Consider the following 57671-nt stretch of genomic DNA (forward strand, 5'->3'; position numbering starts at 1 on the left):
CGACGTCTGGCGTCCCACATACTTTGATAACATTCTTTCTAAAACAGGTGTCTTGCCAGTTTTTATTGCGACGTCTAGCGTCAAAAGAGTTCTCGACTTAACAAGACACCTCTACTTTATCATAAAGAAAAAGTAGTGAGTACTTTCTCCCGTCGGAGATTTCCTCACTACTAATCTTAGTATGTTTTTATTGTAGGTTCCAAAAGGCGTTTTTGCAATATTAGGATCATCAGTTGGCCAAATATTGTCTATATCAAATCCCTTAATATTGCCTAAAATATTATTACTCCGATAAGTTTTTTGCGTTTCCTGATAGATTTCATCAAAGATATTCTTAGGCTGACTAGCGTAATGATAGTAAATGCCCACCGATAAAGCAAGTACCGCTAATGCTAAAATGCCAATTATTTTCCGTTTCATAGCTCTTCCTACTCTCCCGCTACCCTTTCTAAACGTTCTAAAAATTGTGAAACACCTTTATAATTCTCAGAAACATAAGCTTTCGAAGCCTTATCCCCTTGGGTAAGAACCTCATCCGGAACAAGGCTGGCATAAATGGTGCCCTTGACCTCAGTCCAATCCTCATTCTTGAGAAATTCTTTCTCTCGGACGGACGCTCCTTGGGTAACGTCATTGTAGTAAGAAGCCATGGCTTGGCTGTAAGAAGCTCCCTTACCCATTCGACCAATGATATTAACGGCGTCTAAATCAGCCTTATAGTCACCCTCGCCAATACTTGGCTTCATATCACTGGCATTATAGGTGGCATCCCCTTCCCAGCCTGATAAATCTTTGACTTGCTTTCTACCATATGCTGAAGTCAAAGAAATATAGTGATAACCTTTAGAAACTCAGTTATCTAATTAAATTTTAACTACTGACGTAATATCAAAGACTTTCATAGAATAGCTATTCCACTTTCCATTTTTCCACTTTAAGTTTTCCCCAATTGTCTGGTGAATATGCACTATCATAAGCTGCACACCAATCGTTAAGAACTTTTTTTTTGAGTATAGTCGTCGCAATGTCAGTATAGTGGTTTGGAGAGGAAGTAGATTTTTCTAGTACTTCCTTCGTTGTGAGATTATTCTCAGGATTACTGTCACTATAATCAAGCGACCTTTTCAATATCTTAGTCTCAGGATTATAATCAAATTTTGCATATAGGATACCGCTAGCGAGCGGTTGACCAATAAGTATGTAGACATTAGGATTGGAGTTTTTTTCTAAAAATTTTGATTTTTTAGTAATAGTAACAGATATTGTTGAATTTTCACTATCAACGTACTTATAGTAATAAGAGTGACGAAATCCATCACCATCTCGTTCTGAATTTATATGAATTCCATATTCATAAGCCGATAAGATAATACCATTTTTTTGCTTGTCGTACATTTCCGAAAAGATATTATCCACAGTCATCACTAAGCGTTTCCTGTAATCAAAAAATGCTATTATGCTAATAATTAATACTATAAAAACAGCAAATATAGAAATTTTTTTATTTAAACTACTATTTTTCATTGACGTAATCCTTTAAATTATTATCCCTATTTCTGATACTCTTAATAAAATTATTAGTTTTGTTCACAAAAACTCTTCATAACTTCTAGCTCATGATTCGAATAATCAATTTAATATCCTTTTCACCAATTTTCCCACTGGGTTTTGACTTTGATTTTGTCATAGTCACTTGTAGAAAATTTGCTGTCGTAAACATCGGTCCAGTCTTTAAGGATAAGCTGTTTTACCACCAAATCATAAGACTTTTCTACATTACTTATTGTCACATGATATTGTTTGAGATAAGATTTAATCTCAGAAGGCTTCTCTATATCAGTACTCTCACTGTTTCGATTATCAATGATAACTAAGTACTCCACGGCAATTTTCGTTTTGGGATTATAAGTAAACCATAATTTTAAAGTAAGATTTGCCTCCAGTTCTTTTTCGTAAGATATATATATTTTATTATAGGCATAATCCTGTTGTACAAAAATATTTTTGTAATCAGATGAAATGTTACCGGCATCATTATAGTCAAATGATGTTGATTTAAATTCTTCAAGATGTTTATTAAAAGTAGAAAAAGTCCTTTTATTGGTATTAGGAATTTCATTCACCTTATCCAAATTAGCATACATTTCATCGAATATATTGGTCGTACTGAATGTTTGTGGAAAACCTCGTTTTGTTAGATTTCCAAATCCAAATAGAAGAGCAAGATAAAACATCCATATCAAAACAATAAAGGATATCATTATGAGAAGTATTTTTTTGAACATATATTTTGAAACCCCTTATCTTACTCTTTAGGCTGGGTGTAATCTGTTATATTATTATCCCCGTTTTTGACACTCTTAATAAAATTATAACTTTGTGGGGACTTCTCTTTTAAAAAGCGTTCTACATCATTTTCATCAATACTATAATAGTTCATAGTAACATCTCCTGTGTTACCGGCAATAATATCAAACCTCATTTTTTGATAATTTTGATTGGTTTTAAACTCTTCTGCCCTCGTTACCTTTTCATTTGCAACATCGGCATAATATTGATTGGATGCTTCCATATAGCTGATGCCATCTTTCTTCATACGACCAATGCAATGGTATCACCAATTTTCCCACTGAGTTTTAACGGTTATATCACCATAATCAGCCGGTGAAAACTTGCTGTCGTAAATCGAACACCAGTCTTTCAGAACTTTTTGATTGACGATTTTGTCATAGTGTTTACTTAAATCATTACTTGAAATATTGTACTGACTCAAGTATTTCTTTACTTTAATTTCATCATCAACGTATTCTCCAGCTTTTCTTGGTTCATCAAAAATAGCAATTTCTTTTGTGAGTGTCTTACTATTTTGCTTATAATAACATAAATACCAAATAGTAATATCAGAATTTGGTTGCCACTCAAAGCGAATACTCATGTTTTTCCCTAATTCAGGATAAAAATCAAGCACAATATTATCATAATCTTTAGGAGTAGCTTCATCAGTATAGTTTATCACTAGAGTATGTTTTCCTGTTCCATTCATATTGTTATCATAAATTTCATGACTTTTCACCTCTATATCACTTAATTGACGAAATACATAGCCACTTTTCGTCGTCTCCTGATAGATTTCATCAAAGATATTTTTGGGTTGATGAATATAGTAATAAACTCCAGCTAACAAAACAAGCACACATAAGATAACTAAGCTAATGATTTTCTTTCGCATAAGATAATTCTCCTATTCCCCTGCTACTGCTTCCAAACGATCTAAGAATTCTGGGACACCCTCATAATGTTCAGAGATATAGCCTCTCGTAGCTTCTTCCCCTTTTCTGCGAATATCATCCGGAACGAGGCTAGCATAAATGGTGCCCTTGACCTCAGTCCAATCCTCATTCTTGAGAAATTCTTTCTCTCGGATGGACGACCCTTGGGTAACATCATTATAGTAAGAAGCCATGGCTTGGCTGTAAGAAACTCCCTTATCCATTCGACCAATGATATTCACCGCATCTAAGTCAGCCTTATAGTCATCCTCGCCAATACTTGGCTTCATATCATTAGCGTTATAGGTGGTATCCCCTTCCCAGCCCGCTAAAGCTTTCACATGTTCTCGACCGCCATAAAAATCCGACAATTGCAGAGTTGATGGGTTCAAATGCGTGGCCATTGTAATTGATTGGTGCGTAAAGTCCGCATTTCCTGCCCCATTATTGGAGTATGCCTTTAAGCGCTCGTCCCAAAACTTATCAAAACCTTTTGTTGTTCCGTAAGCATTCTTATAATTAGCCTTTGCATCTTCATAAGACGTTTTTCCAGATTTACGATCATACTCTTTCAATTCACTTATAGTCCTTGTACCAGAAGCCATCACATGCTGCAATCTCAGATTATAGGTCAACTGTTTGGCTTCTTGTTCACTAAGCCCTAACATTTGGAAGATTGTTAAAAGTGGCTTGACCTTCTTCTGCGTTTCACCCGTTGTGGGATTGCTGACAAGGTCTTCCGAAAAATAAGGTGTCAGATAACCAGCCGTCTCATCCCATTTGACACCATCATAGCTAACAGCGCCAATCAAGCGTAAAAAGAGGTAATCACACTCCTGTGACGTGTAGCCTGCAAAATAAGAAAATTGACTATCAATACCTTGCTTAATGGTCAGCAGTTGCTTAGCGGTCTCCACATCAAAGCCATACTCTGCCATCATGGTATTGACAAACGCCCGTTCCTCTCGGCTAAGGTCTAAATCTTTTGTCGCAGAATAAGCTGATAAATAAGTCGCCCAGCTTAAATTACTTGGAATCGTAAACGACTTGTCCGTAGCGTTCCAACTAGTCTGCGCTTGTGATAAACCTATTGAGAGTTGCAAGGCAATATCATCTAATTCATCAAATAAACGAACCGAATCCGTACTATAAGCTCGTAAATCCTCTAAAATCGTTTCATAGACACGTTTATTAGCATGGTGACCACGAATCAAGTCAACTGTGCCTTGTTGCATTTGGCGTTTTTGCGTCGTTGGCAGTTCTAAACGACTTAATGATTGGTTAATCTCATCTAGTTGATTAATCAAATCTTCTTCCTGACGAATGTAGTCTAAGAGTTGTTCTTCACTCCAACTCTTAGTATCCACACTCTCTTGATAATTTTCAGGCAGTTTCGCACTCGCCTTGGCTAACATTTCCGCATATAGTTCACCACCTTGTGCTAATGGCAAAAGAACTGCACGATAATAAGCCTTGGCTGCCTCATAGGCCTTCCCTGTTAAACTCTCTGTGTCATCCGCAAATTGCTGAATAGCTTGTTGCAAGGCTTGATAGCCTTCGATTTGAGCCTGACTGACACTAGCGACACTCTCAGCTTGTGCTTGTGACTGCTCTAAGGTCATGTTAAGTCCCATTTCAACCTTCCCCTAAATTACTTTAAACTTTCTTTGCGCTTAGCAACGTAAATGGCTTCCATCTCATCTTCAATTTGACGAGCTTGATGTTTGAGTTCATCAACACCGTCAATAAACGTCTCAAAGACTTGATTTCTCAAGTTATGTAACTGTTCGCCTTGTTCTCCCAATTGGGTCGCATACTTACTCCCATAAGCAGCATCCCACGCATTATTTAATGAGATTGTTCGCCCGCCGTAGTCATAATTTTCAAAGTCTCCCAACACTTGTTCGGCTCGAAAGCGGGTATTTTCAATATCTTCTAATTGGTAAGACAATTGGCGTTCTTTACGATTCAATGCTTCCCATTTTTCAGTCATGCTTACCCTCAAAACTTTCTGCACCTGCTTGGTCAACCGCTTCAAAATCACTAGCCACCGAATGCAGATGGTCAGAGGACGTTTCAACAGCAGCAGTAATTTGTGCCAAAAAGGACTTGGCTTGGTCAATCACCGCATGATGACGTGTATTTCCCTCTAATTCCGTTGCGGTATCCTTTATCACCTCACTAACAGCAGTGAGCTTCTGACAAGCATTTGCCAATTGACTGGCATACGTTTGAGCAACTTCCCTATCGCTCCTAATTGTTGTCATAACTCCTATACTCCCTTTTGCTCCGTCTAAAATTACATTTATTTTACCATAAAATACAAAGTAAAAAAATTAACAACTTCATTTCAATACACAATAAAATGCACTAGTTAAAAACTAATGCACTTTATTCTATACTACGAATTTCTTTGGTTACTTTGTATGGTTAACTCTAACTTATAGCTCTCAAAAGCCACTAAAAACAACTATTTCATACAAATGTATGTGTGTCAAAAATTTATAGCATCGTTTCTGTGTCTTTCTCAATTTCTTATTTTATACCGTATTTAAAGTGACTCTTATCATCAGAAAAGCACCCCACTCACTAGATTTTTCATCTAACGTTTGAGGTGCCTTAATTTGGGGTTACTTTTTATTTCAATTCTTCAAACTTACCATCTTTTACTTCTTTCATACCAAGTTCTTTCTGTTGTTCCTTGGTGAGCTTGTAGCTGATGTACTGAGCTTGTTTGCCATCGGCAGTTTCAATCGGCATCAATTCTCCTAATTTTTTAAAGTCAACTTTTTCTAAATCAATAGAAGTGGTTTCAACAAGGCGGTCTGACTTGTAATCAACCTTGTGATCAACTCCCTTCAAATTATCCCACTCTTCAGCTCCTTGGGATTTCATGAGTGATTGAGCTGCTTCCTTAGAGTCGATACCATATGCAGAATAAAGTATGGTTGCCGTTGTTTTCATCTTAATAACCTTATCACCTTGATACTCAAAGTGATTTCTAAAGTCTCTTTGATTTTGTGTAATCGACTGAAAGTCTGCTGTTTTTGTAGCAGTCTTACCCGCGCCACAGGCCACCAAGAAGATAGTAGCCACGATTGTCAATAAAGCAGCTAAAAATTTTTTCTGTTTCATTGTAAAAACCTCCTTTTTCTTACCTTGACTATAACTTATTTCGTCTTAATTTTCAAACAAAAAACAAAAAAGGACTGAAACAAAAGCAACAGCCTCCCTAATTTATTTTGCCTTAAACAGCTCTGACTTCCTTTGTCCTGAGTTCAAACGGGTATAGGTATCATGTTTATAACATAGGCTAAATAACATATCGTTAGTTACTAGGTTAAATAATAGAAAGAGGTTTCAGTTATATTCCACTTTGTATTTGAAAATTAAATCCAAAAATTATATAATACGTACACAAACTATTTGTAAACATATTATTAAAGGACGACGTTAAATGGAACTAAACGAATCCTTAGGCTTTCTTTTAAACATCAGCGCCAAGCTAATCAAAAGAAATCTTGATTTACTGCTTATAGACTACAATATCACCTCATCTCAATGGGCTGTTCTCAAAGCATTAAGTCTTGAGAACAACTTATCACAAGCAGAAATTGCGGAAAAAACCAACATTAACCGTGCCACCTGCGGAGCTATTATTGATAAATTAATTGCAAAACAACTAATTAATAAGTCATTATCACCAACTGATCGTAGAAGTTATATTGTCAGTATTTCAGCAGAGACAAATGATTTAGTAAATCATATCTCACACCTAGCAGAGCAAACCAATCAACAAGCTTTGCGAGGATTTTCAGCAAATGAGCAAAAACAATTAGTCGCTTTCTTACATAGCATTATTAAAAATCTTGAACAATCATAGGAGAAGCCAGATGTTATTAACGATAATCTTAATATGTGTTCTTGGTCTTATTGAAATTACAGCAAATGGATTTTTTATATTTCGCCTTTTGAAATATGATGACTTAAGGATAGCCCAAAAATTCCATGGAGATTTGCCCAAAATTGCCAGTAAATCTGTTTGGAAATTTAAAATATTAAGCTCATTTTTTCTTGGCATTATAGCATTGATTGGTTCTCTTTTGTTGGCCTTTCAGCAAATCGGTCTTGGTTTATTCATCTGTCATCTGTTCGCAATCGGCATGCTATTACTGTGTCTTTTTCAATTTTATCACTATGGCAAAGACTTTCTACCCTCTCGGCTGAGTCCCTTGGTTGCTTTGCTGATTCTTTTACTTGTTTGTCTACATCCTTAAATCATTAATTCTTGATTTATGAAAACGCTCATTATAAATAAGTCATCCTATGCTAGTCCAGCTCAACTTAGCTTATCAATCACAACACCAAAAAGGCAGATTTTCTCGCCGACTGAGTATGAAAACCAGCTCACGATGACCTTGCTCTATTTACGCTATTATCCCTTGGCTTTTGATTTTGATGTCAGCGTAGCTACTGTTAATGCCACAACATGGGTAGAAGATGCTCTTCGTGTTTCTGAACTCTTTGAGTTTAGGTTATTTGAAAGCTCCAAGTGCCTCTGTTGCTATTGATATCACAGAAAAAACGATTTAATATCCTAAGAAACAAGATAAGAATTACTCCGGTAAAAAGAAACGACACACCATAGCTATCAACTACAGGAGAAAAAAAGCAGCTATACCTTATGTCTTTTCAGGACTCGCCCTCATCGGCTCAGAACTATTATTCTGGAAACGTAAAGAAAACTAATCACGGCATCAAAAAGACTGATGAAACTTTAAAGTTATCAGTCTTTTTGTATCCTATTATATAGTCTTTTAGTACTAGGCAACGAGCTGCAGGCAGTACTGGAGTACGGCAAGGTAAATGCAAGCTCTAACTATCTTTGTGGTTAAATCCCACAACCTCTCTGACAAATGCTTCAATCTGGTGATTGATTTTTTCTGTCTCAGTTAGATGTTCTGATTTTAAATGATGAGGAACACCTTCAATCAATAAAGTGGGAATATCGTAAGCCTTGCCTACGCTTAAAACCTCTTCAAAAGGTATAGTCTGGTCTTTACTACCTACAACCATTGCAAGGACTGATTGTAGGTTGGGTATCTTTTCCAAAGTTGGTCTAATAGGTGTTAAAAAAATATGGTTAGCCTTAAAATGGTTTTCCAGACACCAATTTACTGAACAGGCCGTTCCCAAACTTTTCGATAAAAAAACAATATCGTCGTCCTGTGCCAATTGCAAGTCCAATAATTGCCTGGTCAGTTCTGCTTGGGCTGTACTGATACTTTCTTCAACCGATGCAAGGACCTTAAAATCGATCATTGAAAAATCAATCTCTAGCGACTGATAACCGTGTTTGACAAACATGGCTATCAATTTTTGAAATAAAGTTTCCTTTGTTGTATAACCCGTTCCTGGAACATTTATCAGATACTTCCTCATGCTATACCCTCCACTCTCAATTGCGGCCACTTACTGGTCCAGTCTTTTTTAGCCATGCGGTCACGATAAACCTTCATGCGGGCTGGGTCAGCTGCAAAATGCGGAGTGGGTTGCACGATGAATTGCTCAATGTCAGCTGTACCATAAGGAAGAAAAAGGTCCAAGTGTCCTTGTTCATTCAAGCGCGCAGCAATGGCTGTACAGCGCTCGGGATACTTAGCAATAGCGTCTGTGGCTGACTGATAGGGTTGAGTATTAGGATTATGGCTGTGCATGTAGACTTGATTTTTCACTTCCCACTGGTAGGCGGGATAGCGGCGGTTGAGGTCAGCTTGTAACGCCAGTGTTTCGTCATAGGAAATGCGAGGATCATAGAAAACCACATCTAAATCACTGGCTTCCTCCAATCCCGAACGGTTCGTCAGGATATTCCAGACATAGTTACGCAAGGTGCCTGCTGCCAGCCAACAATCTTGCAAATTCAGCTCTGCTATGATTCTGAATAGAAGCATGAGTTCTGGATCGCTCTCAAAAAGTTTACGTATTTCCATCAAGTATTCTCCTCAAAATTTTTGTAAATCCACCAGTACTTCCCAAAGTAAGTGACAATAAAGCGCTCAGTGGCTTCAAGCCTTCATGTTTCATTATAGCATAAAAACAGTGCCACATGACCGACAGTTACAGGCCTGATTAGTCAATTTATAAAATGGCATACCCCATTTATTCGGTGGTTAGCTTCCCCTTCAATGCAGCTTACGGTTATGATATAATGAAAAGAAAAAGGAAATTTTATGATTAGAAACTTTAAACCACGCTTGATTTCCTTACGTGTTCACATCTATAAACATCTCTCAGACTTATTTCCAATCGCGGTGGCCTATGCCTTCTTACAAATCATCGTGGCTTTATTCTTAAAACCTAATAGTTTTTTCCCCGTGACCTTGGGAATTGATTGGTTCGAAAAGATGTGGTGGCTAGATCATCTGATATCTGACTTGTCGTCCGTCATACTCTGTCTCTTGTACTCTTTATTTGTCACTCTCATCGTATGCGACTACCTCGGAAACAGTAAGAGCCGACCCTTACCTACCATTTTTTCCTTTCTTTTTACATGGCTCATGTACAGCACGATACATCTGGGTATGGGACAAAAAGAATATACATATCCCGCTTGGATGTTATTGATTGGGACGAGTGTTTTGATTGTAGCTCTTGTGAAGCTTGGACGGCGCTTCTTTAGTAAGATACCTTATATGGACTGGATTACTTTTATTGGCGGGATTTATGGGACACAGCTTCTGGCTAATAAATTCACTTTCCGTGATATTTTGACAAATCTGCAAGGACTTTGGAGTTTGGCTGTCTCATGGGAACCTGTTCATTATTACAGCGTTGCTGCTTGGTCATTGGTCGGACCTGTCTGCGTCTTTTTAGGAATCCCCGTTCCAGAGTTCTTGTCTAATCCGACAGCTGATTTAGACAGCGCAACAACCAACATGACTGCTGTCCTTAGTCAGCAAAAAGTCCCTTATCCTTTTACCCTTTACACATTACAAAATAGTTTTGCCATTATTGGCGGAGTGGGTTTCCTCTTTGGCTTGGCACTCTCTATTTATATCTTCCATAAAAAGCAGGGTAAAAGACTAGGTGCTCGATACACATTGTCAGTTATTGCCATGCTCTTTAATCAGCCTCTGCCTTTTCTCATGGCTTATCCAATTCTCCTGAATCCTATCTTGCTTACTCCCATGCTACTTTCGACACTGGTTAGTATTGCTATCGGGGTTTTGGCCATTTATAGCAAAGTTGTCTTTCCGTCCCTGTACACAGTACCGACTGGAACACCTCATATCCTTTTTGCTTACCTCGCTTCCAATGCGTGCTTAGGATATCTCATTTTAATACCACTAGTCATTGCTGTATCAACGACCATCTATTACCCATTTGTCAAAAAATTATACAAGGAGGACGTCATCAGTGAAAAAGCTTGATTTAAAGGCTCTGTTCAACAAATGGCCCTACCTTCTTACGGGATTTATCTTGCTCATCATGTTACTCTTAGGGCAGCGCTATGTGAATAATTTCTACAAAACCAACACTCGCCTCTACACCTCGCAAACGGAACCCACTATATTTGTCCCAGGTTCTAGTGCGACACAAGAACGTTTTAATGGCACTTTTCAAAAATTAGCTTCTATGGGCTACTCTCATTCAGTTTTGAAAATTACCGTATCTAAAAAGGGCACATTATCCTACTCAGGAGCGATTTCATCAAGAGAGCATAATCCTTACATCGTTATTGCCTTTGAAGACAATTCAGATTCCTATGCTAATATTAAACGTCAGGCTGGATGGCTCAATACAGCACTCTCTGAGATTCAAACGAAATACCGATTTTGCCGATTTAATGCTGTTGGTCACTCCAATGGTGGTTTAGTCTGGTCCTTCTTTTTAGAAGATTATTGGCCAGATACCAACTTCCAAATCAATACCTTGATGACCATTGGTTCTCCCTATAACCTAACAGTAACCGACATGGACAATCACACCCAGATGTTGACAGACTTGATTGATGACAAGAGCAATATTCCAAAAGACCTTACCGTCTATAATATCTCAGGAAGTAACAGTTACAATAGTGACTATCTCGTCGCTATAGCTGGTAAGTACATCTATCAAAATCAAGTCAAACAATACACTTTCTTTACGGTGACAGGATCAACCTCAGAGCATTCAGATTTACCAACCAACACTCAAGTACTTCAATATATCGCTCAATACGTCCTTCAAACAGGAAAAGGCCAAAAGCCCACACCCAATAACACTTCTAAATAACTATGCATTAAAATTCTAATGAACGTCAAGTCTTCCTTGTCACAACCGTTCTGTTGCATACTGGGTCCTTAGTTAACGAATACTCCATGAACAATCGGGTTAGCCTCAACAGTCCTGAAAAACATTGAATAATCAGAAATAAGGCGGACAAGATTCATATCAGCCATATACCAATTGAACACTGCTATTTTTTCATCTAGCATAGCTGATACTCTTCGAAAATCAAAATTATCCGTTGTCAACTTACCTTGATGAACTCAAGTTCTATCGTCGGCTTCGTTTCCTAGGCTACTTTTGATTTTCATTGAGTATGAAACTTGATTTTTGAAGAGTATAAAAATAATAGGAACGAGAAAGCTCCCCTTACTTTGGAGTACTTTCTCGTTCCCTTTTTTATTTTCTATTTTCCAAATCGCGAAGCATCTGGTCAATTTTATTTCCATATTCAATCGATTCATCCTTGATAAAAGTCAAATCAGGAATCTTATACATGGTCAAATTCTTACCCAGTTCACGTTTGATAGTTCCTGTTGCCTTTTCCAGACCAAGCTGAGCTTTTTGACTCTCTGATGCTAAATCTGAATGAATAGTGTAATACACCTTCGCCATTGAGAGGTCTCCCAACATTTGTACATCAGTGATGGTTACACCTTGCACACGCGGATCACGTACTTTTTTCTGCAAAATCTCATTGACTTCGCGTTTAATTTCCATTCCAACACGATCAATACGATGATTAGCCATAGTTTTTTCCTTTCTTTAATTTGTTTCTAGTTTTGATAAGTACACTCAGTGAAAACCAAGATCAGATTAGCTTAAACAGCCTACAGAGAGACTTTGAAAAGTCGGAAATGAAGCGAGTAACGTTCATATCATCAATATCCAGCTAGAAGCGCTGTTACTTTTTATTTGTGCGTAGCAGGCTGTAAATCTCTACTGAAGTTTCAGGTTAAGCCAATAAAGTTGAATATGATTTTCAAAGACTATATTCTTTTGACACAACCAACATCTCACAGAATGTTATTACCTAACGCTTTGTAAAACGGACACTATCAGTAATCTGCAACCATTTTCTACCTTTTTAACAAAAGCTAGGCCAGATGACCTAGCTTTTATTGCTTTTCAATAAAGGAAGTAAGTAACTCTAATCGAGAAAATAATCCGCAAGCATAACTTGTGTTACACAAAGCAAAATTAACAAAGAATAGAGTTAAGAACCTTTCTTTATCATCTCTTGATTTCCTCCATGATGTAAGCTTCAATAGTATCGTCAACTTTAAGATCATTGAAGTTTTCAATCATGAGACCACCTTCTTGAGCGTTTCCGACTTCCTTAACATCATCTTTATAGTGTTTCAAACTTGCAAGTTTACCATCAAAGATAACCACACCATCACGGATAACTCGAGCGTTTGAATCCCGCGTAATTTTACCATTGATAACCATAAATCCACCAATAGTTCCGACCTTGGATACCTTGAAAGTTTCACGGATGATAGCTTCACCAATGATTTTTTCTTCGAATTCTGGATCAAGCATTCCTTTCATGGCATCTTCAACTTCTTCAATGACTTTGTAGATAATTGAGTGGAGACGAATTTCCACGCCATCAGTTTCTGCTTGTGTCCGTGCCTGTGGTGTAGGACGGACGTTAAAACCAATAACAACGGCATTCGAAGCTTCCGCAAGTGTGATGTCCGATTCATTGATAGCACCAACTGCTGAATGGACAACGGTAACTTTTACACCTTCAACATCAATTTTGAGAAGTGATGCAGCAAGTGCTTCAACAGAACCTTGAACATCGGCTTTGATGATGACGTTAACAGATTTAACTTCACCTGCTTTGAGGGTATCAAAAAGATTTTCAAGAGAAACACGTTGAGTAGCTTGACGTTGTTTCATGAGTGCACGTTTCGCACGTTCTTCACCAGCCGCACGAGCAGCTTTTTCGTCTTCATAAACAGCGAAATGATCTCCTGCCATAGGCGCTTCGTTCAGTCCTGTGATAGATACTGGCGTTGAAGGCTCTGCAAATTTCACGCGACGACCGAGGTCATTAGCCATAGCACGAACACGTCCAAAAGTATTTCCGACAACAATTGGATCTTGCACATGAAGGGTACCTTGTTGAACAAGGAGGGTTGCCACTGCACCTTTACCTTTATCAAGGCGAGCTTCAATAACAGTACCAATGGCACGGACAGTTGGATCAGCTTTAAGTTCTTCCATCTCAGCTACTAAAAGAACTGTTTCAAGTAATTCTTCAATGTTTTGACCGAATTTTGCTGAGATTTCAACAAACTCACAGTCACCGCCCCAAGCAGTTGAAATGATACCGTGCTCCGCTAATTCACCGATAACACGTTCTGGGTTAGCACCTGGTTTATCAATCTTGTTGATAGCAACGATGATTGGTACTCCAGCCGCTTTTGAGTGATTGATGGCTTCAATCGTTTGTGGCATGACACCGTCATCAGCAGCAACAATCAAGATAGTAATATCGGTGATTGAAGCACCACGTGCACGCATTGAGGTAAAGGCCGCGTGACCTGGTGTGTCAAGGAAAGTAATCTTCTTACCATTTTCAATGATTTGATAAGCTCCAATGTGCTGAGTGATTCCACCAGCTTCACCTGTTGCTACACGCGAATTGCGCAAAGTATCCAAAAGGGTTGTTTTCCCGTGGTCAACGTGTCCCATGATTGTTACAACCGGCGCACGCTCAACCATATTTTCAGGATTGAGGTAGTCTTCATCAACGAAGAAACGTTCAATATCAGCATTATCAACTTCAACTTTTTTCTTGGCTTCAATACCATAGTCCACCATAAGTAGTTCAATGGTATCTCCGTCAAGCGATTGGTTTTGTGTTGCCATAACACCCATCATGAAGAGTTTTTTTACAATTTCAGCTGGTTCGCGTTTGATACGTTTTGCGATTTCAGCCACCGTCATACCTTCAGTATATTCAAATTCTTTTGGTAATTCATGGAACTTACGTTCTGTGACGGGTTTGGCACTATCTTGGCGATTATTTTTACCTTTTTTATTTTTCTTGCTGTTATTCCAGTTACTATTCTTTTGATTTCTCACTTGGTTTTGACTATTCCAATTTTTCTTATTTTTTGTTTGTTTAGGACCATCTTCATTTTCATGTTTAAAATCACGTGATTTATCCGAATGGGCCTTTTTACGACGATTATCTTGCGCCTTAGATGCCTCTTGAATAGGGGCTGGCGCAGCTTTAACAACAACAGTGTTCTTCTTAGACTCTGCCTTCTTAGCAACTTCAGCCTTAGCTTGCTCTTCTAATTTAGCTTGACGTTCCGCTTCCTGAGCCTTAAGAGCAGCTTGTTTGGCTGCTTCTGCTTCACGAGCTGCACGTTGCTTGGCTTCTTCTTGTTCACGGAAACGTGCCTCACTGTTACGTGAGTATTCCGCATTTTGCTCCGCCTTCAATGCTGCTGCACGTGCCTTAAAATCAATCCGCGGTGCAGCTGGTTGCTGAGGTCGATTTTGATTGCGGGCATCGTGGCGGTCATTTTGACGGTTATCGCGACGATCGTTGTTCCGATTTTGTCCTTGTACTTGTCGGTCGCGACTAGTTCCCTGACGGTCGTTCGAGCGATTATTCTGATTACGCTTATCTTGACGATTTTGATTATGCTCATTGCGACGATCATTTTGACGCTTAGTGCTACGCTCATTGTTGCGATTATTTCCTTGAGCACGGCGTTCTGCTTCTGCTTTGGCTTTTGCTTCGCGCTCCGCCTTAAAATTTCGGCTTTGCGGCTTTGGCTTGGCAGCCGATGTTGGCTGTGAAGTCGTAACTGGTTGTGCTGTCACTTCTACAGGCGCAGTAGTTTTAGTTACTGGTTCAACTTTTACCTTAAGTGCTTCTACAGGCTTTTCAACCTCAGCAGGCACAGCTTTTTCAATCTTTTGCGTTACAAAACTTTCCGTAATTCGTTTGGCATCAGATTCTTCCACACTAGAGGAATGGCTTTTTACAGGAAGGCCTAGAGCTTGAGCATGTTCAACAACTTCCTTGCTTGTTTTTCCAATTTCTTTAGCAATTTCGTGTAATCTTTTCTTTGACAATTGATGTCCTCCTATTCGTTTATTCCATAAGAGTCCTCATTTTCTTTGAAAATCCAGTGTCTGCAATGGCAATAACCTTACGCGGTTTCCCTAATGCAGCACTTAATTCCAGCGTATCAAACACTGTGGAGACTTCTACTTTGTAATATTTACTTTTATCAGTTATTTTCTTGGTCAAATTCGGTCCAGCATCATGAGCTAGAAAAATAAGTTGTGCTTTTCTAGATTGAATAGTTTTGATAACTAATTCTTCACCAGAGATTACTTTTCCTGCCCTTTGTGCTAGACCAATTAGATTTGACAATTTCTCACGGTTATTCAAGACCTAACTCTCTTCTTTTAACTTTGTGATCCACATAAGCAATCAATTCATCATAAAATTCCTCTGGAACATCCATTGAAAAACTGCGATTGAATACTTTCTTTTTCTTTGCCTGAAGAGCTTCATCGTTGTCCAACTTAATGTAGGCACCACGGCCATTTTTCTTGCCAGTCGGGTCAATGAAAATTTCCCCTTCTTTATTTTTAACTATACGAAGAAGGTCGCGCTTATCAATCACTTCTCCCGAAACAACTGATTTCCTTAAAGGTATTTTACGTGTTTTAGCCATGAAACACCTCTTTTCTTCTAATTTTATTATTCAGCTTCTGTACCAAAAGCTTCGGCTGCCGCTGCTAAGTCAGCATCAACTACAGATTCTTCTACTTCTGCCGGTGAAAGAGCCGTGGCTGCTTCGCGCTCTGTTTCAAGTGCCTCGTACTCAGAAGCAGACTTGATGTCAATACGGTAGCCAGTTAAGTGAGCCGCCAAACGAACATTTTGTCCACGACGTCCAATAGCCAGCGATAATTTATTATCAGGAACAACAACAGTTGCTCTTCTGCTATCTTCATCATCAAAGAGAACCATATCAACTTCCGCAGGAGCAATAGCATTATAGATAAACTCTGCTGGATCTTCTACCCATTGAATAACATCAATGTTTTCTTCGACAGGTACTTCAACACCAGCTTTAGCATCATATCGTTTTGGATGGAATTTGCTAATAACTTTCTTGATATTTGAACCACCGCGTCCAACGATAGTACCGATAGCATCGACATTTGGATTGTGAGAACGTACAGCAACCTTGGTACGATCACCAGCTTCACGGGATACGCTCATGATTTCCACTGTGCCATCGAAAACTTCTGGAATTTCTTGTTCCATGATACGTTTGATAAATTCTGGATGGCTACGGCTAACGAAGACATTGACCCCTTTAGGATTATTTTCAACCTTGTACACATAAACTTCAATACGGTCATGAGATTTCCACGTTTCACCAGGAATTTGGTCTTGGTGAGAAAGCTGCGCTTCTAAAGAACCAAGGTTAACGTAGATAAAACGTTGGTCAAAACGTTCTACCGTACCAGTCATGATTTCACCCTCATGTTGTTTGTACTCATTATAAGTGACTTCGCGCATTTGACGGCGCATTTTTTCCATGATAGTTTGCTTGGCAGACTGCGCAGCAACTCGACCAAACTCTCTCACAGACTCTTCAAAGCGAATTTTATCACCAAGTTCGTAGGCGGAGCTGATTTTCAAGGCATCTGATAGGCTAATTTCCAAGCGGCTATCAAAAACTTCTTCGACAACCTCACGTACAGTGAAAACTTGAAAATCACCTGTCTTTTCATTGAACTCAATGGCACAAGACTCAGATTGACCATAGCGACGTTTATAAGCTGATTTTAGTGATTCTTTTACGGCATCAATGATGTCGTCTTTATTGATGTGTTTTTCTTCTTCCAAAATACGGAAGGCTTCTAGCATTTCTTTGCTCATAGTGTTGTGTCCTAGGGACAATTCCTTTCCTAAAATTTAATTCTTAACTTATAGCTTAACTGCCATACGGGCTTTAGCCACTGTTTCATAGGGAATATGGACTGTTTTGTGACGCGTCTTATCCAAGTAATCAATCGCCAAAGTCTTCCCATCAAATGATTTCAAATCACCTTCAAAAATTTTCACTTTATCAATAGCCTTATAAAGACTCACGTTAATATAAGAGCCTACAGCATTCCCCAAAGCTTCCTTTGTTTTTAAAGGGCGCTCTAATCCTGGACTTGAAACTTCCAGCATATACTGTTCAGGAAATGGATCAGGCTCGATGGTATCTAGCAATGGACTGATAAGTTCTGTGAGAACGACAGTATCTTCTACAGTAATCCCCTCAGGCTTATCCACTAAAATACTTAGAACATAGTCTCCACCCAATTTTTCATACTCAACATCAACCAACTCAAATGGCGCTTCAATCACTGGTGCTACCACCTCTGTGACGATGTCAATGATATTATTTTTTGCGATAATTCTCCCCTCCTTCAACTTCAGCAACAATATCAACCTCTCCCTTGATGCTCTTGCCAAGTCATTAAATAAAATACACACAAGAGGCGAAGATACTTCTCCGCCCCTTTCTTGTATTATTTACTATTATTGTAACATAAATTTATCAGAATGCAAGAATTCTGCTTGTTTTCATAAAAAATAATCTAGTCATGGGAATAACAAGTCAATGAAACTCAAATAGGCTATCTTCAATCATCTAGGAGATAGCCGAAAATTGCTCATATCGACAATGTGTAGCTAGAACCTTGCTATTTTCATTTTCAGCTAGTACGCTTTAAGTCTCTTACTCATCACATTAAGTCAACAAGGTCTGGGGTTAATTTCGAAAAGTAAAAGAAGAGGCTGTCTACTCCAGCCCCTTACATTTTATTACAGACGTGCATTCAACTCTGCTGAAAGTTCTTCGTAACCTGGTTTGCCAAGAAGAGCAAACATATTACGTTTATAGGCTTCCACACCTGGTTGGTCAAATGGATTAACAGCATTGAGATAGCCTGATAAACCAATTGCTAATTCAAAGAAGTAGATAACATAACCTAGCGTAAATTCATCTTGCTCTGGAAGGGTTACAAACATGTTTGGAACACCACCATCTGTATGTGCTAGAAGCACACCGTCTGTTGCTTTTTTGTTAACAAAGTCAACGTCTTTTCCTTGAAGGTAACCAAGTCCGTCAAGATCTTCAGCAAGTTCAGGAATAATCACATTTTTACGCGGCTTTTCAACACGTACAACTGTTTCGAAAAGATTACGGTATCCTTCTTGGATAAATTGACCAAGAGAATGGAGATCTGTTGAGAAGTTAGCAGAAGTTGGATAGATACCTTTTTGGTCTTTTCCTTCTGACTCACCCGCCAATTGTTTCCACCATTCACCGAAATATTGAAGTGATGGTTCATAGTTAGCTAAAATTTCAGTTATGTAACCTTTACGGTAAAGAACATTACGAACCGCAGCATATTGGTAAGCAATATTTTCGGAAATTTTATCTGAAGTCAACTCCTTGCGGGCAGAGTTTGCACCTTCCATCAATTTTGTAATATCAGCACCAGATGCTGCAATTGGAAGAAGACCTACTGCAGTAAGCACTGAAAAACGTCCACCTACGTTATCTGGCACAACAAAAGTATCCCAACCATTAGCGTCAGCTTCAACTTTAACAGCCCCTTTAACTTTATCAGTTGTTGCATAGATACGTTTATTTGCTTCTTCTTGGCCATATTTTTTAACCAAAAGTTCTTTAAACACGCGGAAAGCAATGGCTGGCTCAGTTGTTGTTCCTGATTTAGAAATCACGTTTACTGAGAATTCTTTGTCTTGTACATAATCAACAAGGTCAGCAAGGTAAGTTGATGAAATTGAGTTACCTGCATAAAGGATTTGAGGTGCTTTACGCTTGTCTGCTGATTGCAGATTTGCAAAGTGATTGTTCAAGAAATCAATAGCTGCACGAGCACCAAGGTAAGAACCACCAATACCGATAACAACAAGAACTTCACTATCAGACTGGATCTTTGCAGCCGCTTTTTGAATACGTGCAAACTCTTCTTTGTCATAATTTTCAGGAAGTTCAAGCCATCCCAAGAAATCAGAACCAGGTCCAGTTCCCTCACGAAGTAATTTATCAGCTTCTGTCACTTGCCCTTGTAAGTAATCAATCTCATGTTGACCTACAAATTCACCTAATACTTTAGAATAATCAAATTTAATATGTGTCATTGAGTTTTATATCCTCCATAAATTCTATCCCTTTTATGATACCCTTTTATCAGCTTTTTTTCAATGATTTTGAGATAAAATTCGCAAAAAAATATGACATATATTTTCCGAAATAAGTGACATATTTTCTGAAAAAGAAAAAGAGCACACGCTCGAGATCGCTTAGGGCTGCTGGATTCCTCCCCTGACCCACTTCACGCACGAACGTTGCTCCATAAAACATTATAACACAATTTGCTCATTATGCAAGCGGAGAGATTGACTCTTCTTGCGCTGCTTGTTTGGCCAGTTTTTTTCGTTTGCGGCTCTGGCGGAAGAAAGTTTGCATAATAGCTGCGCAATCTTCTTCAAGTACACCTTGCTCCACAAGCACACGGTGGTTAAGCCGTTCGTCAGTGAGGATATCATAGAGACTGCCCGCTCCACCAAATTTTTGATTGGCTGCACCGTAAATGACTTGAGGGATGCGAGCTAATCCAATAGCACCGCTGCACATCACACAGGGCTCGATGGTGACAAAAAGTGTCGCATCCAGCAAGCGCCAATTCCCTTCTGCAACATTAGCTTCATTAATGGCCATGATCTCAGCATGCATAATCGCCTGATTCAGTTCCTCACGCGCATTATGCCCGCGGCCGATAATCTGACCATCCTTAACAATAACACAACCTATGGGAATTTCTTCTTTTTGCAGGGAAATTTGAGCTTCTTTCAGAGCTTCTGTCATGAAAAATTCTTTTTCTTCCTGAGTGAAGTCTGCCATCAGCAGTCACCAATTTCCCATGATTTATGGGGGGCAGCCAATTCCACAGGAATACCGCCTGAGTAAACTTCCGTTTGACTTCTTAAGACTTCCAGATGATTGTCTGGAGCAATACCTGCTGGCGGTACTGGCGGCATATGGGTCAGAACTAGTCTCTTAACCCCTGCCTGACGGGCAATCTGACCCGCTTCCTTGCTTGTTAAGTGGGCGATATGATTTTCATTTCCTTCATAAAGATAGACATCTGCTAAAAAGAGGTCAGCGCCTGCGGCAAATTCATCCAAGCCATCAAAATAACCCGTATCACCTGTGAAAACAAAGACCTGTCCTGTCGCACGCTCAATAATACGAAAAGCATAACAGGGCACTGGGTGGACCGTTTTCACAAAAGTGATGTCAAAGGGGCCAATCTGCTGACCTTGACTGACATCATACGCAAGACCTTGCGACACCCCCTCAAGAGTCAGTTTGCTGAATTCATAAGGATCTTCGTCATGTCCATAAATCGGCAGAACCTTAGGCTCCCAGAGATGTTTGGGATAAAGTTGAAAATAATGACGCAAGACACCAAGGTCGGCTACATGATCGGGATGATAGTGGGAAATAATGGCCGCATCCAATTCCAGAGGACTGATTTCTTTTTCGAGTTCATTAAGGGCGCGGCTTCCTGCATCAATCAAAAGCTGAAAGCCATCCTTGCCTGTCAGCAGATAGGAAGTTGTCCCCTCATCTTGATAGGGATAGGCTCCCCAGCAGCCCAATGTTGTTAATTTCATAGCAAACACCTTCTTTTGATTTTTCTGTTTTTATTATAACAAATTTCCTAATTCATCAGGAAGTGAAGACTGCTTTTCAAGGATAAAATCGTCGCCTGACTGGCAAATAAGTAGATCAGCTGCTTCCTGATAAGGTTTATAGTAATTTTCATACTGCTTTCGACGTGCCTTATGAGTTACTTTAATCCATTCAGGATGACGTTTTCTGATACTGGTATCACGTGCCAAACGCCGTGCCAACTCAGTTTCATCGTCTGTATAAAAGCAGATAGACAAATCAAATAAATGCTCTGGTAAAAAAGCTGCTGACATCCCTTCAATTAGTAAAATCGGTTTTTGTCCTGACAAGCGTTGACTGGGTGCCCAAGGTTCATCAATGGTGAGAATATCCATCCCCGAAGATAAGGCTATAATATCACGTTTCAGGCTACTAAGTTCATGAGCCAAAGGAAGACAAGCCGTCACCTTCTGGTCTGGGCAATCTTTAACAGTTACCAAATCACGATATTCCCCTGAGATAATATAAGGATCTGTTTCCAACAGATTAACCTGACTTTGCTCCAAGAGATGATACAAATCCATAGCAAATCTGGATTTTCCAGAAGCCCCATGTCCATAAATACGAATACAGTGATGCTTGCCATCTGAAAGATAGGTCACAAGAGCTTGCAGTAAATTTTTTCTTAACATTTAACACCCCCAATCTAAATTTTTGAGCAAAAAGCTCACCTAAAATGAGCTGATACTGAGCATTTACAACAGGTCATTTCGCTACTTCTTCCTGAAAAATAGCCAAGCTCCAAAGTTTCCTCGTTGTGAAAATAGCTCATATCATAGTCTCTCAAAGCTTTGACTTCATTAGCAAGCCCAATGGTTTGAGCAACATCTCCGTTAGGATAGGAATCCTCAAAATTCGTATAAACATTGAGAAGGCATAAAGATTCAATCTCTATCCCAGACTCCCCACGAAATTCACGAACAAATGTATCTCCCGAACTTCCGCCAAGTTCCATACAACCACCAATAAAGTCCAAAATTCCCTTATCGGCACGTTTCTGCAACAAAACACGTCCTTTTTCATCTACTAAATGCCTACTGTAAAAACCAGGAATATCTTGTCATGACCCATCTTATACTCTTCGAAAATCAAAATTATCCGTTGTCAACTTGCCTTGATGAACTCAAGTTCTATCGTCGGCTTCGTTTCCTAGGCTACTTTTGATTTTCATTGAGTATTAGAACGAATGTAGGAAATATAAGCCTGAACCATCTTCTCCTCATCATCACCAATATAGAAAAGCAGCCGACACTACGACTGCTCCACATTTTAAAAATTACGTTTGTTACTATTGTAGCCATAACGTTCAACAAAATCTTCACGAAATTCAAGTAAATTGTCATCCAAGATGGCTTGCCGAACTTTTTTCATGAGGTTTACTAAGAAATACAGATTGTGGTAGCTAGTCAAGCGTAGGCCAAAGGTTTCGTCCGCCTTGAGCAGATGACGGATGTAAGCCCGTGTGTAGTTTTGACAAGTGTAGCAATCACAATCGTGGTCAAGTGGGGTAAAGTCTTCTGCAAATTGGGCATTTTTAACCACCAAACGTCCTTGTGAAGTCATGCAGGTCCCATTCCTAGCAATACGTGTTGGAAGAACACAGTCAAACATATCGACACCACGGATAACCCCATCAATCAAGCTATCAGGAGCACCAACCCCCATAAGATAACGAGGTTTATTTTCTGGTAGCATCGGCACCGTGAAATCCAGCACAGCATTCATTTCCTCGTGGCTTTCTCCAACAGCTAAGCCACCGATAGAGTAACCTGGAAAATCCAGCCCGACCAAATCTTGGGCCGACTGGCGACGCAAGTCTTCAAAACCAGCTCCCTGCACAATCCCAAAAAGGCCTTGATCATTCGGACGACGGTGAGCTCTGAGTCCTCGTTCAGCCCAGCGACTAGTGCGTTCGATAGATTTTTTTACATAATCATAAGGCTGGTAAAACTGTGGACATTCATCAAAAGACATCATGATGTCTGATCCTAGATTATTTTGAATGGAAATAGCCTTCTCTGGTGATAAAAACATTTTAGCACCGTTAAGATGGTTCTTGAAAGTCACCCCTTCTTCGGTAATATTGCGGCTATCTGCTAGAGAATACACCTGGAAACCACCACTATCTGTCAGAATGGCTTGATCCCAATTCATGAATTTGTGCAAGCCTCCTGCACGTGCAATGAGCTCATCACCTGGACGCAACCAAAGGTGATAAGTGTTTGATAGAATAATCCCTGACCCCATTTCTTTGAGTTCTTCGGGTGACTGTGTTTTGACAGTTGCTTGAGTCCCCACAGGCATAAACATGGGTGTTGGGAAGGTCCCGTGTGGGGTAATGATTTCCCCTAGACGAGCCCCTGTGTGTTTTTCTTTTTTAATTAAGCGATACTTAATCGGATAATCTGACATTTGTGATATAACTCCTTATACTTCAGGAAAAACAGTCCTGAGTTCTTGATCCGCCTTAAGAGGGGCAACATAAAAAACTATCTGTCACTTTTTGTCCCAATCTCAGGTTGTTAACCTTTTTGATTTTACCAAAAAATATGCTGAATGTCATTAGCTTATCCCGAATGTGATATAATGTTCCTATATATTTTCGACTAAGGAGAACACATGCGCGCTTATCAATTCCGTGAACAAGCTCGAAACCTGTTAAAAATTCTGTCTGGCAAGTATGCACTCTTTTTTCTGCCTAGCTTTCTATCAATTTTTTCAATCTATCTGACTTTACGTGAAACCTTGCTCAATATAGAAGGAACTAGCATCTCAGTCAGTGCCCGCATTTTCCCTTTACTTATTAGCCTACTTGTGACCCTCTTTAGCTTGTCTGCGGGCTACACTGTCTTGGAGGTCATCCGAGGAAGGCAGCGACAAGTTAGTTTTTCCGACAGTAATCTTACCTTTTCTAGCGAGATTTTCTGGAAACTGCTGGCCACCTTAATGCTACGTTGGCTTTATCTTCTTCCGTGGTCTCTGACTTGGAGGTTGGGAGATTATTTAATCCAGCTGGGTAGTCATTCAGTCGTTCTAAATTCTAATCATATGGATTCTTTTTCCCTTGCCTTGATTGTTCTGGGTGGGCTACTTTACCTTCTCGGACTCTTTCTTGTTATTGTAAAACAGTATAGCTATACTCTAGCTGGCTACCTACTCTACGATCATTTATTGGAGGGCAATTATCCTGGTGCCGCTAAGCTTTTGGCTGAAAGTCACCGCTTGATGAAAGGATATCGCTGGAAACTTTTCTGCTTAGAAATCAGCTTTATCGGTTGGTATATCTTGTCTGGTCTAACTCTGGGCTTGCTCAATTTTTACGTTCTACCTTATACAACAACAACTCATGTTCTTTTTTACGAACATCGTTTACAGTTAGAAAAAGACGAAAAATAACGACAAACTCATTTGTTATTTTATCCTCAGACTGACGATTCCTTTGCTTTCCTTCAACTCTGATTTGTGATATGATTAGGGTATATGAATAGAATGAAAGAAGGTTATTATGTCTGTACAAAGTAAACTGATTAAACCCAGTCATCTAATTGACATGGATGATATTATTCGGGAAGGAAACCCAACATTACGCGCTGTGGCTGCTGATGTAACTTTTCCCTTATCTGACGAGGACATCATTCTCGGTGAAAAAATGATGCAATTCTTAAAAAACTCCCAAGATCCTGTTATGGCTGAAAAAATGGGATTGCGTGGCGGTGTTGGCTTGGCAGCTCCACAACTGGACATTTCAAAACGCATTATTGCTGTCCTTGTACCAAACCCTGAAGATGAGGAAGGCAATCCACCTAAAGAGGCCTATAGTCTCCAAGAAGTCATGTATAATCCTAAAGTGGTTGCCCACTCTGTGCAAGATGCTGCGCTAGCTGATGGCGAAGGGTGCCTCTCCGTTGACCGTCTGGTCGAAGGGTATGTCGTTCGTCATTCCCGTGTTACTGTTGAATATTTCGACAAAAACGGTGATAAACATAAAATCAAACTTAAAGGCTACAATTCCATCGTTGTCCAACACGAAATTGACCATACCAATGGCATCATGTTCTACGACCGTATCAATGAGAAAAATCCATTTGCCATCAAAGAAGGCATGCTAATTATTGAGTAAGCAATTAAGTTTTCTATAAGAAAACGTTAAGTCTCAGTTAAGTTAGCTCAGCTATACTATAACCATCCTAGCAATAGGACTCCTAAAAACTTTTCTTTTTCATAAATCTCCTAGAGAGGACGTTGAGCAACCAACGTCCTTTCGTTTTGATTTTTAACTTAGAGACTTATGATCTTGTCTTTTAATCCGAGGCGTGACAATAACTTTACTGCTAAAAATACTAAAGGCAGTCGCCATAGTGGGGTATCTAACTACTACTAGCTTTAGAATTATTTTGCATCCTTACATCACAGCATCTGTAATCTGTACTTGAAGTTGAGGAAGTAGAAAGTGAGGTCATAAAAGACAAGCAAAAAAACATTTTTATTGTCATTTGCCTAAACTCTTAACCTTATGTTATACTCAATGAAAATCAAAATAGACTAATTTCAACAGTCTGGGGGAGACCGTTAAATTGGAGATAGGGAAACCTAGTTCGTATCATTAGTATATAGAATAAGCCCTGCTACTCTCTAGCTTTCAGCTGACAGGTGGTTAAAATTCACTGGAACTTAACACTTATCAAATCAAGTGAACGACGTCTGATTTTGATTTTCGAAATTATTAACTGTATCAATTAGAAGAATGGAGGTTTTGCTATGATTAAAACTGTTGGGATTGTGAGTCTATCCAGTGGTATCATTGGTGAGGAGTTTGTTAAGCACGAGGTGGACTTGGGTGTGCAGCGGTTGAAGGACTTGGGATTGGAGATCACTTTTCTACCGCATGCACAAAAGGGGCTAGACTATGTTAAGGAACACCCTGAAGCGCGGGCGCAAGATTTGATTGCGGCTTTTGCGGATGACAGCATTGACATGATTTTGTGTGCGATTGGCGGGGATGACACTTATCGCTTGTTGCCTTACCTTTTTGACAACGACCAGCTGAAACAGGCGGTCAAGCAAAAAATATTCCTTGGTTTTTCAGATACAACCATGAACCACCTCATGTTGCACAAGCTGGGAGTCAAAACCTTTTACGGTCAATCTTTTCTGGCAGATGTTTGTGAGTTGGACACAGAAATGCTGCCTTACAGCCTGCACTACTTTAAAGAGCTGATTGAGATAGGGAAAATTTCAGAAATTAGACCAAGTGAGGTCTGGTATGAGGAACGCACTGACTTTAGTGAGAAGGCTCTGGGAACACCGCGCATCAGCCATACTAATAGTGACTTTGAACTTCTGCAAGGAGCAGCTCAATTTGAGGGCGAAATTTTGGGCGGCTGCTTGGAGTCACTCTATGATATTTTTGACAATTCTAGATATGAGGACACTACCACTCTCTGTGAACAGTACCAGCTCTTTCCTAGCTTATCTGACTGGGAAGGGAAAATTCTGCTTCTAGAAACTAGCGAGGAAAAACCAGCGCCAGCCTTGTACCGACAAATGCTACAAGCCTTAAAGGCTACGGGGATTTTTGAAGTCGTGAGTGGTCTTCTGGTCGGCAAACCTATGGACGAGACTTATACTAGCGACTATAAAGAAGCCCTGTTGGAAATTGTCGGCGATGACCTGCCTATCCTTTTCAACCTCAATGTTGGTCACGCGACACCAAGGGCCATCGTACCTTTCGGCGTGCACGCGTATGTGGATGCGACCAAGCAGGTGATTAGGTTTGATTATAAAAGGCGAGCTCTAGGAGGATAACCATGGGACTATTTGATTTTTGGAAAAAGAAACCTCAGGAGGCGGCAAGTTCAAAGAGAATTGACCAAGAGATCTATAGGAAAATAGCAGAGTTGCTCACAAAAGACCCGACTATTCTTTCTAACTTAGAACTGTGTTTCGCATCTCCACAGCGCTACTTGGATAAATACGCTGAGCGCTATGACGAGCGCGGCATTGGCAGTCAGGATAGTGAAGCCACCATCGTCTGGCTGGGATTGACAGATGAACTTTTGGCAGGAGAGCAAATCATTGAGCTAGATTGGCAGGCAGAGTTACCAGACTTCCTGATGTCAATCAAAATTCTGGCAGACAGATACCAACTCAGTTTAGAGACTGACTGGTTCAAGGAGGAAGACAGCATTCCTGTCTGGTGTCACACCTTGGATGACAAATGGGCCGAACTGGGCTTTTGCGTGGGAGCCATGGCCATTGACAGCGACAGCTATGTGATGTTCGTCTGCCCAAGTGAGACACTGCGAAAGCTCATGACGCTAGGGCAAAAAATCAATCAGCGCTTTGATTTAGCCGAAAAGATGTGAGAAAATCAAAACCACCCGTCAAACGGGTGGTTTGAACACCTTTATTATACTGAGTTTGGAGATTTTTTGTATAACGGTTGATGCGCACCCGTATAGTGGGTGGGTGTTTATCTCACACCTTCAGAGCAAGACGGACTAAAGTCGCATAATAACAAGGGAGTAGGAAAGAACTCAATAAGTCTAAAAAAGAGTTCTCCTCACTTCCAAACATCTAGGTTCGGGCTAAAATAGTCCACTGGACTATTTTACTCCCACCCCCGCACAGCTCAAAAGGTTCAGTGAACCTTTTGAGGTTGGAAATGAAGCGAACTCTGTTCGCATCAGTCGTAGAGGTCAGATTTGGAGTGTGAAACACGAATTGCTGAGATTTGCTTCGCAAACCTTATCTCCAACCTTTAACAGTCCACTGGACTGTTAAACCCAATCAACCACTGCGATGAAATATTGACACGAACTTTGAGAAGCGAGGCTGAACTTTTTGCTCAGCCTCTTGATTGATATCAAATTTGTTTATTTGAGTAAGCTTTACCAAATAATCACGCGGTTTTCTGGAGCACGCCACATGCCATCACCTTCTTTAACACCAAATTCTTGGTGGAATTCATCGAAGTTGGTAATTGTGACATTAGTACGCCACTCAGCTGGGGCATGGACGTCGATACTTGCCATCATCTGCATGAATTCATCACGCGCCTTCATACGCCAGATTGTTGCAAAGTTGATGAAGAAATCACGAACAGAGAAGTCTGCTTCTTTCTTAGCGGCTTCAAGTGCGCAGGCTACACCACCGAGGTCAGCCACGTTTTCAGAAACAGTGAGTTTTCCATTCACCTTGACGCCATATGAATCCAAACCATCAAATTGAGCCACTACCTTGTCTGTACGTTCTTTGAAAGCTGCATAGTCCTCTTCAGTCCACCAATTTTTCAGGCTCCCATTTTCATCAAAAGAGGCACCATTGGTATCAAAGGCATGCGAAATTTCATGGGCAATGACCGCCCCAATTCCACCATAATTAGCTGATGAACTTTGTTCCAAACTATAAAATGGTGCCTGTAAAATAGCTGCGGGAAAGACAATTTGATTTTGCTGTGGATCATAGTAAGCATTAACCATATGAGCTGGCATGTGCCATTCGCTACGGTCAACCGGCTTATTCCATTTGCTCCAAGCATAAGCGATAGAAATTTTTGCCAAGTTCTGAGCATTTTCCACTAAGGAGAGGTTTTCATCAATAATCTTCTTGCCATAAGTTTCTGGCAATTTCTCAGGATAACCGATATGGGGTGTGATGACATTTAGCTTGGTAATGGCTTTTTCACGTGTAGCTGGCGCAAGCCAATCAGCGGTTTCAAGGCGTGATTTATAGACGTCAATCATAGTAGCTACCTTATGTTCAACATCAGCCTTGGCTTCGGGCGAGAATTTTTGACCTGCATACCAAAGACCAAGAGCTTGACTGTAAGGTCCTTCTGCTAAATAATAAGCTGCCTTACGCTTGTCACGCGCTTGTGGTGTCCCTGACAGGGCACGATTATAAGCGCCTGACAAAATACGAATCTCATCAGTTAAATAAGCATTCCATGAAGTGGCTGCAGACAAGACTAAGTCAGCCTTGAGCAATTCCCAATTTCCTTCAGAATAGTATTCTGCTGCAAAATCTACCCAAAAACGTTCTTCAGGTACAATAACTTTATCTGGTAACTCACCCAAGATAGCCTTGAAAATATCGTTCAATGGTAATTCAGGTGCCAATTTGACAAAATCTACCCATTCGTATGGATGATAAAGCTTGACATACTCAGAACTTTCTTCACGCGAAAGGACATACTTGGCGACCTTGGCATCCAGTTCAATAACCTTATCCAGTAAATCTTTGATTTCCTCATCAGAGAAGCCAAACTTAGGTAGCAATTCTTCTTGCATACTACGCCATACAGCAAGAAGTTCCTTACCTTTTTCATTATCCTCAGCATAATAAGTCGTGTCTGGCAAGATAATACCTGGTGCTTCTGCCCAGAGGATATTAAGCTGTGCATTCATAAAATCCGGCGACACTCCAAATGGCAAAAGATTAGGCTTTCCAGCCATCTCATAATCAGCCATACGACTAGCAAATTCAGCAAATGATCCCAAGTTCTTATATTCTTCAATCAGCGGTAAAACTGGTGTAACCCCAACCTTTTCACGCTTGTCATAGTTCGCTGTCATCTTGTGAAATTTGACAAAGTTTTGTAAAATGCTATCGCTTGGGAGCTTTTCACCAGCCAACCAACCATCGGTCGTTGTTAGCACGAGTTCTTCAATCTCATCAGCAAGGTCTGAAAAACCACCTGTACGAGGTTTATCATCTGGAATAACCGCAGTTTCAGCCCACTTGCCGTTGACTGCCTTATAAAAATCGTCTTGATAACGTGTCATTATTATCTCCTTCTTCCGTGTAATCGTTTCTATTTTACCAAAAATAGCCAATATATGCAGTTTTAAAAGTCATTCTCAAATTTTTAACGATTTTTTGTGTCTAGGAGAATGGTCACAGGGCCATCGTTGACGAGACTAACCCGCATATCCGCTCCAAAAACGCCACATTCTACAGGGACAAACTGACTTAATTCTTGGTTGAAATCATCATAGAACTGGCTAGCTATATCTGGTTTAGCTGCCCCAGTAAAAGCTGGACGATTTCCTTTCTTTGTATCCGCAAAAAGTGTAAACTGTGAAACCGACAAGATACCCCCCTTGATATCTTGGACTGATAAATTCATCTTTCCATCTTGATCCGAAAAGATGCGCATATTGACGATTTTTCTAACCGCATAAGCCATATCGTCGGTCGTATCATCTGGCCCTACGCCAACTAATAGCAAAAGACCTTGCTTGATAGCACCAGCCATTTCCCCTTCAATGGAGACAGAAGCCTCTGTCACACGCTGAATAACAATCTTCATTTTAATCCTTTCTTTAAAAAGCGGACCAAACAAGTCAGCCCGCTGTCTTTATAATTACCCGTTAGTTCGTTTGACGCTGTAAACATCTGGAATAATCTTAATCTTATCAACGACTGTCGTTAAACTAGCCAGATTGGCAATAGCAAAGCTAACATGGATATTAGCAAATTTCATATCTTTTGTCGGTTGGGCATTGACCGTCGAAATGTTTTTGGTCGCATTTGATAAAACCTGTAAGACATCGTTTAACAAGCCTGAGCGGTTAAGTCCATAAATATCAATTTCCGCCACATAGTCAGTTCGAGTATTATCGTCATCCCATTCAACTTCAATGAGTCGTTGTTCATAACCTTCTTGGCTCTTAATATTATGACAATCTGACCGATGAATAGCGACACCACGCCCTTTAGTAATGTAGCCCTCAATCGGATCTCCTGGAACGGGATTGCAACATTTTGCGATGCGCATGAGAAGTCCAGATGCTCCTTGAATGATAACACCATTCTCACTGTGAACCTTCAGAACTTCCTTATTCTCGTGCTTAACCTCGCCGCCCTTCATCAATTCTTCAGCCTCAGCCTTAGCTTTGGCACGTTCTTCCTCCCGCCGTTCTTTCTCAGTTAGACGGTTGAAAACACTAACAGGGCTCAATTCTCCAAAACCAACCGCTGCGTATAGAGCCTCTTCACTTCGGACACTAAGCCTTGGTAAGATGGCCTCAATGTGTTTTTTATCGAGGTACTTATTTGCCACATATCCCTGTTCTTGGAAATAATCCACCAAAAGCTCACGGCCCTTGTTAACAGAGAGTTCTTTGTCTTGATTTTTAAAGAACTGACGAATTTTATTTCGGGCTTTATTCGTTTTGACGAGTTTAATCCAGTCTCGGCTTGGCCCAAATGAATTAGGATTGGTGACAATTTCACAAGTATCACCTGTTTTAAGTTTAGCTGTCAAAGGAACCATCCGTCCATTGACCTTTGCTCCAGTTGCTTTTTCACCTACTTTCGTATGAATAGCATAAGCAAAATCAATCGGCCCAGAGTCTTTTGGCAATTCCTTGACCGCCCCTGTTGGAGTAAAAACATAGATGCGTTCTGAAAAAATGTCTTCCTTAACGGAATCTACAAAGTCTTGCGCATCACCATTGGAAGCATCTTGTAATTCAACCAATTCCTTAATCCAATTCATCCCAAGTGCTTGTTCGCTCTGGTTAACTTTACCCTTCATGCCTTTTTTATAGGCCCAGTGGGCAGCAACCCCATATTCAGCGACAGCGTGCATTTCCTTGGTACGAATTTGAATTTCAATCGGTCCTTTCGGTCCAAATACCGTGGTGTGGATGGACTGATAACCATTAGCCTTTGGTGCTGCAATATAATCTTTGAAACGACCAGGCATTGGATGCCAGAGTTCATGAATATAACCAACCATAGCATAGACATCAATCTGCGTTTCCATAATACAACGAATAGCAATCAAATCGTAAATTTGATCAAAGCGTTTTTTCTTATCACGCATCTTTCGATAAATGGAATAAATGTGTTTTGGTCGTCCATAAATGTCACCATAGAGCCCCTGCTCTTGGGTATAATCTTTGATTTTTTCAACAATTTCATCAACCAAAGCTTCACGCTCACGACGCTTTTCTGTCATCATGTGAGAAATCTTATAAAATTCCGTTTCGTTAAGATAGCGGAAAGACAAATCCTCCAACTCCCACTTAATTCGACTAATCCCCAAACGGTGAGCCAAGGGAGCATAAATTTCCATCGTTTCACGTGAAATACGCTCTTGTTTGTCTTTTCGTAAATGCTTAAGGGTACGCATATTGTGCAAGCGGTCTGCCAGTTTAACAAGAATCACTCGAATGTCTTTAGACATAGCCATCAACATTTTACGGTGATTCTCAGCCAACTGTTCTTCGTGAGATTTATACTCAACTTTACCAAGTTTTGTCACCCCATCTACAATGTCACGAACATCTTTTCCAAAATCTGTTTCAATGTCTTCTAGACTGCTTTCTGTATCCTCCACGACATCATGTAGAAAACCACAAGCCACCGTGACAGCATCTAAATGCAAATCAGCTAAAATCCCAGCCACCTGAATAGGGTGAATGATATAAGGTTCTCCAGATTTTCTAAACTGATAAAAATGTGCTGCCGTCGCATAATCCAAAGCTTTCTTAACAAAAGCCACATCGGCCTCTGTCATATACTTAGCGGTTAATGCAACAACTTCATCTCCTGTTAAATTGACTTCTTTTGCCATAGTGACCCCTTACTTGCTCTTATAATGTACTTATTTTATCACTTTTTAAGCGAAAAATAAAAGAATGTTAACACATTTCTTCTTTCCATGCCTTTGGATAATTAGAAACCACCCTTTATCTCAATTTATCCAATTTTTCACCTTGTCCAACACCATATATTGTGCTAAACTTAGTATATCATACCATATCTAGTTTTAGGAGAATCAAATGACCCATTTAACTGTCGTTTTTATCAGTCTAAGCGGCAATACGAAAAGTTTTGTCAAACGCCTAAGTGAGTATTTAAAAAGCAATCAAGATATTGATATACACCAAATCAACGTTAAAGAGCTTAACCATGAGACTTTTCCTGTTAAAGAACCCTTCCTTGCTGTTCTTCCTACCTATCTCGAGGGAGGAAATGGTATTGATGATGGCGATGTAGAAATATTAACCAACCCACTTGGAGATTTTATTGCCGCTCATGACAACTACAAAAACTGCTTTGGGATTATTGGATCTGGGAATCGTAATTTTAATCATCAGTACTGCCTAACGGCTAAACAATACTGCAAACGTTTTGGTTTTCCTATGATTGGAGATTTTGAATTGCGTGGCACACAAGCTGACATTGAACGATTGTCTGCAGTAATTTTAGAAACGTATAAAAACTTCTTGGAAAGATAATCTTTTAAAATTAGCTCTGCTATTTCCATATAAAATGCCCTTTATTGGGCTTTTTTTGATATAATGAACAAGCATAAAATTGATACCGTAGAAAGGAAGAGAAGCATGCCCGCTTCTAAACATTAACATGAAAACAACTCTTGATTACATCACTACTTTAGCTAAAATCCCATCACCAACAGGGTTTACCTCGCGCATTATGGACTATGTTCAAAATGAATTAGAAAGCTTTTGCTACACTCCTATTCGTACAGCAAAAGGTGGTCTCTTGGTTTCGGTAGCGGGTAGAGATGATGATAGACACCGTGTTGTCACCGCCCACCTAGATACCCTCGGTGCCATGGTTCGCGCCATCAAGCCTGATGGTCGGCTGAAAATGGATTTAGTGGGAGGATTTGTCTACAACGCCATTGAAGGCGAAAATTGCACCATTCATGTAGCAGAAAATGGCAAAGAAATTTCAGGAACCATTCTCATGCACCAAACATCTGTCCATGTTTACCGTGATGCTGGCACGGCTGAACGTAATCAAACTAATATGGAAATTCGTTTAGATGAGAAAGTGAATACAGCCGATGAAACACGGGCTTTAGGCATTGAGGTTGGGGATTTTATCTCGTTTGACCCAAGAGTTGTAGTGACGGAATCTGGCTTCATCAAATCTCGCCACTTGGATGATAAAGTCAGCGCAGCTATTCTCATTGAACTCCTCAAAACCTATAAAAATGAGGGGATTGAGCTGCCACACACAACCCATTTTTACTTTTCAGCTTTTGAAGAAGTTGGACACGGGGCTAATTCTAGCCTTCATGAAAAAACAGTTGAATATCTGGCTGTGGATATGGGAGCCATGGGAGACGACCAAGCAACTAATGAATATACCGTTTCTATCTGTGTCAAAGACGGCTCTGGTCCCTATCACTATGAGCTTCGCCAGCACATGGTTGCTTTGTGTGAACAACATCAAATCCCTTACAAACTAGACATCTATCCTTACTATGGGAGCGATGCCTCGGCAGCTATGCGAGCAGGGGCTGAAGTTAAACATGCCCTGTTAGGTGCAGGTATTGAGTCAAGCCATTCTTACGAGCGAACCCATATTGATTCTGTACGAGCTACAGAAAACTTAGTAGATGCCTATTTGAAAAGCGCAGTTCTTTGATTTCAAAACCATTACACAAATAAAAAAACACGAAAAAGTAAAGACGACTGAGATATAGTAATTCAGTCGTCTTTTGTTGATGTAGATTGGTATGCTTTGTGAAAATCAAAACAGAATTTTATCATTTTGCCGTAATCCGCAGACTTTACTTAAATATAGTAAGGGAAACTAATAACATTATAAATGGTAACTAGACTAATTCAGTCGTCTTTTTTTGATGTAGATTGGTATGCTTTGTGAAAATCGAAACAGAATTTTATCACTTTGCCGCAATCCGCAGACTTTACTTAAATATAGTAAGGGAAACTAATAACATTATAAATGGTAACTAGACTAATTCGGTATCATTCTCATTTTTACAGAATACTATTCTAAACAAAGAGAGGTACCCACACCTTGAAGCGATCTCAAATAAGTAGACAAAAACTAATTTTTGGGGGATACTATTTTTATAAAACGAGATTACAAAGATATAGGACTTACGTCAAATAACCGCATCATAGCATTCCCAATAAATCATTAAAAATCAAATTCTACTTCTAAGCCATAGTGGTCACTGACAATAGGAGCTGCACCACCATCAAAAGCAACTTTTGAAGCAAGAATACGAATATCCTGACTAGCAAAAACATGGTCAACTTTGAGTGATTGCGTATTATCCTCCCACCCATCAATATCTTCAATAATCGTATGCTGACCTACAACTTTATCAGCCACCGCATGACTATCCTGTAATTGTAAAGGACTGTCCATAATCATACGATAGCCTGTTTCGTCAGTCGGGTTGTTGAACGCTCCCATGAGCACCAATGGTTTTTGAGCATGACTAAGTGCAGCTTCCAAACGTGGCCACTCTGTTTCAAAACCATTGCCTAGCAAAGACATATGTGCGCTGACAACAGTAATAACTTTACCATTAACCTCAGTTTCAGCTAAAAGTGCTCGACGAGTGTTGAAATTTGTCTCATCATCAGTAGCTGAAATTAAAATATCCTTAGCTAGCAGAGGAGTTTTTGACAAAATGGCAACACCTTCGTGGTATTTATCATAGCCTATATGATTATAAGCCCATGACCAATAATAAGTCTTACCCTGAGACTTCAAGTATTGAACCAACTGGAGAGCAAAGTGATTCTTCCGAAGAGCTGGTGAGGACTCCAAGGGTTGATAAGTAGGAGCCGCCTTGGCAAGCTCACTGTCAATACCTTGATTGATTTCCTGCAAACAAACCACATCAAAATCTTTTTCTAAAATATATTCCCCCAAATCAAAAAGCTTCTTGAGAGAGTTGACTTCCATCCATGAATGGGTATTCAACGTTAAAAACCTAGCTGTCATTATCACATCATCCTAAACATATAATTTTATACTTTTCGAAAATCGTTCTATTTTTCTCAACTCGTCTCTTTAGAGATAAAAACGTCTTTTATTTTTGTTGAGCATTACAATTTTTCATTTTCCAACGAACGGACAGCGAAAACGCTTGCGTTCATATATGTTATTCTAGCATTTTTGCTTTATTTGTAAAGTCTTTTTGAGAAGGTTGGGAAAATATTTTGCTTATTTAAAACTTATAGCTAAGCCAAAATGATCACTAACTACGGGAGTTTCATTTCCATCAAAAACTACCTGAGAGGATAAGATTTCTAATTCTTTACTCACAAATGCATGGTCCACCTTCAAATTCTTTTCGTTCCCAGACCAACCATCAATATCAGCCTTGATAGTGTATTCTCCTGAAACAATATTAGCAGACTTGTGACTGTCTTTAAGATTTAGCGAGCTTGAAAGAATAACTTGATAGCCTTCTTCGTCAGTTGGATTATTATAATCCCCCATCAATATAAGGGGAGTTTTTTGTCCTTGAAGTTCTGCTTCAAGCTTTTTCCATTCCCCTTCAAACCCCTTGCCATACCACGACAAATGTAGGCTAACAACAGTTAAGGCTCTACCATCAATCTCCGTATCCGCTAAAAGAACACGTCTAGTATGATAATCATATTCATCGTCCACATCTGAAACTAAAACAGCTTGTGGTTTTATCGGGGTTTTAGATAAAATGGCTACGCCTTCATGATATTTATCATAGCCAATATGATTATAGGCCCACGACCAATAGTAAGTCTTGCCCTGCTTTTGAAGTAGACTTACCAGATGCAAAGCAAAGTTATCCTGATGAATGGTCGGCGTTCCAACTATCTCACTATAAGTCGCCAATTCTTGTACTGGCTGGCTAACTATCTCTTGGTTAATTTCTTGAAGGCAAATAATATCGTAATCTTCTTTTAAAATTTGTGCCACAATATCCTGTAGCTTGTGGAGAGGGTCAGACTCCATCCATGAATGGGTATTTAGCGTTAGGCATTTCACCATTTTTTACTCCTTACATAGCAGGCAAGGAGCTGAGAATATTCTCAACTCCTAACCTCTTATATCTTAATTTGGGTCTTAGAGTTCAACTTTGGCAACAGCTGTTTTAGCAGCAAGTTTACCAGTTTTCTCTAGAGTAACTGATTTAATATTGGCAACGTTAGTGAATACCACAATAACAGAGGTTTCCTTACCAGCTGCTTTAACAGCATCAAAGTCTACAACTGCCAAAAGGTCTCCAGCTTGAACACGCTGACCATCAGAAACTTTGGCTTCAAATGGTTTACCTTCTAAGTCAACCGTATCAAGTCCAATGTGTACCAAAACTTCCAAACCATCGTCTGTCAACAAGCCATAGGCGTGTTTTGTTGGGAATACAGTAGTTACGACACCAGTTACTGGAGCATAAACATTTCCATCTGTTGGTTCAACTGCAAAGCCATCTCCCATCATTTTACCTGCAAAGACTGGATCTTTGACTTCAGTTACTGGAACAACTTGCCCATCAACAACTGAGATAACTTCTTCTGTAACACCCTTAAAGCTTACTTTATCATCACTTTTAGCATCATCCGCTGAAAAATCAACAACCGGAATTTCTGCACCTGAATCAAGTAAATCTTGAATATCAGATTTTAGAATGTCAGCTTTTGGCCCGTAAACAGCTTGAACACCAGAGTCTTTGAGAATCAACCCCATAGCGCCAGCTTTTTTCCAATTATCTTCAGAACCAACAGCATCTAGGTTCTTAACAGTGACACGAAGGCGTGTCATACAAGCATCAACGTCAGTAATATTAGCTTTACCACCAAGAAGATTGATGATTTGAACAACTTGTGAGTTAGCATCAGCAGTTTCTCCTGTTGATCCTGCTGCATTTGCATCTCCACCATCAAGATCTTCGTAGTTACCATTACGACCTGGAGTTGCAAAATTGAATTTCTTAATCATAAAGTCAGCGATGAAGTACATCACAACACCTGACAAGATACATACAATAACAAATGTGATAAGGTCTCCACCAAGACCTGCTTTAAGTGCCATTGGTGTACGAGTGAGCAATTCAATATTACCAAATGAGTGAAGACGAAGGTGAACTAGATCTGCAAGAGCAAATGTAATCCCTTGAACAACTGCATAAACAGCGTAAAGTGGCATTGCAACGAACATGAACATAAACTCAATAGGTTCAGTTACACCAGTCAAGAAAGTAGCTGCAGCTGTTGAGATAAACATACCTGTGTATTTATGTCTCTTATCAGCATCAACATTACGGTACATAGCATAAGCAAGTCCCATAAGTGTACCTGTAGAACCAATCATTTGACCAACTTTGAAACGAGCTGGTGTAACATTTGCCAACAAATCATTGTAAGCTGATGCATTTGAACCTTTGAGGTTGATAAGGTCTGTCACCCAAGCCAACCAAAGTGGGTCTTGACCAAATACTTGAGTACCCTTTTGAGCTCCTGTCAAAATTTCATAAGTACCACCAAGTGATGTATAATTCATTGGAATTGTCAACATATGGTGAAGACCAAATGGAAGAAGCAGACGTTCTAGTGTACCATATACAAACGGAGCAAAGAATGGTGCTGTATCTTGTGAAGAGGCAATCCATTTACCAAAGCCATTGATTCCTGATTGGATAACAGGCCAGAAGAAAGCCAAAATAATAGCCACAATCGCTGAACGAAAAAGAACAACAAATGGAACGAAGCGTTTACCATTGAAGAATGAAAGGACATCAGGAAGCTTACGGTAGTTGTAGTATTTGTTATAAGCTGTCGCACCAACAAAACCAGCGATAATACCTACAAATACACCCATGTTAAGTGCTGGGTATTCAAGAACACTTGTGAAATAGTCAGCAACGACCATTTTTGTTCCTAAGAAACTAGTTACAACTGCTTTTGAATCTGATAACATTTCGCTTGAAATGCCATAAATACTACCAGTGATACGGTTAAGCAAGACGAATGATAGTCCTGCTGCGAAGGCACCTCCAGCACGTTCCTTAGCCCAGCTACCACCAATAGCAAGAGCAAAGAGCAAGTGAAGATTTCCAATAACTGCCCAACCAATCTGTGCAACTACATTTCCGATAGTTGCTAAAAGAGTAGAGTTTTGGTTAATCAAGGGAATAGAGTTACCAATGGAAATCATTAAACCTGCCGCAGGCATTACGGCAATAACGACCATCAAACATTTCCCGAATTTTTGCCAAAATTCGAAACTTGTTAAGTTCTTAAACGCCTTCTTCATGAGACATCTCCTTAATGTTTTATTACGCAAACGTTTGCGTTTTGTATTTTTATTATATCACTTATTTTTGATTTGTAAAGCGGTTTCTAAAAATTTTTTAAGCATTTAGAAAATTGATTCTTCTGAATATGATAGTTTTTTCTTATCGAGTTGATAGAAAATTCATATTATTCATGTTATTTACCGTGTGCTAAAATAGTCACAAATTTAGTTAAAGGAGTAGTCATGTGAACTGGGAATTTATTAGGCAATCTATCCCTCTCTATCAAGAAGCCTTCTTACTGACATTAATTATCGCTTTTGGGGGAGTCCTAGGAGCCTTCTTTGTTGGACTCCTAGTTAGTGTTATCAGGCATTATCGAATCCCTATTTTGCAACAACTCTCCACTATTTACATTGAGTTTTCTCGCAATACGCCGCTTCTTATCCAATTATTTTTTCTCTACTTCGGTTTTCCAAGATTGGGAATTATTCTCTCCTCTCGACCTGCGCCATCATTGGTTTAATTTTTCTTGGAGGCCCTTATATGGCTGAGTCTTTTCGAAGCGGTTTTGAAGCTGTTCCCTCCTCCCAGATAGAACTAGCTACCTCTATAGGCCTATCTCCGCTACAAAGTTTTCGCTATGTCATTTTACCACAAGCCTTAGCTATTTCTCTTCCCTCCTTTAGCGCCAATATTATCTTCCTCCTGAAGGAAACTTCCGTTTTTTCCGCTGTTGCTTTGGCAGACTTGATGTATGTCGCAAAGTTGACTCATTTCAACTAACTCAATAAATCCAACGCTAAACCTCTCTCAATAGATACTTGTGATGCTAATTCATCTTATAATAGGTCAAGTTATATTCACTCCTACTCTCATTGAAAGAAACAACAGAAGTTGTTCTTTATTATAGATATTAAAAAAGCATGACTGATTCAAAATTAGTCATGCTTTTTCTTAATTTGTTTTAACTGTTAAACTAGGCGTTGACTCACGTTCAATAATTTTGTGAGGAATGATAAGTGTTTGGTTCTGCGAATTTTCCGCCTGTCCCAGTAAAACTGTTGCTGCTTTTTCTCCCAATTCATATGGAAAAATATCAACCGATGTTAACGCTGGGCTAGCAATTTTCGTGATCAAAGAATTATTAAATCCAAAAATGGCATAGCGATCAGGAGCAACATCTATTATTTTAAATAAACGTTGCAGACGAATAGCTTGAATATCATCACAGGCAATAAACGCTTGAACCTCAGGGTGGTCTGCTAAGAAGCTCTGCAATTTTGCTACATTTGCCTCATCATTTGTCCGTGATAGGTGTAAACTATAGTCTGTGAGTTGTTTTTGCGTGGCATAGGTGCGATAACCTTCATAGCGGTCAGACTGTACAAGTTCCTGCATATCTGTGTAAGCATAAACAATATGCCGATACCCTTTTTCCCATAAAAATTTCGTTGCATCTTGACTTGCTTGATAGTTATTATTATCAACATAGTGAATATTGGGTGATGGCGCATCATAAGCTTGCCCTACCACCACACTGGACACCTTTCGCTGTTTTTTTACCGCTGTAAATATCGGATCCCCTTTTTTGGAATAAAGAAAAATAATTTTGTCTATATTCCCACTACGAATTAGCGTTTGAGTATTTTTTTCAAGTTCCCTATCACTGCGACCAGTAGCAAGACTGACCATATAATCATTTTGGCTACAAACACTAGAGATACCTTGGATAATTTGCATGAAGAAAGGATTATCTCCCAGAGAATCTTGATTTTCTCTCACTGGAAGAACAATACCAATAGTGTTAGTTTTGCGATTAACCAAATTTTGTGCTGAAAAATTTGGCGAATAATCCAATTCCGCCATTGCCTGACGAACACGCTCCTTGGTCGCTTCGCTTATAATGGAACTGTCATGCATAGCTCTGGATGCTGTAGATGTTGACACTCCCGCCAACTTTGCCACATCTTTAATTGTTACCATAAATCTTCTTTCTATTTTCTAGTAGTTATAGGATAGTCATTTTTCTGCCACCTGTCAAGGGAAAGAAGAAACGAGAAAAATAATTCACCTAAATATTGACAGTTTTATATAAAAGTGATATACTTATAACAGAAAAAGTTAGAAATAACTAACATTTGGTCTATCGTAGAAAGAAGGGATGACTTATGAAAAAACATCTTTACAAACACTTACCATTTGCAATTCTTATTCCTCAGCTATTTGTCATCTGGCTCTTCTCGGCTGACTCTAACCCTGTTTGGGTTAAACATGTCACCTTTGGCATCACAATTGCCTTGGTTATCATTATCTTCATAATTGTCAATACCATCAAATTTCCTGATAAACCTGCTAAGTCTAACATTAAAAAAATGCCTCAGCAAAAACAAGAATTTCGCTGGACTTATTTGATACCAAGTTTGTCTATTATCCCAATTTTAATTGCTAGTGTCATGACCAGCTCAAATCCTATTAGTTTCATGTTTGCTATTTTAGGAATCACGTTTGGTTTGATAGCTGTCATTTTCGCAGCTACTGTTTGGCTTATGAAGCGTCACAAAAAAGCTTAGAAAGGTTACTTACTAATGAAAAATAAAAAATGGCTCTACATTTCCTGGCTTCCTTTGATGTTACTTTTGTGGTTTCTATCGCCACAAAGTCATCCCACTTGGATAAAATCTATTACTTTCATTATCGTGTTACTGGTTCAAGCTGGCATTCTTTGGTTCTTTCGTAAAGAAGCTTTTCAAGCCCCAGAAAACCGCTATTTTGGACTAACTGAAAAACTCTACACGGTCACGCTCTTTGCAGCCATGGGCATCTACACAAAAGGTATTTGGACCCTTACTCCAAATAGCAATCCTATCTGGATAAAGCATGTCATTTTGGGCTTGGGCTTACTGATTTTAGTTATTTTCTTCGTCTACTTTGCTTTCAAAAAAGTAGACGAAAAACCTGATGAACGCTTTTATGCTGACTTAGCTAAAGCTGCTTGCCTGACCTTGACCTTAATGTTAGCTTGTTTGATGATTTTGAGCGTCATCACCTTCTTTTTCCCATTTACTCTGACAGCTGGGATGGTTTTAATTTTCGGCGCAGTGATGATTTTAGTCTTTGATATTGCTTTCTTCCTCTTTGAGAAAAGAGGTGCTTAAGATGGCTAATATTGTCACTAATCTCAAAGAACTGCGGAAAGCCAAAAAAATGAGCCAACAGGAACTGGCGCAATTAGTCGGTGTCCGCAGAGAAACTATTGTTCACCTAGAAAACAACCGTTACAACCCATCGCTTGAAATGGCACTGAAAATCGCAGAGATTTTCCAGCTGCCTGTGGAAGATATTTTTCAACTGAATAAGGAGGAAGGCTCATGAAAACACAAACTTGCCCTTACTGTGGGGAAACTCAATTTGTGACAGCTAAGCAAAATAAAGGTTATGCTGGTATCTCACGTTCAGGTAGCGCTACTAGTCTAGGTCAATCGATCTGCCTAGAAATCTGCAAAAACTGTGGAACAGTTGTTCGATTTTTTGTCGAACATCCTGAAAAATTAAGTTAAGTTAAACAAAGAAGCTGTTCATCACAACAGCTTCTTTTTTACTTCATCAATTCCAAGGCATAGCTAGTGCTCGATAAAGCGTATAGTGGTGCGGTTTCAGCGCGCATGATACGTGGTCCTAAACCTATTTTTAAACCACCTTTTGATTCAAATGCTTCAATTTCTTCTGGCGAAATACCACCCTCTGGACCAAAGATGAAGAGAATTTTCTCTCCTGATTTCATTTGTGACAATTCACGCGCTAAAACAGCCGTCTCGCCCTCTTTTGCTGATTCTTCATAAGCAACGAAAATCTTGTCAAATTGCTCAAGTTCCGCTAGAAAAGCTGCTTTTTTCTCAAAGAGTTTAACTTGCGGGATGACATTGCGTTTAGATTGTTCAGCTGCACCTTGGGCGATTTTACTCAGTTTTTCTTCTTTTTTAGCTAATTTTTTACCGTCCCATTTGACCACAGACCAGTCAGCTGGAAATGCCAAGAGGGCTGACATGCCTAACTCCGTTGCCTTTTGGGCGACAAATTCGAGCTTATCTCCCTTTGGAAAGCCCATGGCAATGGTCACGGAAACAGGCAATTCAACATTGCTATCCTGTTCTTCAATGATTTCAAAACGGTGTTCAGCACTATCAATGACTTTTGCCAAACGCTTCGCATGGTCATCAAAGACAAGAATAACTTCGTCGTCTTCTGCCAAACGCATGACGTTGAACATATGCCTAATCGTATCTTTATCTGTGATTGTAACGACATCTTGAGCTTGCCCGGCTACAAAATACTGCTGCATCTAGCCTCCTATTATACCTGAAATATCATCTGTCTTCTTAAACACCAAAGCATTCCACTCTCCCTGAACCATGTGGGTCTCAAGGAAAAAGCCTGCGCTATAAGCTGCTTCAAGCACCATATCCAACTTCTCACTAATGATACCTGACATGATAAGATAACCTTCATCCTTGACAAGACGATAAGCATCTTCTGTCATATTGACCAAAATGTCCGCAAGGATATTTGCCACGATAACGTCTGCTTGAATGTCAACACCTTGCAAAAGATTTCCCGTAGCCACGTGGATATTTTCAGTATTAGCATTCAACTCAATATTTTCTTGTGCCACGCGCACAGCTACTTCATCAAGGTCATAAGCGTAAATGTCTTTTGCCCCGAGTAGTGAACTTGCAATCGAAAGCACACCTGAACCAGTACCGACATCAAGGACCGTTTCACCGCCACGAAGTACTTGTTCAAGTGCAAAAAGACTCATTTTTGTGGTTGGGTGAGTTCCTGTACCAAATGCCATACCAGGGTCGAGGCGAATTGTCTTCTCACCCTCGCTAGCCTCATAATCGGTCCAGCTAGGCACAATGGTCAAATCATGCGTGATACGGGCTGGCTCATAGTATTTCTTCCAATTCTCAGCCCAGTCCTCCTCCGCCAGTTCCTGACTTTCTAGGCTGACCTGACCCGTTTCCAAACCAAAGCCCGTCAAATCCGCCAGGCGAGTTGCCAAATCTGCCTTGATTTCCTCTATATCCAAAGTATCAGGATAATAGGCCGTAATCGCAATCATATCCGACTGCTCCACCTCGGGATAGAGTTCACCGAAGCGATCCTCCTGTCCCACATAATCAGCCGAGTCGCTAATAGCCACCCCCTGACTGCCCGTTTCAATCATGAGATTTGAAACTGCCTCTTCTGCATCACGATGCACGTGAATCGTTAATTCTTGCCATGAGTTCATATGTCTTCCTATTCTATTTCAACTAAATTAAAAATACTTTTACCAATAACAGTAATAATATTTTGCCTCAATTTCTGTTCTAACTCCGAGTCAATACCGCAATTATTAACAAACCTATCTTCAAAAAATTTATATAGTCGTTTCACTCGAATTGGATTTCCTGCATCAAAATTTTCAACATAATGGTAAATAATTATAGGGACACCACGTTCTATTGAGCGTTTTGCCACTTTATCCCAAAGATAGCTATCTGTCTCGCCTAAGGATGCTCCATAGATAATAAGAATATCTGAATTTTTGATAATTTGTTCGTTTCTAATGTCTAGGTTCTCACGAACTCCAGAGAGACTCAAATTTTTAATTAAAAATTCGCTCTGTTCCTCAGAAAATTCATCCGATATTTGTCCCGAATTACTGACACCAAGAATTGTGTTCAATTCCAAACTTCCATGGCAGTGAATCGGTCTCCTCACGATAAAATTATACGTTGAATTTGAATTAGAACGATAATTGTTTCTGTATGTATCCGTCGACTTTTCAAATAATTTATCTAATACATTGGTATAATTTAACGTCACTAAATTAACAATATCATGTTCAAACTTATTTTCATTAAAAATTTTAGTGACTAGTGGCTGATTTAGTTTAGGTAAATCGCTAATTAAGCGATTGAATGTCTCGCCGAAATCAATAGTATTTTGCTCATATTCAAATGAATTCTGAACATCATTTAAATAAAATCGTAAGTCATCAATTACTTCAGACAAATCATTAATAAACTTTTCTTTTGTATCATTGGTTTTCGTAATTTCAACATTTTTCTTGGTTAAGTTTCCGATTGCTAATTCAAAGTCTGACCAGTTCTCATAATCATTCACTTTATCCTTGAAAAGAGCTTCGTAAATAAAATTGGAATAGTTTTCATTCTCTTTCTTTCTCTGATAAATTTCATTTTGAAATTCATAAAAATTTTTATACTTTGTTTTTAAGCCGTATTGTATATCTAATCCATTTCCAACAATATAAGTGATGTTCATTTTTCCTCCAAAGTATTTTCTCATCCATTATTTACAAATTGTATACAATTTTATTTAAAATTATTGTACCGATTTCTAGCCTATTTTACAAGTTAATGTTACGCAATGGAACCATAATAATACTTTTTCGAAAATTTTCTAATCGCACTGCGAATAAACATGTGTAGGAAAGTTTGAGACGGTGGTTCCAAGTTTCTGAACGGAGGTGAGGCCCATGGAAGTGGACAGCAAATCTGCTAGAAAGGAGGAATGCTTTTGTCCGTAGCTGATGGACTGATTGTCATGCTCACATTCGCAAGTCTACTTGTTGAAATGCTGAGCTTGATAATCGTCATCATTTTAGCTATTCGAGATAAAAAATAACCGTCAGCAAACTTTGACACAGTTCTGACGGTTATTTAATCTAACGAACTGAACCACCGTTTAGCGGTCCTACTGGGCGTTGAGCTGGAACTCAACGCCTTTTCTATTTTTATAATAGCAAAAGTTTCACCCACAGTCAAGCAAGAGAGGAAACGGAATGTCAAATAGAATCTATTACCCTCAATTCTATACCTACTGCACCATATTGTTCTAACTGTTCTCGCGAATAGTAAACTTCCATATCTTCTGGTTTCGCCTCTCTGATACTGCTTTGCGTATACCCACAAGATAATAAATCCAGTTCTTTGTATAACTGAGCAAAATTATCAAATATGTGAAGATCTAATACTTGCACCTCGATCGTTTGCGTCTGATTCTCTGTACAATAAAAACGGATGCGATCTCCAATTTGTATATACTTGCGCTTCTCATCATAAAGTCGTAGCTCAATGGTCTTCTGACCAGACTTCATCATTTCAAAAGGTTTTGGAGCCAATAACATTTCATGAACCATCTCAATACCTCGGATAGCCAAAAAATTCTGTTTCTTCCAACTCTGCTCTGCCTTTTTCAAAAGCCTCCGCATCCCAGTCAAGGCCAAAGTCAATGGCAGTCTCGTCGCTCAGGAAGTCCATGAGGTCATCGAGCCCTTGCGTAGCTATCTTGTTGAGTGTTTGGGCAAAGTAGGCTAAAAACTCACGTGAGAGGCCCTTCTTAGGATCATAAGGGATAGTCACTAAGTAGTCGTCCGCATCAAACATGGACTTGGCAGGATTATAAAAAAGCACGTAGTCCTCGAAAACAATATCTTCACTGGACACCTCGCCCTGGTCATCAATGGTTTCGACACCACTAGCATTTTGCGCCTCCAATACAAAGGTCAACTCTACCGCGTGGTTTTTCTTGTCCCAATCCATAGCATAGTCATAAGCAAAATTCTTATCCATTTCTTCTTCAATTACTGATAAAAAGCCATATTTTGACATTTGTTATCCTCTTCTAAAAATCATTTACCCTATTATAACATGATTTTTTCTCACGATAGATATTTTACAGTTCAATTGTCACACGTAATCCCTACTGCTCCAAAAACAGGCTAATTTCCGGCAATCAGGTAAAAACACCTAACACTAATCCAAAAAATCATCTCCTCATAGTCTAGCAGTGAAAGAAGCAAGGAAAATCACCTCTATCAGTAACATTTGTGCTACAATGACAGTAAGACTTTTGCGAAAAAGGAGAAACTATGATTATTCGACCAATGGAACTGGAAGATATTGACCAAGTCGTTTCTTTGGAAAATATGGTCTGGACCAGTCACACCACTCCCGCTCCCCTACCAGTGGCATCGCGAGAGAAAATCATTCAACAAGTTGAAATGAACACGCAGTTTTTAGTTGCTCTTGAGGGGGGAGAGATTGTAGGAGTACTGAATTATGAGGATGCTTATCCCTTTCCAAGCGGTAGCCATATTGTCACTTTTGGCATTGCCGTAGCCAAAGAAAGCCGTGGTCTTGGTGTTGGACGAAAATTGATTGAAGTATTTTTGAATCAGGCCAGAGAAAACTACAAAAAAGTCGTCATCCATGTCCTCTCTAGCAATCAAGACGCACTGCCATTTTACCAGAAACTAGGCTTTAAGCAAGAAGCTCGACTGAAAAATCAATTTTACATTGATGAACATTACGTGGACGATCTAATCTACACCTACAACTTGGAGGACAGCTATGCCAGATAATCTTGCGCTTCGCATGCGCCCTAAAGTCATTGACCAAGTCATCGGCCAACAGCATTTGGTCGGCGAGGGGAAAATCATCCGTCGTATGGTAGAGGCCAACATGCTCTCATCTATGATTCTTTATGGTCCTCCTGGCATTGGAAAGACATCCATCGCCAGTGCTATTGCTGGGACGACCAAATACGCTTTTCGTACTTTCAATGCAACGACTGACAGCAAAAAGCGTCTTCAAGAAATTGCTGAAGAAGCTAAGTTCTCAGGTGGTCTCGTCCTACTCTTAGATGAAATCCATCGCCTTGATAAGACTAAACAGGACTTCCTCCTTCCTTTATTAGAAAATGGTCATATTATCATGATTGGGGCAACAACTGAAAATCCATTCTTTTCAGTGACACCAGCTATTCGCTCACGTGTACAAATTTTTGAACTAGAGCCTCTGTCTATTGATGACATCAAAAAAGCGCTACAGACCGCACTGTCGGATCGGGATCGTGGTTTTGCTTTTGACGTTCATCTTGATGAAGAAGCACTGGATTTTATCGCAACAGCAACCAACGGTGATTTGCGTTCAGCCTTTAATTCTTTGGATTTGGCGGTTATGTCAACACAGGCAGACGACCAAGGTAACCGACATATCACACTAGACACCGTGGAAAATAGTCTCCAGCGCAGCTATATTACCATGGATAAAGACGGTGATGCTCACTATGATATCCTCTCAGCCTTACAAAAATCTATTCGGGGTTCTGATGTCAATGCTTCCCTCCACTACGCTGCACGCTTGATTGAAGCAGGAGACCTTCCAAGCCTAGCTCGCAGGCTGACCGTGATTGCCTATGAGGATATTGGGCTTGCTAATCCTGATGCGCAACTTCACACGGTTACGGCCTTAGAAGCCGCACAACGCATCGGTTTTCCTGAAGCACGCATTCTGATTGCCAACGTAGTGATTGATTTGGCTCTATCTCCAAAATCCAACTCAGCTTATACAGCTATCGATGCCGCCTTGACAGACTTACGAAAATCTGGCAACTTACCCATTCCAAGACACTTGCGCGATGGTCACTATTCTGGTAGTAAAGAACTAGGCAATGCTCAAGACTACAAGTATCCTCATGCTTACCCCGAAAAATGGGTCAAACAACAATATTTACCCGATCAGCTATTGGGAAGAAACTATTTTAAAGCCAGTGATACCGGAAAATATGAACGAGCATTAGGAGCCAATAAAGAGCGAATTGACAGACTTTCTGACTAACTACTCTGAAAATGTTTCAGCAAGCGATTGCAAAAAATTGAATTTACCCCTTGAAATTTTTTCAAAAAATGATATGATAATGGTACAGATAAATTGCTGTGGCATACGAATCCATACCAATGTGTTGACCGACTATTTTTTTGTATTTTAGGGAAACAAAAGTCTTCCTCTAGTTTGCAGGCCGTTACACGCGGAAGCTACTTTAAGAGGAGCGAGTTGCCCACCTGCTTTATTGCGCGGGTTCAATACAAAACATGGATCACCGGTGCCAATACAGCTTACTCCTTCCTTAGCTCAGTTGGTAGAGCAGTGGACTCTTAATCCATGGGTCGTAGGTTCGAGCCCTACAGGGAGGATTTTTCAAACTACTATTAACCTTGTTAAATCAAGGTTTTTTCTTTTTACCACCTTTATGGGTCTTTCAGTTTGCTTTTAGTACTAGGCAACGAGTTGCAGGCAGTGCTGGAGTACGGCATGGCGATTTCAAATAATCATGAATCAGTTGAAGTTTGAAATAAGGAAACGAAAATTCTTCATTCATCGAAGTCATAAAAGAAAAACTAATTGACTATAAAAGGTTATCTTACCCAGTGAAGTTCATCTACAGCTTTCTGTTTCTATACAAAGTCAGACCAGAAAATGCTGATAGAGGTAGACTTAAGGCTCATCAATTAAGTCAACAACATCTGAATCTGATTTTTGAAATGTATTACCTTTACAATAGCCAAATCAAAACCGCAAAGCATAATCTTTGCGGTTTCTATCTTTCTACTACACTATTAAAAAAGTTCTTTATAGAAAGCAATGGTTTCCTCTAAGGTTGGCATAAAGGGATTACCCGGAGCACAGGCATCAATCAGCGCATTCTTAGACAAATATCCAAAGTCGAATTCTTCTTCCTTGATGTCCAATTCTGTTAATTTTTTTGGAATGCCAACAGTTTCAGACAATTTTTCAATTTCTGAGATGGCATAGGCCGCACATTCTTGATCGCTTTTTCCTTCTGTATGAAGTCCTAGAGCTTTAGCCACATTGCGGAAAGCTTCAGGAACACGTTTGGCATTTTCTTTTTCCACAACTGGTAAAATCATGGCACAGCAGACCCCATGTGGCAAATTGTAAACAGCTCCTAATTGATGTGCCATAGAATGCACATAACCCAGTCCAGCATTATTAAATGCCATACCGCCAAGAAAAATAGCATTAACCATCGCTTCTCGAGCTTCAATATCTTGACCATTGGCAACAGCCCGAGGCAGGTATTCTTTGATGAGTTCAATAGCACCAATAGATAATTTCTTAGTCACATCGTAGGCACCCGGGGTAACTAAAGCTTCAATGGCGTGGGTTAAGGCATCCATCCCCGTAGCTGCGGTCAGAGCAGCTGGTTTTGATAACATAAGTTCAGGATCATTGACAGAGAGCAAGGCAAGGCTGTTTTTGTCAACCATGACCATCTTGACCTTACGTTCTTCATCAGTGATAACATAATTGATGGTGATTTCTGCCGAAGTACCAGCAGTCGTATTGATTGCAACAACTGGTAGCCCTTTATTGGTTGATTTGTGTAGCCCCTCAAGTTCTTGTGGTGTCATATCATTAGTTGCCATGATAGAAATACAACTAGCCGCATCCTGTGGCGATCCACCACCGACTGAGATGATAAAGTCGCAATCATTTTTCCTCAAGATATCTAGGCCGTCATAGGCATTTTTACAAGTAGGATTTGGTTCCACGTCGCTAAAAATCACATAAGCAATCCCTTCAGCATCTAGCGGAGCCGTTACTTTTGGTAAAATCTCACTGTTGGCAATAAAATGGTCAGTCACCAAAAGTGCTTTCTTGTACCCTAATTCCTTGATATGACCGCCGATTTCTTTGACCACACCGCGACCAATCAGATTGACTGCTGGAACATAAAACACTGACATTAGAATTCCTCCATTCTTTTCAGGCATAGCCCTTTGTTATTATTTAATCCAAAAAGAAATCGTTTACATCGTTAGTTTACCACTTCCACAAAATATAACAAGTAAAAATGTTAAGGTCTTTTCTGTGTCAATTCTGCCGTTACTCCTAGTTGCCAATGGAAGAGACAGCGAATTAGCTGGAACTGCGATACTCAAAGGCAATATGATAGATTTTTTCTTGACCAGGCCTCAAAACAATATCGCCAAATCCCTGATGATTGATAGCATCTGGCAAGAATTGAGCCTCTAGAGCCACAGCTTCAAATTCCTTAGCTGCTCTGCCTTTGTCCCGCGATGGAAAAATTCCATCTGAAATACCACCCATAGTGTAGATGACCCAAGCATTTCTGTCCGAATAAAGCGCTAATTGGTCACCACTGTCTTGGTCTTTGAGAATTCCAAGAGGACTTTCCATATTAGGACTGACTACAAAGGCATCATCATAACCACCGATTTTCATAAGTGACTGACCAAGGTTTTGGCCATTTCTAAAATCGTAGGCTGTTCCTGTAGGATCCACCTGTTTCCCTGTCGGAATCAGATCATCCCGAGTTTCTAAGTAGGCATCTGCTGCTAAAGTCAAATGGTGACTAGTCAAATCTTGACGGTCAGACAGATTGACATAGACATGATTAGTTGGGTTAAAAAGTGTTGGTTGACTGGCCTGAGAGCCTTTGTAAGTGATTGTTAGACGGTTGGCATTGTCCAAGCTAAACCGCACCTCTACTTTCATATCACCAGGAAAACCATCAAGTGCTTCTTTGGGTTCATAGGTCATAATGAGAGTGACTTTGTCCTTGCTTTCCTCTACATCATAATCCCAAACTTGCTTATGAAAGCCCTGATTACCTCCATGCAGACAATTTCCTTTTTCATTCTGGGGAACGGAAAAAACTTTCCCATCTATTTCAAAACGACCACTATCAATTCTGCCTGCGACACGCCCAATTGACTGACCAGCACAAAGACCGTTGGTCAAATAAGTACTTGGTTGGTCAAAACCAATAATAAGATTTTTCTTCCCACCATTTGCTCTAGGCACCAGAAATTCTTGCCACGTTGCTCCCAATGTTAAAAACGAGGCTTCAATTCCGAAATCATTGACCAATGTGATTTTATGAATAGCTTTAGATGCAATAGTTTCAATTAGTTGAGTTTTAATTTTCATAATCTCTCCCTTACCTTCATTCTTCTTTATTTTACTCTTTTCATATTTTCTTGTAAACGATTTCTTAGCGGATTAAGTGAATTTTTACTAAATATTTCAAACATTGTTAAAAAAGGTTGGGCTAAATGTCCCAACCTTTCTTCAGTCTTTTCCTCATGTTTTAAGCCTTACTTCGTCAATCACAAAGCCCCTGCTTAGAACATTAATCTATCCTATTTCACTACAATATTAACCAGTTTATTTGGTACTGCAATGACTTTGACAATATCTTTACCTGCGATGTCGACTTTAATTTTATCGTTAGCAAGCGCTAGTGCTTCTAGCTCTTCACGGCTGGCATCTTTTGGAACCACGAGTTTAGCACGAACTTTGCCCTTGATTTGGACAACGATTTCCACTTCGCTTTCTACTAGCTTGCTTTCGTCCCATGTTGGCCAAGCGACATAACTGATTGATTCACCAGTATTTACTAGACCTTGCCAGAGTTCTTCTGCCAAGTGTGGCGCAAATGGGGCAATCAATTGGACAAAGCCTTTAGCGTAGTCAACATAGAGTTTATCTTCTTTGTTGGCGGCATTGACAAAGACCATGAGCTGAGCGATAGCCGTGTTGAATTTCAGGTCTTCAATATGCTCTGTCACCGTCTTCACAGTTTCATTGTAAACTTTATCAAGCGCTCCGCTATTTTCCGCCACAAGCTCCTTGGTCGTCAAGAGGCGGTAAACACGGTCAAGGAACTTACGGCTGCCCTCGAGGCCTTCTTCTGACCAAGCGATTGACGCATCAAGTGGACCCATAAACATCTCGTAGACACGGAGAGTATCCGCACCGAACTGCTCGACCACATCATCTGGGTTAACCACATTTTTAAGAGACTTAGACATCTTAGCAGGTGCCTGCTCCAACTCCTCACCAGTTTCGATGTTGAAGAAAGAACCATCGCGTTTTTCCACCTTATCGGTCGCTACAAGGGCACCACGGCTGTCGCGGTAGCTAGTTCCCAAAATCATGCCCTGGTTAAAGAGTTTTTGGAATGGCTCTTTGGTTGGCACAACGCCAAGGTCATAGAGGAACTTGTGCCAGAAGCGAGCATAAAGCAAGTGAAGAACCGCATGCTCCGCCCCACCGATGTAGATGTCCACTGGCAACCAAGCTTTGAGAAGCTCCTCGTCTGCCAATTTCTCATCGTTGTGTGGGTCGATATAGCGGAGGTAGTACCAGCTAGAACCCGCCCATTGTGGCATGGTGTTGGTCTCACGGCGACCTTTGACACCGTCTTCACGCACCACTTCCAACCAGTCTGTCAAGTTAGCAAGAGGTGACTCCCCTGTACCTGACGGCTTGATGTCTGAGGTTTTTGGCAATACCAGAGGTAACTCACTTTCAGGTACTGCTGTGGAAGTGCCATCTTCCCAATGGATGATTGGGATCGGCTCACCCCAATAACGTTGACGGCTGAAGAGCCAGTCACGGAGGCGGTAAGAAATTTTCTCCTGACCGAGACCATTTTCTTCCAACCAAGCCACCATTTTGGCAATGGCTTCTTCCTTGTTGAGACCATCTAGGAAGTCCGAGTTGATGTGAAGACCATCTTCTGTATAAGGCGCTTCTTCTACATTGCCACCTTCCAAAACTGGAATGATGTCCAAGCCAAATTGTTTAGCAAATGCCCAGTCACGCTCGTCATGGGCAGGAACAGCCATGATAGCACCTGTTCCGTAGCTAACCAGCACGTAGTCTGAAATCCAGATTGGAATTTCACGACCATTGACAGGGTTAATCGCGTAAGCACCTGTCCAAACACCTGTCTTGTCTTTGGCAAGGTCTGTACGAGCAAGGTCTGATTTGAGAGAAGCTTGGCGTTTGTACTCTGCTACTGCTTCTGCTTGCTCTGGCGATGTGATGCTATCAACCAAGTCATGCTCAGGGGCAAGGACAGCGTAGGTCGCACCAAATAGGGTATCTGGACGAGTTGTGAAAACAGTGAAGTCCTTGTCTGTGTCCTTAATCTTGAAGGTCACATTGGCACCAGTTGACTTACCAATCCAGTTGCGCTGCATATCCTTGATAGACTCTGGCCAATCAACTTCTTCCAAATCATTGAGCAAACGCTCTGCATAGGCAGTGATTTTCAGCATCCATTGACGCATTGGCTTGCGGACAACTGGATAACCACCACGTTCAGACGTTCCGTCAGGAAGGACCTCTTCGTTGGCGATAGCTGTTCCCAATTCTTCTACCCAGTTTACAGGCACTTCTGCCTCGTAGGCTAGGCCTTTTTCATACAACTTAGTGAAAATCCACTGAGTCCACTTGTAGTAGTTAGGGTCAGTCGTATTAACCTCACGGTCCCAGTCGTAAGAAAAGCCAAGGGCGTTAATCTGACGCTTGAAGTTGGCAATGTTTTCAGCTGTAAAGTCAGCTGGGTCATTTCCCGTGTCCATAGCGTATTGCTCCGCTGGCAGACCAAAGGCATCCCACCCCATTGGGTGAAGGACGTTGCAGCCTTGGGCACGCTTGTAACGGCTGAGAATGTCCGTCGCCGTATAGCCCTCAGGGTGACCAACGTGCAAGCCCGCACCAGACGGATAAGGGAACATATCTAGGGCATAAAAGTTTGGCTTTTCTGCATCTGTTCCCGTCTTAAAAGTATGATTTTTTGCCCAAAATTCCTGCCATTTGGGCTCAATGTCTTTGTGATTGTAAGTTGCCATTTTGAAAATCTCTCCCAAAAATATAGTCCTTATTATTATAGCACGAAATGCGGATAGAAAAAAGAGAGCATATCAAAAAACCACAATATAAAAGCGAGACAAACAGGCCGAAGAGATTCCCTGACTTCCTTTAAAAAATAAACAGCACCCCAAAAATTAGACTAAATACTATCGGGGTGCTGTGTATATTCATACACTGATTTTTTATCTTTTTATAAACCTTCAGTTTTTCTTTTATTACTACAATGAATAGGAGGTCAAACAAAAAGTCCTTCTTCACTCTTCGTGGTTCGTATGAACATCTCAGCATAGCGATTTATTGCAGATTTGTTCGTGGTATTTCTCACATCCACTACTCTCTCCCAAAACTGACGGAGCTAATACTACAAGCAAACTGAATAACTATATAATACAACCACTATTACTTTTGCCAATTTTGTTCAATAATTTCTGCTGTAGTCCCTGTTGTTAAAGTATGATTTTCTCCACCTTCCCAAACAACTTCTCCAGCTTGATTTTTTTTGATAAACTTATATTCAATTTGGGTATTGGCTGGAACATTTATATCATAAAACCATGATGGATACTGAGCTATTGTTGCTGTTGAATTAAAGAAGACTCCAACCGCTTTATCAGGATTCCAATTCCCAAGTTCACTAACATTGCCAACAATATAAACGTTTTCACCATACGACGTTTCAGCATTGTTTACAATAAATCTAGCTGGAATTTGACTTGATGTTAGCACCTCGAAATCTAAGAAAGTATCTTCACTACCATTACTACCAGTTACTGTAACATCGTAATCACCTGCAGAAACAGTTGGGATTTTAACCCTGATTAATGAATCCGACCAGCTTGTAACAGTTGCTACAGTTGTTCCAAATCTAACCTGACCAGTATTATTACCAAATCCACTACCCGTAATTGTAACTTCGTTACCTACAATACCAACTGATGGATCAATATCCCCAATAGTAACAGTATCAGTATCACCATCATACACCCAGACTCCTACTTCGCCCCCATCAAGATCAAACGCATTAACAACTCCGTCATTATTTACAGAAATAGATCCAGACGATAACAGTGAATCAAGTTGATCTTTATAGTTCCCTGAAGGTAAACTTGAATATAAATTATCAATATGATAACTACTACTTCCCTTGTTTACAGCAACTAAAGCTACACTTGAGCCAAATTTCCTTTCAAAAATAAGAATATCTGAGTTGATCCATCTTTCTTCGGTAGATCCATAAGCCAATGCTTGATTATTTTTTCTTATATTCGTTAACTTGCTAATTACTTGATAAGCAGTAGTGTCTTGATTAAACGAACTTATATCAGCCCTATTATCTGGGTCACTTGTTCCTTCATCATATTGCTCACTTCCATAATAAATTGTTGGTACTCCTCGAGAAGTCAATAATAGTGCATAAGCTTGATTAACTGCTGATTGATTATTGTTAACTAACGTTGAAAAACGACTCATATCATGATTATCAATAAATGTTACCTGATCGTTAACTTCTTCATAGTCGCTCTCTGTTGCTTTTAAGACATCGTAAAAATCTTGCATGGTGTACGCACTATTTGAATAAAGATTTCTAATTGCGTTTGCAAATCTAAAATCTAATAGACTCATACCGCTATCATTAGCAAACGATGTCATATCTTCCTCTGCGACAGTACCTCCAGTATACCATTCACCAAAAACAAATAATCCAGTATTTTCATAAACATGACTTAACCAATTTTTTTGCCATCCTAGTGACATATGTTTTACAGCATCAACCCTGATACCATCAATTCCATAATCTATCCAAGTATCTATAGCTTCCTTAAGATAATTATCAACAGTTGGATTCAAGTTATTCAAGTCAGCTAAACCATATAGGCTGTGGTAGATACCGTTTTCATAGGTACTGTAGTCTGTCCAAGACTCATGATTAAAAATATTATTTACATCGTTAGAAAATGATCCTACTAGGTTACCATTTTTATATAATGAGCCATCTTCTGGAAAAGTATATCCAGTATATTCCGCGGTTGATGTATGGTTAGGAGCAAAATCAATTACTACTTTAATATTATTTTGATGAGCAACCGATACTAATTCTTTAAAATCATCTTGTGTTCCAAATGCCAAATTAGTATTGAAGAAATCTCTAGCCCAATACCCATGATAAGAAGCGCTATTACTTGTTGGATCAAGTGTTGTGATATTTTCAACAGGAGATGAAATCCAAATTGCAGTTATTCCTAATTTTTTGAGGTAACCATCCTCGATTTTTTCAATGATACCTTTCCAATCTCCACCATGATATTTTCTAAGGTTACTTTGATCAAAAATATCACCACTTGGATTGTTAGTAATATCACCATCATAAAATCTATCTGTAATAATCTGATAGATAACATCTGACGAAAAATCTGCCTTATTACTTACAGAATTATAACTTTCCGCAAAAACAGTATTTTGCAGAAAAGACACAGCCATCAAAGTTGTTAATGTTGCTGCTCCTAAACAAAACTTTAAAATTCTTTTTTTCATATTCTTCTCTCCTCATTTCACTGCTCCTGCTGTCATGCCACTTACCATATTTTTAACAAGTAAAAAATAAAGTATTACAATCGGAACTGCTATAAAGACACTTCCTGCTGCAAAACGAGCAAACTCAGTTTCATCTAAATTCATTAAGCCAACAGCGACCGTATAAAGATTCTTTTCT

Annotated in this window: 56 protein-coding genes, 1 tRNA gene, 1 other RNA gene and 4 pseudogenes (1 of these 62 running past the window's edge); 20 read left to right on the forward strand and 42 right to left on the reverse strand. The window is 39.8% G+C overall.

Features of this window, described 5'->3' with window-relative positions; translation table 11 throughout:
• Positions 1 to 177: 177 nt before the first annotated feature.
• The 10 genes and pseudogenes from A3I7_RS14685 to A3I7_RS0111960 form a co-directional block, all read right to left on the reverse strand.
• Positions 178 to 420 (reverse strand): annotated as a pseudogene (locus A3I7_RS14685) (TipC family immunity protein); the annotation flags it as partial.
• A gap of 8 nt (positions 421 to 428) precedes the next feature.
• On the reverse strand, positions 429 to 824 hold the full coding sequence (locus A3I7_RS0111920) for a hypothetical protein (RefSeq protein WP_018376962.1): 396 nt from the start codon (positions 822 to 824) through the stop codon (positions 429 to 431).
• A gap of 85 nt (positions 825 to 909) precedes the next feature.
• On the reverse strand, positions 910 to 1524 hold the full coding sequence (locus A3I7_RS0111925) for a TipC family immunity protein (RefSeq protein ID WP_156812777.1): 615 nt from the start codon (positions 1522 to 1524) through the stop codon (positions 910 to 912).
• A 122-nt stretch (positions 1525 to 1646) separates the two neighbouring features.
• The gene (locus A3I7_RS13460) at positions 1647 to 2285 is read right to left on the reverse strand and encodes a TipC family immunity protein (protein WP_018376964.1); all 639 of its coding nucleotides are present in this window, start codon (positions 2283 to 2285) and stop codon (positions 1647 to 1649) included.
• A gap of 20 nt (positions 2286 to 2305) precedes the next feature.
• Positions 2306 to 2596: a hypothetical protein gene (locus A3I7_RS0111935; RefSeq protein WP_018376965.1), complete on the reverse strand. Its 291-nt coding sequence runs from the start codon at positions 2594 to 2596 to the stop codon at positions 2306 to 2308.
• A gap of 18 nt (positions 2597 to 2614) precedes the next feature.
• Complete coding sequence (locus tag A3I7_RS0111940; protein ID WP_018376966.1) at positions 2615 to 3229, reverse strand: TipC family immunity protein; 615 nt, start codon at positions 3227 to 3229, stop codon at positions 2615 to 2617.
• Between the two features lie 12 nt (positions 3230 to 3241).
• Positions 3242 to 4903 (reverse strand): LXG domain-containing protein, encoded by a 1662-nt coding sequence (locus A3I7_RS0111945; RefSeq protein WP_018376967.1) that lies wholly within the window; start codon positions 4901 to 4903, stop codon positions 3242 to 3244.
• A 17-nt stretch (positions 4904 to 4920) separates the two neighbouring features.
• On the reverse strand, positions 4921 to 5262 hold the full coding sequence (locus A3I7_RS0111950; protein ID WP_018376968.1) for a hypothetical protein: 342 nt from the start codon (positions 5260 to 5262) through the stop codon (positions 4921 to 4923).
• The gene (locus A3I7_RS0111955) at positions 5255 to 5536 is read right to left on the reverse strand and encodes a TIGR04197 family type VII secretion effector (RefSeq protein WP_018376969.1); all 282 of its coding nucleotides are present in this window, start codon (positions 5534 to 5536) and stop codon (positions 5255 to 5257) included. Before A3I7_RS0111955 ends, A3I7_RS0111950 begins: the two co-directional genes overlap by 8 nt.
• Before the next feature lie 370 nt (positions 5537 to 5906).
• Positions 5907 to 6404, reverse strand: a complete 498-nt coding sequence (locus A3I7_RS0111960; RefSeq protein ID WP_018376970.1) for a DUF1307 domain-containing protein — start codon at positions 6402 to 6404, stop codon at positions 5907 to 5909.
• Positions 6405 to 6726: 322 nt separating this feature from the next.
• Here A3I7_RS0111960 and A3I7_RS0111965 point away from each other — a divergent pair, with 322 nt between their 5' ends.
• The 3 genes and pseudogenes from A3I7_RS0111965 to A3I7_RS13880 all read left to right on the forward strand — a co-directional run.
• Positions 6727 to 7152, forward strand: coding sequence for a MarR family winged helix-turn-helix transcriptional regulator (locus tag A3I7_RS0111965; RefSeq protein WP_018376971.1), 426 nt, complete (start codon positions 6727 to 6729; stop codon positions 7150 to 7152).
• Between the two features lie 10 nt (positions 7153 to 7162).
• Positions 7163 to 7546 carry a hypothetical protein gene (locus A3I7_RS0111970; RefSeq protein WP_018376972.1) on the forward strand — a complete coding sequence of 128 codons (384 nt, stop codon included), beginning with the start codon at positions 7163 to 7165 and terminating at the stop codon, positions 7544 to 7546.
• 49 nt (positions 7547 to 7595) lie between these two features.
• A pseudogene (locus A3I7_RS13880) lies at positions 7596 to 7859 on the forward strand (helix-turn-helix domain-containing protein); the annotation flags it as partial.
• A 285-nt stretch (positions 7860 to 8144) separates the two neighbouring features.
• On the opposite strand, the gene A3I7_RS0111980 reads toward A3I7_RS13880, so the two are convergent.
• Both A3I7_RS0111980 and A3I7_RS0111985 read right to left on the reverse strand, forming a co-directional pair.
• Positions 8145 to 8711 (reverse strand): hypothetical protein, encoded by a 567-nt coding sequence (locus A3I7_RS0111980; protein ID WP_018376973.1) that lies wholly within the window; start codon positions 8709 to 8711, stop codon positions 8145 to 8147.
• Entirely contained in the window at positions 8708 to 9262 is a 555-nt protein-coding gene (locus A3I7_RS0111985; RefSeq protein ID WP_018376974.1) for a nucleotidyltransferase family protein, read from the reverse strand. The genes A3I7_RS0111980 and A3I7_RS0111985 overlap by 4 nt, the downstream gene beginning before the upstream one ends.
• Before the next feature lie 240 nt (positions 9263 to 9502).
• Between A3I7_RS0111985 and A3I7_RS12990 the strand changes: the two genes are divergently transcribed.
• Positions 9503 to 10702, forward strand: coding sequence for a hypothetical protein (locus A3I7_RS12990; RefSeq protein WP_156812779.1), 1200 nt, complete (start codon positions 9503 to 9505; stop codon positions 10700 to 10702).
• Between the two features lie 58 nt (positions 10703 to 10760).
• The gene (locus A3I7_RS0111995; RefSeq protein ID WP_051071854.1) at positions 10761 to 11546 is read left to right on the forward strand and encodes an alpha/beta hydrolase; all 786 of its coding nucleotides are present in this window, start codon (positions 10761 to 10763) and stop codon (positions 11544 to 11546) included.
• Positions 11547 to 11939: 393 nt separating this feature from the next.
• On the opposite strand, the gene rbfA is transcribed toward A3I7_RS0111995, so the two are convergent.
• From rbfA to tgt, 13 genes and pseudogenes are all read right to left on the reverse strand, one after another.
• Positions 11940 to 12290 (reverse strand): 30S ribosome-binding factor RbfA, encoded by a 351-nt coding sequence (rbfA, locus tag A3I7_RS0112005; RefSeq protein WP_018376978.1) that lies wholly within the window; start codon positions 12288 to 12290, stop codon positions 11940 to 11942.
• A gap of 483 nt (positions 12291 to 12773) precedes the next feature.
• Complete coding sequence (gene infB, locus A3I7_RS0112010; protein ID WP_018376979.1) at positions 12774 to 15650, reverse strand: translation initiation factor IF-2; 2877 nt, start codon at positions 15648 to 15650, stop codon at positions 12774 to 12776.
• Positions 15651 to 15669: 19 nt separating this feature from the next.
• Positions 15670 to 15972, reverse strand: coding sequence for a YlxQ-related RNA-binding protein (locus A3I7_RS0112015; RefSeq protein ID WP_018376980.1), 303 nt, complete (start codon positions 15970 to 15972; stop codon positions 15670 to 15672).
• On the reverse strand, positions 15965 to 16261 hold the full coding sequence (gene rnpM, locus A3I7_RS0112020) for an RNase P modulator RnpM (RefSeq protein WP_018376981.1): 297 nt from the start codon (positions 16259 to 16261) through the stop codon (positions 15965 to 15967). The genes A3I7_RS0112015 and rnpM overlap by 8 nt, the downstream gene beginning before the upstream one ends.
• A 26-nt stretch (positions 16262 to 16287) precedes the next feature.
• Positions 16288 to 17481, reverse strand: a complete 1194-nt coding sequence (nusA, locus tag A3I7_RS0112025; protein WP_018376982.1) for a transcription termination factor NusA — start codon at positions 17479 to 17481, stop codon at positions 16288 to 16290.
• Positions 17482 to 17529: 48 nt separating this feature from the next.
• A complete protein-coding gene (rimP, locus tag A3I7_RS0112030; RefSeq protein ID WP_026217254.1) occupies positions 17530 to 18009 on the reverse strand; it encodes a ribosome maturation factor RimP in 480 nt (159 codons plus the stop codon).
• A gap of 408 nt (positions 18010 to 18417) precedes the next feature.
• Positions 18418 to 19767, reverse strand: a complete 1350-nt coding sequence (locus tag A3I7_RS0112035) for a glucose-6-phosphate isomerase (RefSeq protein WP_018376984.1) — start codon at positions 19765 to 19767, stop codon at positions 18418 to 18420.
• Positions 19768 to 19900: 133 nt separating this feature from the next.
• Positions 19901 to 19986: signal recognition particle sRNA small type (gene ffs, locus A3I7_RS13885), an RNA gene on the reverse strand.
• Between the two features lie 22 nt (positions 19987 to 20008).
• Positions 20009 to 20530 (reverse strand): tRNA adenosine(34) deaminase TadA, encoded by a 522-nt coding sequence (gene tadA / locus A3I7_RS0112040; protein ID WP_018376985.1) that lies wholly within the window; start codon positions 20528 to 20530, stop codon positions 20009 to 20011.
• A complete protein-coding gene (locus A3I7_RS0112045; RefSeq protein ID WP_018376986.1) occupies positions 20530 to 21306 on the reverse strand; it encodes an MBL fold metallo-hydrolase in 777 nt (258 codons plus the stop codon). Before A3I7_RS0112045 ends, tadA begins: the two co-directional genes overlap by 1 nt.
• A gap of 33 nt (positions 21307 to 21339) precedes the next feature.
• Complete coding sequence (locus A3I7_RS0112050) at positions 21340 to 21996, reverse strand: uridine kinase family protein (RefSeq protein ID WP_018376987.1); 657 nt, start codon at positions 21994 to 21996, stop codon at positions 21340 to 21342.
• 7 nt (positions 21997 to 22003) lie between these two features.
• A pseudogene (locus A3I7_RS13325) lies at positions 22004 to 22435 on the reverse strand (NUDIX domain-containing protein); the annotation flags it as partial.
• A gap of 198 nt (positions 22436 to 22633) precedes the next feature.
• On the reverse strand, positions 22634 to 23776 hold the full coding sequence (gene tgt, locus A3I7_RS0112060; protein WP_018376988.1) for a tRNA guanosine(34) transglycosylase Tgt: 1143 nt from the start codon (positions 23774 to 23776) through the stop codon (positions 22634 to 22636).
• A gap of 207 nt (positions 23777 to 23983) precedes the next feature.
• Here tgt and A3I7_RS0112065 point away from each other — a divergent pair, with 207 nt between their 5' ends.
• The 4 genes from A3I7_RS0112065 (at position 23984) to A3I7_RS0112080 (ending at position 27729) form a co-directional block, all read left to right on the forward strand.
• Positions 23984 to 24760 (forward strand): DUF975 family protein, encoded by a 777-nt coding sequence (locus A3I7_RS0112065; RefSeq protein ID WP_018376989.1) that lies wholly within the window; start codon positions 23984 to 23986, stop codon positions 24758 to 24760.
• Between the two features lie 109 nt (positions 24761 to 24869).
• On the forward strand, positions 24870 to 25484 hold the full coding sequence (def, locus tag A3I7_RS0112070; protein ID WP_018376990.1) for a peptide deformylase: 615 nt from the start codon (positions 24870 to 24872) through the stop codon (positions 25482 to 25484).
• 638 nt (positions 25485 to 26122) lie between these two features.
• Positions 26123 to 27169 (forward strand): S66 family peptidase, encoded by a 1047-nt coding sequence (locus tag A3I7_RS0112075; protein WP_018376991.1) that lies wholly within the window; start codon positions 26123 to 26125, stop codon positions 27167 to 27169.
• Positions 27170 to 27171: 2 nt separating this feature from the next.
• Positions 27172 to 27729 carry a DUF6630 family protein gene (locus A3I7_RS0112080; RefSeq protein ID WP_018376992.1) on the forward strand — a complete coding sequence of 186 codons (558 nt, stop codon included), beginning with the start codon at positions 27172 to 27174 and terminating at the stop codon, positions 27727 to 27729.
• A gap of 525 nt (positions 27730 to 28254) precedes the next feature.
• On the opposite strand, the gene A3I7_RS0112085 is transcribed toward A3I7_RS0112080, so the two are convergent.
• The 3 genes from A3I7_RS0112085 to A3I7_RS0112095 form a co-directional block, all read right to left on the reverse strand.
• A complete protein-coding gene (locus A3I7_RS0112085) occupies positions 28255 to 30150 on the reverse strand; it encodes a M13 family metallopeptidase (RefSeq protein ID WP_018376993.1) in 1896 nt (631 codons plus the stop codon).
• 83 nt (positions 30151 to 30233) lie between these two features.
• Complete coding sequence (dtd, locus tag A3I7_RS0112090) at positions 30234 to 30677, reverse strand: D-aminoacyl-tRNA deacylase (protein ID WP_018376994.1); 444 nt, start codon at positions 30675 to 30677, stop codon at positions 30234 to 30236.
• Between the two features lie 54 nt (positions 30678 to 30731).
• Positions 30732 to 32951, reverse strand: a complete 2220-nt coding sequence (locus tag A3I7_RS0112095; RefSeq protein WP_018376995.1) for a RelA/SpoT family protein — start codon at positions 32949 to 32951, stop codon at positions 30732 to 30734.
• 208 nt (positions 32952 to 33159) lie between these two features.
• On the opposite strand from A3I7_RS0112095, the gene nrdI reads away from it, so the two are divergent.
• Positions 33160 to 33618 carry a class Ib ribonucleoside-diphosphate reductase assembly flavoprotein NrdI gene (gene nrdI, locus A3I7_RS0112100; protein WP_018376996.1) on the forward strand — a complete coding sequence of 153 codons (459 nt, stop codon included), beginning with the start codon at positions 33160 to 33162 and terminating at the stop codon, positions 33616 to 33618.
• A 127-nt stretch (positions 33619 to 33745) separates the two neighbouring features.
• Positions 33746 to 34780, forward strand: coding sequence for a M42 family metallopeptidase (locus tag A3I7_RS0112105; protein WP_018376997.1), 1035 nt, complete (start codon positions 33746 to 33748; stop codon positions 34778 to 34780).
• Positions 34781 to 35299: 519 nt separating this feature from the next.
• On the opposite strand, the gene A3I7_RS0112110 is transcribed toward A3I7_RS0112105, so the two are convergent.
• From A3I7_RS0112110 to A3I7_RS0112120, 3 genes are all read right to left on the reverse strand, one after another.
• A complete protein-coding gene (locus A3I7_RS0112110) occupies positions 35300 to 36118 on the reverse strand; it encodes an endonuclease/exonuclease/phosphatase family protein (protein WP_018376998.1) in 819 nt (272 codons plus the stop codon).
• Positions 36119 to 36340: 222 nt separating this feature from the next.
• On the reverse strand, positions 36341 to 37153 hold the full coding sequence (locus A3I7_RS0112115; protein WP_018376999.1) for an endonuclease/exonuclease/phosphatase family protein: 813 nt from the start codon (positions 37151 to 37153) through the stop codon (positions 36341 to 36343).
• 75 nt (positions 37154 to 37228) lie between these two features.
• Positions 37229 to 39415 carry a PTS transporter subunit IIBC gene (locus A3I7_RS0112120; RefSeq protein WP_018377000.1) on the reverse strand — a complete coding sequence of 729 codons (2187 nt, stop codon included), beginning with the start codon at positions 39413 to 39415 and terminating at the stop codon, positions 37229 to 37231.
• A gap of 227 nt (positions 39416 to 39642) precedes the next feature.
• On the opposite strand from A3I7_RS0112120, the pseudogene A3I7_RS13330 reads away from it, so the two are divergent.
• A pseudogene (locus A3I7_RS13330) lies at positions 39643 to 40163 on the forward strand (amino acid ABC transporter permease); the annotation flags it as partial.
• Positions 40164 to 40352: 189 nt separating this feature from the next.
• Here A3I7_RS13330 and A3I7_RS0112130 read toward each other — a convergent pair.
• The gene (locus A3I7_RS0112130; RefSeq protein ID WP_018377001.1) at positions 40353 to 41381 is read right to left on the reverse strand and encodes a LacI family DNA-binding transcriptional regulator; all 1029 of its coding nucleotides are present in this window, start codon (positions 41379 to 41381) and stop codon (positions 40353 to 40355) included.
• A 185-nt stretch (positions 41382 to 41566) separates the two neighbouring features.
• Between A3I7_RS0112130 and A3I7_RS0112135 the strand changes: the two genes are divergently transcribed.
• From A3I7_RS0112135 to A3I7_RS0112150, 4 genes are read left to right on the forward strand one after another with little or no spacing between them, the layout of a single operon-like run.
• Positions 41567 to 41968 carry a hypothetical protein gene (locus A3I7_RS0112135; RefSeq protein WP_018377002.1) on the forward strand — a complete coding sequence of 134 codons (402 nt, stop codon included), beginning with the start codon at positions 41567 to 41569 and terminating at the stop codon, positions 41966 to 41968.
• Between the two features lie 15 nt (positions 41969 to 41983).
• A complete protein-coding gene (locus A3I7_RS0112140) occupies positions 41984 to 42553 on the forward strand; it encodes a hypothetical protein (protein ID WP_018377003.1) in 570 nt (189 codons plus the stop codon).
• 1 nt (position 42554) lies between these two features.
• On the forward strand, positions 42555 to 42770 hold the full coding sequence (locus tag A3I7_RS0112145) for a helix-turn-helix transcriptional regulator (protein ID WP_018377004.1): 216 nt from the start codon (positions 42555 to 42557) through the stop codon (positions 42768 to 42770).
• A complete protein-coding gene (locus A3I7_RS0112150) occupies positions 42767 to 42955 on the forward strand; it encodes a hypothetical protein (protein ID WP_018377005.1) in 189 nt (62 codons plus the stop codon). The genes A3I7_RS0112145 and A3I7_RS0112150 overlap by 4 nt, the downstream gene beginning before the upstream one ends.
• A 38-nt stretch (positions 42956 to 42993) precedes the next feature.
• Here A3I7_RS0112150 and A3I7_RS0112155 read toward each other — a convergent pair whose 3' ends face one another.
• Genes A3I7_RS0112155 through A3I7_RS0112165 form a run of 3 tightly spaced genes read right to left on the reverse strand, consistent with a single transcriptional unit; the run spans position 42994 to position 45728 of the window.
• Complete coding sequence (locus A3I7_RS0112155) at positions 42994 to 43737, reverse strand: 16S rRNA (uracil(1498)-N(3))-methyltransferase (protein WP_018377006.1); 744 nt, start codon at positions 43735 to 43737, stop codon at positions 42994 to 42996.
• Positions 43738 to 44691: a 50S ribosomal protein L11 methyltransferase gene (prmA, locus tag A3I7_RS0112160; RefSeq protein ID WP_018377007.1), complete on the reverse strand. Its 954-nt coding sequence runs from the start codon at positions 44689 to 44691 to the stop codon at positions 43738 to 43740.
• Between the two features lie 8 nt (positions 44692 to 44699).
• Positions 44700 to 45728, reverse strand: a complete 1029-nt coding sequence (locus A3I7_RS0112165) for an AbiH family protein (protein WP_018377008.1) — start codon at positions 45726 to 45728, stop codon at positions 44700 to 44702.
• Between the two features lie 255 nt (positions 45729 to 45983).
• Here A3I7_RS0112165 and A3I7_RS14690 point away from each other — a divergent pair, with 255 nt between their 5' ends.
• The gene (locus tag A3I7_RS14690; protein WP_220125338.1) at positions 45984 to 46091 is read left to right on the forward strand and encodes a putative holin-like toxin; all 108 of its coding nucleotides are present in this window, start codon (positions 45984 to 45986) and stop codon (positions 46089 to 46091) included.
• 160 nt (positions 46092 to 46251) lie between these two features.
• On the opposite strand, the gene A3I7_RS0112175 is transcribed toward A3I7_RS14690, so the two are convergent.
• Positions 46252 to 46605, reverse strand: a complete 354-nt coding sequence (locus A3I7_RS0112175) for an ASCH domain-containing protein (RefSeq protein ID WP_018377009.1) — start codon at positions 46603 to 46605, stop codon at positions 46252 to 46254.
• Between the two features lies 1 nt (position 46606).
• Positions 46607 to 47077, reverse strand: a complete 471-nt coding sequence (locus tag A3I7_RS0112180; protein WP_018377010.1) for a DUF3013 family protein — start codon at positions 47075 to 47077, stop codon at positions 46607 to 46609.
• A gap of 260 nt (positions 47078 to 47337) precedes the next feature.
• Between A3I7_RS0112180 and A3I7_RS0112185 the strand changes: the two genes are divergently transcribed.
• From A3I7_RS0112185 to A3I7_RS0112195, 3 genes are all read left to right on the forward strand, one after another.
• The gene (locus tag A3I7_RS0112185; protein WP_018377011.1) at positions 47338 to 47829 is read left to right on the forward strand and encodes a GNAT family N-acetyltransferase; all 492 of its coding nucleotides are present in this window, start codon (positions 47338 to 47340) and stop codon (positions 47827 to 47829) included.
• Complete coding sequence (locus A3I7_RS0112190; protein WP_018377012.1) at positions 47819 to 49087, forward strand: replication-associated recombination protein A; 1269 nt, start codon at positions 47819 to 47821, stop codon at positions 49085 to 49087. The genes A3I7_RS0112185 and A3I7_RS0112190 overlap by 11 nt, the downstream gene beginning before the upstream one ends.
• 283 nt (positions 49088 to 49370) lie before the next feature.
• Positions 49371 to 49443, forward strand: a tRNA-Lys gene (locus A3I7_RS0112195).
• A 423-nt stretch (positions 49444 to 49866) separates the two neighbouring features.
• On the opposite strand, the gene A3I7_RS0112200 is transcribed toward A3I7_RS0112195, so the two are convergent.
• The 5 genes from A3I7_RS0112200 to A3I7_RS0112220 form a co-directional block, all read right to left on the reverse strand.
• Complete coding sequence (locus tag A3I7_RS0112200; protein WP_018377013.1) at positions 49867 to 51018, reverse strand: iron-containing alcohol dehydrogenase; 1152 nt, start codon at positions 51016 to 51018, stop codon at positions 49867 to 49869.
• Positions 51019 to 51190: 172 nt separating this feature from the next.
• A complete protein-coding gene (locus A3I7_RS0112205) occupies positions 51191 to 52225 on the reverse strand; it encodes an aldose epimerase family protein (protein ID WP_018377014.1) in 1035 nt (344 codons plus the stop codon).
• A gap of 212 nt (positions 52226 to 52437) precedes the next feature.
• Entirely contained in the window at positions 52438 to 54939 is a 2502-nt protein-coding gene (gene leuS, locus A3I7_RS0112210) for a leucine--tRNA ligase (protein WP_018377015.1), read from the reverse strand.
• Between the two features lie 421 nt (positions 54940 to 55360).
• Entirely contained in the window at positions 55361 to 57493 is a 2133-nt protein-coding gene (locus tag A3I7_RS0112215) for an alpha-amylase family glycosyl hydrolase (protein WP_018377016.1), read from the reverse strand.
• A 12-nt stretch (positions 57494 to 57505) separates the two neighbouring features.
• Positions 57506 to 57671 carry the final stretch of a sugar ABC transporter permease gene (locus tag A3I7_RS0112220; RefSeq protein ID WP_018377017.1) on the reverse strand. 662 nt of this gene lie beyond the right edge of the window, so only the last 166 of its 828 coding nucleotides appear in the window; its start codon lies beyond the right edge, outside the window; it ends in the stop codon at positions 57506 to 57508.

Origin of the sequence: Streptococcus orisratti DSM 15617, from assembly GCF_000380105.1 — a bacterium.
GTDB lineage: Bacteria > Bacillota > Bacilli > Lactobacillales > Streptococcaceae > Streptococcus > Streptococcus orisratti.

Excerpts from the sequence above, each read along its gene's own strand:
- A3I7_RS0111925 (WP_156812777.1), bottom strand. The coding sequence starts at position 1,524 with ATGAAAAATAGTAGTTTAAATAAAAAAATTTCTATATTTGCTGTTTTT.
- A3I7_RS13460 (WP_018376964.1), bottom strand. The coding sequence starts at position 2,285 with ATGTTCAAAAAAATACTTCTCATAATGATATCCTTTATTGTTTTGATA.
- A3I7_RS0111935 (WP_018376965.1), bottom strand. The coding sequence starts at position 2,596 with ATGAAGAAAGATGGCATCAGCTATATGGAAGCATCCAATCAATATTAT.
- A3I7_RS0111940 (WP_018376966.1), bottom strand. The coding sequence starts at position 3,229 with ATGCGAAAGAAAATCATTAGCTTAGTTATCTTATGTGTGCTTGTTTTG.
- A3I7_RS0111945 (WP_018376967.1), bottom strand. The coding sequence starts at position 4,903 with ATGGGACTTAACATGACCTTAGAGCAGTCACAAGCACAAGCTGAGAGT.
- A3I7_RS0111950 (WP_018376968.1), bottom strand. The coding sequence starts at position 5,262 with ATGACTGAAAAATGGGAAGCATTGAATCGTAAAGAACGCCAATTGTCT.
- A3I7_RS0111955 (WP_018376969.1), bottom strand. The coding sequence starts at position 5,536 with ATGACAACAATTAGGAGCGATAGGGAAGTTGCTCAAACGTATGCCAGT.
- A3I7_RS0111960 (WP_018376970.1), bottom strand. The coding sequence starts at position 6,404 with ATGAAACAGAAAAAATTTTTAGCTGCTTTATTGACAATCGTGGCTACT.
- A3I7_RS0111965 (WP_018376971.1), top strand. The coding sequence starts at position 6,727 with ATGGAACTAAACGAATCCTTAGGCTTTCTTTTAAACATCAGCGCCAAG.
- A3I7_RS0111970 (WP_018376972.1), top strand. The coding sequence starts at position 7,163 with ATGTTATTAACGATAATCTTAATATGTGTTCTTGGTCTTATTGAAATT.
- A3I7_RS0111980 (WP_018376973.1), bottom strand. The coding sequence starts at position 8,711 with ATGAGGAAGTATCTGATAAATGTTCCAGGAACGGGTTATACAACAAAG.
- A3I7_RS0111985 (WP_018376974.1), bottom strand. The coding sequence starts at position 9,262 with ATGGAAATACGTAAACTTTTTGAGAGCGATCCAGAACTCATGCTTCTA.
- A3I7_RS12990 (WP_156812779.1), top strand. The coding sequence starts at position 9,503 with ATGATTAGAAACTTTAAACCACGCTTGATTTCCTTACGTGTTCACATC.
- A3I7_RS0111995 (WP_051071854.1), top strand. The coding sequence starts at position 10,761 with ATGTTACTCTTAGGGCAGCGCTATGTGAATAATTTCTACAAAACCAAC.
- rbfA (WP_018376978.1), bottom strand. The coding sequence starts at position 12,290 with ATGGCTAATCATCGTATTGATCGTGTTGGAATGGAAATTAAACGCGAA.
- rnpM (WP_018376981.1), bottom strand. The coding sequence starts at position 16,261 with ATGGCTAAAACACGTAAAATACCTTTAAGGAAATCAGTTGTTTCGGGA.
- nusA (WP_018376982.1), bottom strand. The coding sequence starts at position 17,481 with ATGAGCAAAGAAATGCTAGAAGCCTTCCGTATTTTGGAAGAAGAAAAA.
- A3I7_RS0112035 (WP_018376984.1), bottom strand. The coding sequence starts at position 19,767 with ATGACACATATTAAATTTGATTATTCTAAAGTATTAGGTGAATTTGTA.
- tadA (WP_018376985.1), bottom strand. The coding sequence starts at position 20,530 with ATGGCAGACTTCACTCAGGAAGAAAAAGAATTTTTCATGACAGAAGCT.
- A3I7_RS0112045 (WP_018376986.1), bottom strand. The coding sequence starts at position 21,306 with ATGAAATTAACAACATTGGGCTGCTGGGGAGCCTATCCCTATCAAGAT.
- A3I7_RS0112050 (WP_018376987.1), bottom strand. The coding sequence starts at position 21,996 with ATGTTAAGAAAAAATTTACTGCAAGCTCTTGTGACCTATCTTTCAGAT.
- tgt (WP_018376988.1), bottom strand. The coding sequence starts at position 23,776 with ATGTCAGATTATCCGATTAAGTATCGCTTAATTAAAAAAGAAAAACAC.
- A3I7_RS0112065 (WP_018376989.1), top strand. The coding sequence starts at position 23,984 with ATGCGCGCTTATCAATTCCGTGAACAAGCTCGAAACCTGTTAAAAATT.
- def (WP_018376990.1), top strand. The coding sequence starts at position 24,870 with ATGTCTGTACAAAGTAAACTGATTAAACCCAGTCATCTAATTGACATG.
- A3I7_RS0112075 (WP_018376991.1), top strand. The coding sequence starts at position 26,123 with ATGATTAAAACTGTTGGGATTGTGAGTCTATCCAGTGGTATCATTGGT.
- A3I7_RS0112080 (WP_018376992.1), top strand. The coding sequence starts at position 27,172 with ATGGGACTATTTGATTTTTGGAAAAAGAAACCTCAGGAGGCGGCAAGT.
- A3I7_RS0112085 (WP_018376993.1), bottom strand. The coding sequence starts at position 30,150 with ATGACACGTTATCAAGACGATTTTTATAAGGCAGTCAACGGCAAGTGG.
- dtd (WP_018376994.1), bottom strand. The coding sequence starts at position 30,677 with ATGAAGATTGTTATTCAGCGTGTGACAGAGGCTTCTGTCTCCATTGAA.
- A3I7_RS0112095 (WP_018376995.1), bottom strand. The coding sequence starts at position 32,951 with ATGGCAAAAGAAGTCAATTTAACAGGAGATGAAGTTGTTGCATTAACC.
- nrdI (WP_018376996.1), top strand. The coding sequence starts at position 33,160 with ATGACCCATTTAACTGTCGTTTTTATCAGTCTAAGCGGCAATACGAAA.
- A3I7_RS0112105 (WP_018376997.1), top strand. The coding sequence starts at position 33,746 with ATGAAAACAACTCTTGATTACATCACTACTTTAGCTAAAATCCCATCA.
- A3I7_RS0112110 (WP_018376998.1), bottom strand. The coding sequence starts at position 36,118 with ATGACAGCTAGGTTTTTAACGTTGAATACCCATTCATGGATGGAAGTC.
- A3I7_RS0112115 (WP_018376999.1), bottom strand. The coding sequence starts at position 37,153 with ATGGTGAAATGCCTAACGCTAAATACCCATTCATGGATGGAGTCTGAC.
- A3I7_RS0112120 (WP_018377000.1), bottom strand. The coding sequence starts at position 39,415 with ATGAAGAAGGCGTTTAAGAACTTAACAAGTTTCGAATTTTGGCAAAAA.
- A3I7_RS0112130 (WP_018377001.1), bottom strand. The coding sequence starts at position 41,381 with ATGGTAACAATTAAAGATGTGGCAAAGTTGGCGGGAGTGTCAACATCT.
- A3I7_RS0112135 (WP_018377002.1), top strand. The coding sequence starts at position 41,567 with ATGAAAAAACATCTTTACAAACACTTACCATTTGCAATTCTTATTCCT.
- A3I7_RS0112140 (WP_018377003.1), top strand. The coding sequence starts at position 41,984 with ATGAAAAATAAAAAATGGCTCTACATTTCCTGGCTTCCTTTGATGTTA.
- A3I7_RS0112145 (WP_018377004.1), top strand. The coding sequence starts at position 42,555 with ATGGCTAATATTGTCACTAATCTCAAAGAACTGCGGAAAGCCAAAAAA.
- A3I7_RS0112150 (WP_018377005.1), top strand. The coding sequence starts at position 42,767 with ATGAAAACACAAACTTGCCCTTACTGTGGGGAAACTCAATTTGTGACA.
- A3I7_RS0112155 (WP_018377006.1), bottom strand. The coding sequence starts at position 43,737 with ATGCAGCAGTATTTTGTAGCCGGGCAAGCTCAAGATGTCGTTACAATC.
- prmA (WP_018377007.1), bottom strand. The coding sequence starts at position 44,691 with ATGAACTCATGGCAAGAATTAACGATTCACGTGCATCGTGATGCAGAA.
- A3I7_RS0112165 (WP_018377008.1), bottom strand. The coding sequence starts at position 45,728 with ATGAACATCACTTATATTGTTGGAAATGGATTAGATATACAATACGGC.
- A3I7_RS0112175 (WP_018377009.1), bottom strand. The coding sequence starts at position 46,605 with ATGGTTCATGAAATGTTATTGGCTCCAAAACCTTTTGAAATGATGAAG.
- A3I7_RS0112180 (WP_018377010.1), bottom strand. The coding sequence starts at position 47,077 with ATGTCAAAATATGGCTTTTTATCAGTAATTGAAGAAGAAATGGATAAG.
- A3I7_RS0112185 (WP_018377011.1), top strand. The coding sequence starts at position 47,338 with ATGATTATTCGACCAATGGAACTGGAAGATATTGACCAAGTCGTTTCT.
- A3I7_RS0112190 (WP_018377012.1), top strand. The coding sequence starts at position 47,819 with ATGCCAGATAATCTTGCGCTTCGCATGCGCCCTAAAGTCATTGACCAA.
- A3I7_RS0112200 (WP_018377013.1), bottom strand. The coding sequence starts at position 51,018 with ATGTCAGTGTTTTATGTTCCAGCAGTCAATCTGATTGGTCGCGGTGTG.
- A3I7_RS0112205 (WP_018377014.1), bottom strand. The coding sequence starts at position 52,225 with ATGAAAATTAAAACTCAACTAATTGAAACTATTGCATCTAAAGCTATT.
- leuS (WP_018377015.1), bottom strand. The coding sequence starts at position 54,939 with ATGGCAACTTACAATCACAAAGACATTGAGCCCAAATGGCAGGAATTT.
- A3I7_RS0112215 (WP_018377016.1), bottom strand. The coding sequence starts at position 57,493 with ATGAAAAAAAGAATTTTAAAGTTTTGTTTAGGAGCAGCAACATTAACA.